The sequence below is a fragment of the Acidovorax sp. PRC11 genome (assembly GCF_031844105.1).
GTDB lineage: Bacteria > Pseudomonadota > Gammaproteobacteria > Burkholderiales > Burkholderiaceae_C > Paracidovorax.
Map to the genome: position 1 here is coordinate 1 of NZ_JAUZUQ010000021.1, position 55,963 is coordinate 55,963.

At 70.7% G+C, this 55,963-nt stretch carries 49 protein-coding genes (1 of these 49 cut by a window edge); 25 read left to right on the plus strand and 24 right to left on the minus strand.

The features are described 5' to 3' along the window. The coding region (locus Q9R47_RS19700; protein WP_311234809.1) for a TolC family protein at positions 1–608 on the plus strand (608 nt) is incomplete at its 5' end. Positions 609–646: 38 nt separating this feature from the next. Here the strand turns inward: Q9R47_RS19700 and Q9R47_RS19705 are convergent. Genes Q9R47_RS19705 through Q9R47_RS19720 form a run of 4 tightly spaced genes read right to left on the minus strand, consistent with a single transcriptional unit; the run spans position 647 to position 5,196 of the window. Further along, positions 647–1,126: a chemotaxis protein CheD gene (locus Q9R47_RS19705; RefSeq protein ID WP_311234810.1), complete on the minus strand. Its 480-nt coding sequence runs from the start codon at positions 1,124–1,126 to the stop codon at positions 647–649. After that, entirely contained in the window at positions 1,123–1,950 is an 828-nt protein-coding gene (locus tag Q9R47_RS19710; RefSeq protein ID WP_311234811.1) for a protein-glutamate O-methyltransferase CheR, read from the minus strand. Before Q9R47_RS19710 ends, Q9R47_RS19705 begins: the two co-directional genes overlap by 4 nt. After that, a complete protein-coding gene (locus Q9R47_RS19715) occupies positions 1,943–3,511 on the minus strand; it encodes a chemotaxis protein CheW (RefSeq protein WP_311234812.1) in 1,569 nt (522 codons plus the stop codon). Before Q9R47_RS19715 ends, Q9R47_RS19710 begins: the two co-directional genes overlap by 8 nt. 23 nt (positions 3,512–3,534) lie before the next feature. Continuing rightward, a complete protein-coding gene (locus Q9R47_RS19720; protein ID WP_311234813.1) occupies positions 3,535–5,196 on the minus strand; it encodes a PAS domain-containing methyl-accepting chemotaxis protein in 1,662 nt (553 codons plus the stop codon). A 647-nt stretch (positions 5,197–5,843) separates the two neighbouring features. Here Q9R47_RS19720 and nirB point away from each other — a divergent pair. The 5 genes from nirB (at position 5,844) to cobA (ending at position 14,409) form a co-directional block, all read left to right on the plus strand. Continuing rightward, positions 5,844–8,342: a nitrite reductase large subunit NirB gene (gene nirB / locus Q9R47_RS19725; RefSeq protein WP_311234814.1), complete on the plus strand. Its 2,499-nt coding sequence runs from the start codon at positions 5,844–5,846 to the stop codon at positions 8,340–8,342. Between the two features lie 70 nt (positions 8,343–8,412). Then, positions 8,413–8,799 carry a nitrite reductase small subunit NirD gene (gene nirD, locus Q9R47_RS19730; RefSeq protein ID WP_311234815.1) on the plus strand — a complete coding sequence of 129 codons (387 nt, stop codon included), beginning with the start codon at positions 8,413–8,415 and terminating at the stop codon, positions 8,797–8,799. 858 nt (positions 8,800–9,657) lie between these two features. Beyond that, positions 9,658–12,549, plus strand: coding sequence for a molybdopterin-dependent oxidoreductase (locus Q9R47_RS19735; protein WP_311234816.1), 2,892 nt, complete (start codon positions 9,658–9,660; stop codon positions 12,547–12,549). Positions 12,550–12,628: 79 nt separating this feature from the next. Then, positions 12,629–13,555 (plus strand): DNA-binding protein YbiB, encoded by a 927-nt coding sequence (gene ybiB, locus Q9R47_RS19740; protein WP_311234817.1) that lies wholly within the window; start codon positions 12,629–12,631, stop codon positions 13,553–13,555. After that, positions 13,552–14,409 (plus strand): uroporphyrinogen-III C-methyltransferase, encoded by an 858-nt coding sequence (cobA, locus tag Q9R47_RS19745; RefSeq protein WP_311234818.1) that lies wholly within the window; start codon positions 13,552–13,554, stop codon positions 14,407–14,409. Before ybiB ends, cobA begins: the two co-directional genes overlap by 4 nt. 37 nt (positions 14,410–14,446) lie before the next feature. On the opposite strand, the gene Q9R47_RS19750 is transcribed toward cobA, so the two are convergent. From Q9R47_RS19750 to Q9R47_RS19780, 7 genes are all read right to left on the minus strand, one after another. Beyond that, complete coding sequence (locus Q9R47_RS19750) at positions 14,447–15,643, minus strand: MFS transporter (RefSeq protein ID WP_311234819.1); 1,197 nt, start codon at positions 15,641–15,643, stop codon at positions 14,447–14,449. 4 nt (positions 15,644–15,647) lie between these two features. Continuing rightward, positions 15,648–16,394 (minus strand): aspartate/glutamate racemase family protein, encoded by a 747-nt coding sequence (locus Q9R47_RS19755; protein WP_311234820.1) that lies wholly within the window; start codon positions 16,392–16,394, stop codon positions 15,648–15,650. Positions 16,395–16,424: 30 nt separating this feature from the next. Further along, positions 16,425–17,855 (minus strand): dihydropyrimidinase, encoded by a 1,431-nt coding sequence (gene hydA / locus Q9R47_RS19760; RefSeq protein WP_311234821.1) that lies wholly within the window; start codon positions 17,853–17,855, stop codon positions 16,425–16,427. Between the two features lie 55 nt (positions 17,856–17,910). After that, the gene (locus Q9R47_RS19765) at positions 17,911–18,723 is read right to left on the minus strand and encodes an ABC transporter permease (RefSeq protein WP_311234822.1); all 813 of its coding nucleotides are present in this window, start codon (positions 18,721–18,723) and stop codon (positions 17,911–17,913) included. An 18-nt stretch (positions 18,724–18,741) separates the two neighbouring features. Further along, positions 18,742–19,611: an ABC transporter permease gene (locus Q9R47_RS19770; RefSeq protein WP_311234823.1), complete on the minus strand. Its 870-nt coding sequence runs from the start codon at positions 19,609–19,611 to the stop codon at positions 18,742–18,744. A gap of 25 nt (positions 19,612–19,636) precedes the next feature. After that, on the minus strand, positions 19,637–20,686 hold the full coding sequence (locus Q9R47_RS19775; RefSeq protein ID WP_311234824.1) for an ABC transporter substrate-binding protein: 1,050 nt from the start codon (positions 20,684–20,686) through the stop codon (positions 19,637–19,639). Between the two features lie 74 nt (positions 20,687–20,760). Further along, complete coding sequence (locus Q9R47_RS19780; protein WP_311234825.1) at positions 20,761–21,864, minus strand: ABC transporter ATP-binding protein; 1,104 nt, start codon at positions 21,862–21,864, stop codon at positions 20,761–20,763. Positions 21,865–22,156: 292 nt separating this feature from the next. Here Q9R47_RS19780 and Q9R47_RS19785 point away from each other — a divergent pair, with 292 nt between their 5' ends. After that, positions 22,157–23,581, plus strand: a complete 1,425-nt coding sequence (locus Q9R47_RS19785) for an amidase (RefSeq protein ID WP_311234826.1) — start codon at positions 22,157–22,159, stop codon at positions 23,579–23,581. 9 nt (positions 23,582–23,590) lie between these two features. Here Q9R47_RS19785 and Q9R47_RS19790 read toward each other — a convergent pair whose 3' ends face one another. Then, positions 23,591–24,334 carry a GntR family transcriptional regulator gene (locus Q9R47_RS19790; protein ID WP_311234827.1) on the minus strand — a complete coding sequence of 248 codons (744 nt, stop codon included), beginning with the start codon at positions 24,332–24,334 and terminating at the stop codon, positions 23,591–23,593. Between the two features lie 155 nt (positions 24,335–24,489). Between Q9R47_RS19790 and Q9R47_RS19795 the strand changes: the two genes are divergently transcribed. Continuing rightward, a complete protein-coding gene (locus Q9R47_RS19795) occupies positions 24,490–25,224 on the plus strand; it encodes an aspartate/glutamate racemase family protein (RefSeq protein ID WP_311234828.1) in 735 nt (244 codons plus the stop codon). A gap of 182 nt (positions 25,225–25,406) precedes the next feature. Here the strand turns inward: Q9R47_RS19795 and Q9R47_RS19800 are convergent, their stop codons facing one another. Then, entirely contained in the window at positions 25,407–25,913 is a 507-nt protein-coding gene (locus Q9R47_RS19800; protein ID WP_311234829.1) for an acyl-CoA thioesterase, read from the minus strand. Between the two features lie 226 nt (positions 25,914–26,139). Between Q9R47_RS19800 and Q9R47_RS19805 the strand changes: the two genes are divergently transcribed. Together Q9R47_RS19805 and Q9R47_RS19810 are read left to right on the plus strand one after the other, a co-directional pair. Next, positions 26,140–27,264 (plus strand): sterol desaturase family protein, encoded by a 1,125-nt coding sequence (locus tag Q9R47_RS19805; protein WP_311234830.1) that lies wholly within the window; start codon positions 26,140–26,142, stop codon positions 27,262–27,264. Continuing rightward, positions 27,264–28,595, plus strand: a complete 1,332-nt coding sequence (locus Q9R47_RS19810; protein WP_311234831.1) for an NAD(P)/FAD-dependent oxidoreductase — start codon at positions 27,264–27,266, stop codon at positions 28,593–28,595. Before Q9R47_RS19805 ends, Q9R47_RS19810 begins: the two co-directional genes overlap by 1 nt. Before the next feature lie 40 nt (positions 28,596–28,635). Here the strand turns inward: Q9R47_RS19810 and Q9R47_RS19815 are convergent, their stop codons facing one another. After that, positions 28,636–29,415, minus strand: coding sequence for a helix-turn-helix transcriptional regulator (locus Q9R47_RS19815; protein ID WP_311234832.1), 780 nt, complete (start codon positions 29,413–29,415; stop codon positions 28,636–28,638). A 94-nt stretch (positions 29,416–29,509) separates the two neighbouring features. Between Q9R47_RS19815 and Q9R47_RS19820 the strand changes: the two genes are divergently transcribed. Continuing rightward, positions 29,510–29,887, plus strand: a complete 378-nt coding sequence (locus Q9R47_RS19820) for an NIPSNAP family protein (RefSeq protein ID WP_311234833.1) — start codon at positions 29,510–29,512, stop codon at positions 29,885–29,887. Beyond that, on the plus strand, positions 29,884–30,303 hold the full coding sequence (locus tag Q9R47_RS19825) for an antibiotic biosynthesis monooxygenase (protein ID WP_311234834.1): 420 nt from the start codon (positions 29,884–29,886) through the stop codon (positions 30,301–30,303). The genes Q9R47_RS19820 and Q9R47_RS19825 overlap by 4 nt, the downstream gene beginning before the upstream one ends. Here the strand turns inward: Q9R47_RS19825 and Q9R47_RS19830 are convergent. Continuing rightward, complete coding sequence (locus Q9R47_RS19830; RefSeq protein ID WP_311234835.1) at positions 30,212–33,478, minus strand: EAL domain-containing protein; 3,267 nt, start codon at positions 33,476–33,478, stop codon at positions 30,212–30,214. The two genes, Q9R47_RS19825 and Q9R47_RS19830, sit on opposite strands and share 92 nt — an antisense overlap. Positions 33,479–33,787: 309 nt before the next feature. On the opposite strand from Q9R47_RS19830, the gene rpsU reads away from it, so the two are divergent. Both rpsU and Q9R47_RS19840 read left to right on the plus strand, forming a co-directional pair. Continuing rightward, positions 33,788–34,000: a 30S ribosomal protein S21 gene (rpsU, locus tag Q9R47_RS19835; protein ID WP_007833691.1), complete on the plus strand. Its 213-nt coding sequence runs from the start codon at positions 33,788–33,790 to the stop codon at positions 33,998–34,000. Between the two features lie 241 nt (positions 34,001–34,241). Beyond that, positions 34,242–34,688, plus strand: coding sequence for a GatB/YqeY domain-containing protein (locus tag Q9R47_RS19840; RefSeq protein ID WP_311234836.1), 447 nt, complete (start codon positions 34,242–34,244; stop codon positions 34,686–34,688). A gap of 87 nt (positions 34,689–34,775) precedes the next feature. Here Q9R47_RS19840 and Q9R47_RS19845 read toward each other — a convergent pair whose 3' ends face one another. The 3 genes from Q9R47_RS19845 to Q9R47_RS19855 are packed head-to-tail and all read right to left on the minus strand — an operon-like array spanning position 34,776 to position 37,149. Continuing rightward, on the minus strand, positions 34,776–35,459 hold the full coding sequence (locus Q9R47_RS19845; protein WP_311234837.1) for a glutathione S-transferase family protein: 684 nt from the start codon (positions 35,457–35,459) through the stop codon (positions 34,776–34,778). Between the two features lie 47 nt (positions 35,460–35,506). Next, positions 35,507–36,235, minus strand: coding sequence for a YafY family protein (locus tag Q9R47_RS19850; protein WP_311234838.1), 729 nt, complete (start codon positions 36,233–36,235; stop codon positions 35,507–35,509). Further along, on the minus strand, positions 36,232–37,149 hold the full coding sequence (locus tag Q9R47_RS19855; protein ID WP_311234839.1) for a LysR substrate-binding domain-containing protein: 918 nt from the start codon (positions 37,147–37,149) through the stop codon (positions 36,232–36,234). Before Q9R47_RS19855 ends, Q9R47_RS19850 begins: the two co-directional genes overlap by 4 nt. Positions 37,150–37,292: 143 nt before the next feature. Between Q9R47_RS19855 and Q9R47_RS19860 the strand changes: the two genes are divergently transcribed. Together Q9R47_RS19860 and Q9R47_RS19865 are read left to right on the plus strand one after the other, a co-directional pair. Further along, the gene (locus Q9R47_RS19860) at positions 37,293–38,390 is read left to right on the plus strand and encodes a tartrate dehydrogenase (protein ID WP_311234840.1); all 1,098 of its coding nucleotides are present in this window, start codon (positions 37,293–37,295) and stop codon (positions 38,388–38,390) included. Positions 38,391–38,491: 101 nt separating this feature from the next. Further along, the gene (locus tag Q9R47_RS19865) at positions 38,492–39,541 is read left to right on the plus strand and encodes a patatin-like phospholipase family protein (protein ID WP_311234841.1); all 1,050 of its coding nucleotides are present in this window, start codon (positions 38,492–38,494) and stop codon (positions 39,539–39,541) included. Between the two features lie 12 nt (positions 39,542–39,553). On the opposite strand, the gene Q9R47_RS19870 is transcribed toward Q9R47_RS19865, so the two are convergent. Then, positions 39,554–40,177: an FMN-binding negative transcriptional regulator gene (locus tag Q9R47_RS19870; RefSeq protein ID WP_311234842.1), complete on the minus strand. Its 624-nt coding sequence runs from the start codon at positions 40,175–40,177 to the stop codon at positions 39,554–39,556. A gap of 92 nt (positions 40,178–40,269) precedes the next feature. Between Q9R47_RS19870 and Q9R47_RS19875 the strand changes: the two genes are divergently transcribed. Continuing rightward, positions 40,270–41,739, plus strand: a complete 1,470-nt coding sequence (locus Q9R47_RS19875; protein WP_311234843.1) for an MFS transporter — start codon at positions 40,270–40,272, stop codon at positions 41,737–41,739. Between the two features lie 55 nt (positions 41,740–41,794). On the opposite strand, the gene Q9R47_RS19880 is transcribed toward Q9R47_RS19875, so the two are convergent. Then, positions 41,795–42,727: a LysR substrate-binding domain-containing protein gene (locus Q9R47_RS19880; protein ID WP_311234844.1), complete on the minus strand. Its 933-nt coding sequence runs from the start codon at positions 42,725–42,727 to the stop codon at positions 41,795–41,797. A gap of 117 nt (positions 42,728–42,844) precedes the next feature. On the opposite strand from Q9R47_RS19880, the gene Q9R47_RS19885 reads away from it, so the two are divergent. The 5 genes from Q9R47_RS19885 to Q9R47_RS19905 all read left to right on the plus strand — a co-directional run bounded on the left by Q9R47_RS19885 (position 42,845) and on the right by Q9R47_RS19905 (position 48,598). Next, on the plus strand, positions 42,845–43,843 hold the full coding sequence (locus tag Q9R47_RS19885; RefSeq protein ID WP_311234845.1) for a tripartite tricarboxylate transporter substrate binding protein: 999 nt from the start codon (positions 42,845–42,847) through the stop codon (positions 43,841–43,843). A gap of 25 nt (positions 43,844–43,868) precedes the next feature. Then, positions 43,869–45,398, plus strand: a complete 1,530-nt coding sequence (locus tag Q9R47_RS19890) for an altronate dehydratase family protein (RefSeq protein ID WP_311234846.1) — start codon at positions 43,869–43,871, stop codon at positions 45,396–45,398. A gap of 27 nt (positions 45,399–45,425) precedes the next feature. Then, positions 45,426–46,922 carry an NAD-dependent succinate-semialdehyde dehydrogenase gene (locus Q9R47_RS19895; protein WP_311234847.1) on the plus strand — a complete coding sequence of 499 codons (1,497 nt, stop codon included), beginning with the start codon at positions 45,426–45,428 and terminating at the stop codon, positions 46,920–46,922. Positions 46,923–46,980: 58 nt separating this feature from the next. Beyond that, positions 46,981–47,784: an HpcH/HpaI aldolase/citrate lyase family protein gene (locus Q9R47_RS19900; protein WP_311234848.1), complete on the plus strand. Its 804-nt coding sequence runs from the start codon at positions 46,981–46,983 to the stop codon at positions 47,782–47,784. 235 nt (positions 47,785–48,019) lie between these two features. Continuing rightward, the gene (locus tag Q9R47_RS19905) at positions 48,020–48,598 is read left to right on the plus strand and encodes a DUF4303 domain-containing protein (RefSeq protein WP_311234849.1); all 579 of its coding nucleotides are present in this window, start codon (positions 48,020–48,022) and stop codon (positions 48,596–48,598) included. A 50-nt stretch (positions 48,599–48,648) separates the two neighbouring features. On the opposite strand, the gene pmbA is transcribed toward Q9R47_RS19905, so the two are convergent. Then, positions 48,649–50,103, minus strand: coding sequence for a metalloprotease PmbA (gene pmbA, locus Q9R47_RS19910; RefSeq protein ID WP_311234850.1), 1,455 nt, complete (start codon positions 50,101–50,103; stop codon positions 48,649–48,651). 64 nt (positions 50,104–50,167) lie between these two features. Here pmbA and yjgA point away from each other — a divergent pair, with 64 nt between their 5' ends. Further along, entirely contained in the window at positions 50,168–50,830 is a 663-nt protein-coding gene (yjgA, locus tag Q9R47_RS19915) for a ribosome biogenesis factor YjgA (protein ID WP_311234851.1), read from the plus strand. After that, complete coding sequence (mog, locus tag Q9R47_RS19920; RefSeq protein ID WP_311234852.1) at positions 50,823–51,458, plus strand: molybdopterin adenylyltransferase; 636 nt, start codon at positions 50,823–50,825, stop codon at positions 51,456–51,458. Before yjgA ends, mog begins: the two co-directional genes overlap by 8 nt. On the opposite strand, the gene cysE is transcribed toward mog, so the two are convergent. From cysE to Q9R47_RS19935, 3 genes are all read right to left on the minus strand, one after another. Beyond that, the gene (cysE, locus tag Q9R47_RS19925) at positions 51,436–52,230 is read right to left on the minus strand and encodes a serine O-acetyltransferase (protein WP_311234853.1); all 795 of its coding nucleotides are present in this window, start codon (positions 52,228–52,230) and stop codon (positions 51,436–51,438) included. The genes mog and cysE overlap by 23 nt on opposite strands. 49 nt (positions 52,231–52,279) lie before the next feature. Further along, positions 52,280–53,143 carry an RNA methyltransferase gene (locus Q9R47_RS19930; protein ID WP_311234854.1) on the minus strand — a complete coding sequence of 288 codons (864 nt, stop codon included), beginning with the start codon at positions 53,141–53,143 and terminating at the stop codon, positions 52,280–52,282. A 155-nt stretch (positions 53,144–53,298) separates the two neighbouring features. Then, positions 53,299–54,951 (minus strand): trehalose-6-phosphate synthase, encoded by a 1,653-nt coding sequence (locus Q9R47_RS19935; protein WP_311234855.1) that lies wholly within the window; start codon positions 54,949–54,951, stop codon positions 53,299–53,301. Positions 54,952–55,305: 354 nt separating this feature from the next. Here Q9R47_RS19935 and Q9R47_RS19940 point away from each other — a divergent pair, with 354 nt between their 5' ends. Continuing rightward, on the plus strand, positions 55,306–55,963 hold the 5' portion of the coding sequence (locus Q9R47_RS19940) for an ABC transporter ATP-binding protein (protein ID WP_311234868.1). 200 nt of this gene lie beyond the right edge of the window; only the first 658 of its 858 coding nucleotides appear in the window; the start codon lies at positions 55,306–55,308; its stop codon lies off the right edge, out of view.

A 55,963-nucleotide genomic window follows, 5' to 3' on the forward strand; every position in this document is an offset into this window, starting at 1 on the left:
CGCTGCTCGCGGTGCCCGCCGACCTGCCCTCCAGCGCGCTGCTGCGGCGCCCGGACATCCAGGCCGCCGAACGCTCGCTGCAGGGCAGCTACGCCAGCATCGGCGCCGCGCGCGCCGCGTTCTTCCCGTCGATCACGCTCACGACCAGCGTGGGCACGGCCAGCAACCAGTTGTCGGGCCTGTTCGGCGCGGGCAACGGCACCTGGAGCTTCGCCCCGCAGATCCGCCTGCCGATCTTCGACGGCGGCCGCAACCAGGCCAACCTGCGCGTGGCCGAGGTGGCGCGCGAGACGGCGGTCGCGCAGTACGACAAGGCGGTGCAGACGGCCTTCCGCGAAGCCGCCGACGCCCTGGCCGACCGCGCCACGCTGCAGGAGCGGCTGCAGGCCCAGGCCTCGCTGGTCGCCAACACCCAGCGCGCGCTGGACCTCACGCTGGCACGCTGGCGGCTGGGGGCGGACAGCTACCTCGCGGTGCTGGACGCGCAGCGGTCGCTCTACGCCGCGCAGCAGGGATTGATCGCACTGCAGCTCACGGAGCAGGTGAACCGGGTCACGCTCTACAAGGTGCTCGGCGGATGGAGCGCGGAGCAAGGCGGCAGCAGTTGACCTCGCTCCGCGTCCGGGACGGCGCGCTCAGCGCGCCATCACGGTGCCGAGACGCGGGCGACGCTGACGGACGCCTCGGCGCAGTCCACACGGATCTGCCGGGCACAGGTGCCGCCCGTGTCCTGCGAATGCACGGCGATGCCGCGGGCCTGCAGCAACTGGAGCGCGGCCTCGACGTTGAGCGCTCCCACCACGGGCGTGCGCTGGCCTGCGGTCCCGCCCTCGCGCATGCTGGCTCCGCCGGCGAGGTGGGCTTCGATCTGTGCATAGTCAGCAGGCCCCGCCTGCAGGCGCAGCAACAGGGACTGCACGGCCTGGTCCACGTAGCGCGCGCCAGGCGGCATGCCCGGGCCGGGCGCATGGGGCAGCAGGCAGTGGGCCAGCGCGAACAGGTTGCGCGATTTCCAGACGAAAGCGATGCCGACGCACGAGCCCAGGGTGGCCTTCAGCAGGTCGGGGGCGGTGCCAAGCGCCAGTTCCCCCATGCGCACGTGCACCGGCTGCTGGCGGTCCGTCATGCCGCCGTCCGCTCGTAGATCTGCGGCTGCACGAACTGGAACGGCACGTCCAGGGACGTGAGCGATTCCGATTCGCCGATCACCAGCGTGCCGCGCGCGCGCAGCGCCGGCGCGAGGTGGCGGACGACGGCGCGGATGTCCTCGGCGGTGAAGTAGATCAGCACGTTGCGCAGGAACACGATGTCGAAATGGTCCCGCCATGGGCCGGGGGCCAGCAGGTTGTGCGGCTCGAACGCCATGCGCTGGCGCACCGGGGCCTCCAGCATGAAGTGGCCGGGCTGCCGGGCGGCATCGTGGCGCTCGAAAAGATCCGGATGGCTTGCGCGGAAGCCCGCCACCGAGGAGCCTGCATACCGGCCCGCGCGCGCCTGGGCCAGCACGCCGGTGCTGATGTCGGTGCCGAGGATCTCGTAGGCGAAGCCGGGATGCCGCCGGCGGGCTTCCTCGCAGCAGATCGCGATCGTGCAGGCCTCCTCGCCCGTCGACGCGGCGGCGGACCAGATCCGCAGCGGCCGCCCGGCGCCCTGGCCGATCCAGCCGGGCAGGAAGACGTCGCTGAAGTACTGCCACACCTTCGGTGTGCGGAAGAACGCGGTCTGGTGCGTGGTCACCGCATCGATGAAATGCGCGCGCTCGTCGCCGTGCCGCTCCAGATGCTCCACGTAACCCGCATACGAGGCGATGGCGAGGCCACGCATGCGCGGGCGCAGCCGGGCCTGCAGCATGGTCTTCTTGGCGTCCACCATGTGCACCCCGGTGTGTTCGCGCACCAGGCCCAGCAGGCGCTGCAGGGTGGCCTCGTCCATGCCGCCGAACTCAGGCATCGGCCATGTCCGCCTCCAGCTCGCCGATGGTCTCGAAGATCCGGGCGGCGTCCAGGGTCAGCACATGGGCGGGCTGCTGCCTCTCGTCGGTGGTTTCCAGCACTTCGGCGACGTGGTGGCGGGTCCGGGCCGACAGCGCGTTGCGCATCAGCGTGGGCACGGCGTACTTGCCGCGGGCGTCGATGTGCACGATGCTGCGCACCCGGTCGACCTGCAGCCCCAGCAGGGTGTCGCCCTGCTCCAGCACCACCACCTTCGGCTCCAGCACCTCGTCCGGCGGCGGCTCGCCCATCTGATAGAAGCGGCGCACATCCACCACCGTCACCAGCCGGCCGCGCAGGTTGTACATGCCGCGCACGAAGTCCGGCGCCCCGGGCACGGGAATCAGCCCCTGGCTGCAGTCGATGATCTCGCGCACGTCCCGCATCGGCAGGCCGAACGCCTGCTTCGAGTCGAACCACAGGAAGGTCTGGCGCGCGCCGCCCTGCCGCTCGGAAGCCCGTCCCTGCCGCTCGCGCGAGGCGAACAGGCTGCTGTGCTGCCCGGAGATCCGGCCGATCTCGCCATGGTCCAGCACGCCCTGGCTGTCGAGCAGGAACACGTGGCCGCGCTCGTCCAGATCCAGGCAGCCCACGAACATGCCGGCGCGGTGGCGCGTGAGCACCGGAACGTGCATCACGTCGTCTTCGGCATAGGCAACGATCGCCTCGACGCTGTCGACCAGCAGGCCGACGTGCATCGCTCCGGCCTTCAGGACGACGATGCGCTGCCCGTCGTCCTCCCCGGTGGCGCCATCGCCATCATCGCCGCCATCGCCCTCCCGGCCTTCGGCCCGATCGACAGGAGCGATCTGCAGCAGGTCCCTGAAGCGCACCACGGGCACGACGTCGTCGCGGATGTGCATCACGCCCGCGCACAGTTCGTCCTGCACCGGCGATCGCTCGATGCCCCGGGCCTGCACGATCTCGTGCACTCCGTGGATGCCGAAAGCCAGCAGCAGGTTGCCGACGCGGAAGGTGATGCAGCGCTTGCGCGTGCGCTGGGCCCGCGAGGCCTCGGCGGCACCCGCCGCATGGCCGGCGCGGGGCACGTTCTCGATCGCCACCAGCCGGGCGAGGTCCAGCACGCGCACCAGATCGCCGCGGATCTTGAGCACGCCCGCGACCACGCGGTGCACGGAGCTGTCCTGGTAGCTGAACAGCGTGCGCTCGTCGCCGCGCGGGCGCATCACCCGGCGGGTGTCGTCGAACAGCAGCCCGAGGCGGACGCCGTGGTGCTGGACGATCACCACCTTGGGGTCCGTCGGGCCGGCCTCGCCGTCCAGGCCCATCAGGCGCCGCATGTCGAGCATGGGAACGATGGAGCCGCGCAGATTGAAGACGCCCCGCACGAAGTCGGGCGCCAGCGGCATCGGCACGACCCTGGCCGGCAGGTTGACCGCCTCCTGGACGTGCCGGACGTCGACGGCGAATTCCTCGTCGCCGAGCGTGAAGGATGCGTAGACGGCCTGCCCGGCGGATGCCGGTGGGGCCGCCGCAGGGGTGTGCGGCGTACTGCTCAAAGCTGCTCTCCTCGCGCGGCAGGTCAGCCCTTGGCCTTGAAGTCGGCGAAGGCGGCACTGAGGCGCTGCGCTCCGCCGTCGAGGTCGCGGCACGCCATGTCGATGCCCTCCGATGCGGACGCCGCCTTTTCGGTTTCCTCGGCGATGTGCTGGATGGCATCGCCGATCATCTTGACCGCGCCCAGCTGCTCCTCGGCGGCGCTGGACACCTCGGAGATCGCCTGGCCGGTCTGGCGGATGCTCTTGACGATCTTGGTGAACGCGTCGCCCGCCTGCCTGGAGACGTCGCTGCCCTGCACGATCAGCTTCACGGAGCCGTTGATCAGCTTGGAGATTTCCTTCGTCGCCTGGGAAGAACGCTCGGCCAGCTTGCGCACCTCGTCGGCCACCACCGAGAAGCCCAGGCCGTGCTCGCCCGCGCGGGCGGCTTCGATGGCCGCGTTGAAGGCCAGCATGTTGGTCTGGCTCGCGATCTCGCTGATGACCTTGACGATCTCGGACATGTCTTCCGACGAGCGGCCGAGCACTTCCATGGATTCGATGGCCTTGTTGATCGCCTGGGCGCCCTGCTCGGCCTCTTCCTGCGTGTGGCGTGCGACGGAATCCGTGCCCTTCGCGTTCTGCGCGATGCTGTGGATCGACGCCGTCAGCTCCTCGATCGAGGCGTTCATCTCCTCGGTCGTCGCGCACAGCGCCTGCGCGCCGGTGGACACGGCGCCGGACTTGCCGAGGATGCCCCGGGTCTGTTCCGACAGGCTATCGACGAGCGAGCCGATGGAGCGGTCCAGGTCTTCGGCGCGGCGCTTCTCGTCGTCGATGTCCTTGAGCGAGCCGGCCACGCGCAGCGGGTTGCCCTCGGCGTCGCGCAGCGTGGTGCCGCGCGCGCGGAACCAGCGGTATTCGCCCGAACGCATCTTGCAGCGGTATTCCAGGTCGTAGGGCGTCTTGCCCGTCTTGTCGCTCAGATGGGCGGCGAACGCGTCGAACGTCGGACCGCTGTCCTCGGGGTGCAGCAGCGAGCCCCAGCTGTCGAGCACGTTCGGGAAGTCGCTCTCGCCCTGGTAACCCAGCAGCTTGCGGAACCGGTCGGACCACCAGAACGGCGTCTGCGGACCGATGTTGCCGTCGGCGGGGTATGCCATGTCCCACAGGCCTTCGCTGGCGCTCTGGTTCACCAGGTCGAAGCGGATCAGCGCGCCGTCCAGCTCTTCCTTCTGGCGCCGTTCTTCCGTGATGTCCTTGAGCGAGCCGGCCACGCGCAGCGGGTTGCCCTCGGCGTCGCGCAGGGTGGTGCCGCGCGCGCGGAACCAGCGGTACTCGCCCGAACGCACCTTGCAGCGGTACTCGAGGTCATACGGAGTCTTGCCCGTCTTGTCGGTCAGGTGCGCGGCGAACGCGTCGAACGTCGGGCCGCTGTCCTCGGGGTGCAGCAGCGAGCCCCAGCTGTCGAGCACGTTCGGGAAGTCGCTCTCGTCCTGGTAGCCCAGCAGCTTGCGGAATTGATCGGACCACCAGAACGGCGTCTGCGGCTCGACGTTGCCGTTGGCGGGGTATGTCATGTCCCACAGGCCCTCGCTGGCGCTCTTGTTGACCAGATCGAAGCGGATCAAGGCTTCGGCCAGTTCTTGCTCGACCTTGGAGGGCTGTTGGGAGGAGATGGCGGCGGTCGCGGGGTGGTCGGACATGAATTTCTGTAGTGTGGTATTGACAAATTCCCGCGCACTAAACTGTCATTTCTTCGACATTGGCATGCTGGGCTTTCATCCAATAGAGGGATGGCCGGGAAATATCTCACAAATTGCTACAACTGATTCAAATATTAGTTATTGTCCTACGTGGCGGAAAACGACTCGGCCGTGCGCATTCGGGCCATTTCTGAGATGACCTACTGCACGGTGGCGCTCTTCAGGCCCGTGGAAAGCTCCGAGCCGAAGCGACACGCCGGAGTGCGAAATGCAGCGGCCCGCTGCCTGGCGCCCACTTGCACCAATCCGGCACACCGCACCAAACAGGGTCGTGCCGGCGCACCGTACCGCGGAGGACCGGAGTGGCTGCCATGGCGGACACCGCGCATGCGCCCGCCCCGTCCCTGGGCTGCAGAGGGCGGTCCTCCCCGCCATGGCTGCAAAGCAGAGGGTCTCCACATGCTGGCACGCGCATTGCAATAGCCCCCGTGTGGCCGAGGCTGGCCACGCGGCCCGCCCCCTTGCAATGGCGCAATCGGTGCAGGCCCAGGACGAAGGCGTCCCCACCCGTGCGAGCGGCCCGTTGTAGCGGCACTCGCGGGGTGCGGACGCCTTTTTTGTTTTCCGAACCGCCCGTGGGGGTCCCGATGAAAAAATCCAGACTGGTGATGGTGGGCAACGGCATGGCCGGCGTGCGCACGCTCGAGGAGCTGCTGAAGATCGCGCCCGATCTGTACGAGATCACCGTGTTCGGCGCCGAGCCGCACCCCAACTACAACCGCATCCTGCTCTCGCCGGTGCTCGCGGGCGAGCAGACGCTGGAGGAGATCGTCCTCAACGACTGGGCGTGGTATGAAGAGAACCGCATCACCCTGCACGCGGGCTGCACCGTGCGCGAGGTGGACCGCACGCGCCGCATCGTGCGCGGCACGGACGCCGAGGGCCGCACGATCGAGGCGCCCTACGACCGCCTCATCATCGCCACCGGCTCGAACCCCTTCATCCTGCCGATTCCCGGCAAGGATCTGCAGGGCGTGCTCGCCTACCGCGACATCGCCGACACGCAGGCCATGATCGACGCCGCCGCCACCTACCGCGACGCCGTCGTGATCGGCGGCGGCCTGCTGGGGCTGGAGGCCGCCAACGGCCTCATGAAGCGCGGCATGCGCGTCACCGTGGTGCACGCGAGCGAATGGCTCATGGAGCGCCAGCTCGACGACGTGGCGGGCCGCATGCTGCAGAAATCCCTGGTGGAGCGCGGCATGGGCTTTCTCATGAAGGCGCAGACGCAGGAACTCGTGGGCGACGATGCCGGCCGCGTGGCCGCCGTGCGCTTCAAGGACGGCACCGAGGTGCCCGCGCAGCTCGTCGTGATGGCCGTGGGCATCCGCCCCAGCACGCAGCTGGCCGAGAGCATGCGCCTGCACGTGAACCGCGGCATCGTCGTGAGCGACACGCTGCAGACCGTGACCGACCCGCGCATCTACGCCGTGGGCGAATGCGCGGCGCACCGCGGCATTGCCTACGGCCTCGTGGCGCCGCTCTTCGAGCAGGGCAAGGTGCTGGCCAACCACCTCGCCGAATACGGCATCGGCCGCTACCAGGGCTCGCTCACCTCCACCAAGCTGAAGGTGACGGGCATCGACCTGTTCTCGGCCGGCAACTTCCAGGGCGGCGAAGGCACGGAAGAGATCGTGATGAGCGACCCGTACGCTGCCGGGGGCGGCGTCTACAAGAAGCTCGTCATCCAGGACGACAAGCTGGTGGGCGCGTGCCTCTACGGCGACACGGTGGACGGCAGCTGGTACTTCAAGCTGCTGCGCGAAGGCCGCGCGATCGGCGACATCCGCGACAAGCTCATGTTCGGCGAATCGAACATCGGCGACGCCGGCCACCAGGGCCAGAACAAGGCCGCGGCCATGCAGGACGCGGACGAAGTCTGCGGCTGCAACGGCGTCACCAAGGGCGCCATCTGCAAGGCCATCAAGGACAAGGGCCTCTTCACGCTGGAGGACGTGCGCAAGCACACCAAGGCCAGCGCGAGCTGCGGCTCGTGCACCGGCCTGGTGGAGCAGATCATCATGTTCACCGCGGGCGGCGACTACTCCGCCACGCCCAAGACGAAAGCCATCTGCGGCTGCACCGACCACGGCCACCAGGCGGTGCGCGACGCGATCCGCACGCACCGGCTGCTCACCATCCAGGGCGTGTTCCAGTTCCTGGGGTGGAAGACGCCCAACGGCTGCCCCACCTGCCGGCCCGCCGTGAACTACTACCTGATCAGCACCTGGCCCAAGGAGGCGAAGGACGATCCGCAGAGCCGCGCGATCAACGAGCGCTCGCACGCGAACATCCAGAAGGACGGCACGTACAGCGTGGTGCCGCGCATGTGGGGCGGCGAAACCACGGCCGACGAACTGCGCCGCATCGCCGACGCGGTGGACAAATACCACATCCCCACCGTGAAGGTCACGGGTGGCCAGCGCATCGACCTGCTCGGCGTGAAGAAGGAAGACCTCGTCAATGTCTGGAAGGACATCGGTATGCCCAGCGGCCATGCCTACGCCAAGGCGCTGCGCACGGTGAAGACCTGCGTGGGCAGCGAATGGTGCCGCATGGGCACGCAGGACAGCACGCAGATGGGCAAGGACCTGGAGCGCGCGATGTGGCGCATGTACGCCCCGCACAAGGTGAAATTCGCCGTGAGCGGCTGCCCGCGCAACTGCGCGGAATCCGGCATCAAGGACGTGGGCATCATCGGCGTGGATTCCGGCTGGGAGATGTACGTCGCCGGCAACGGCGGCATCAAGACCGAGGTGGCGCACTTCCTCACCAAGCTCAAGACCGCCGAGGAAGTGCTCGAATACACCGGTGCCTTCTGCGAGCTCTACCGCCAGGAGGGCTGGTACCTGGAGCGCACGGTGCACTACGTGAACCGCGTCGGCCTGGACCATGTGAAGAAGCGCATCCTCGAAGACCACGCGGGGCGCAAGGCGCTCTGGGAACAGCTGCAGTTCGCGCTCGACGGCGAGCCCGATCCGTGGTTCGAGTTCGACAAGGCGGCGGTGGACACGCGGCAGTTCGTGCCGCTGGCTCCCGTCGAAGCCTCCGTCTCCGCCACGGCTGCAGCCGCAACGGCCCGGTGATTGCGTGGCCGGCCCGATCCTTCCCTCCCCCCATTCCCATGAGACCCCCGAAACCCGCGAGAGGCCCCCGATGACCCAATGGACCCCCATCTGCCGCGTGGACGACATCCCCGTGCTCGGCGCGCGCCGCGTGTCCCGGCCGCACGGCCTGGACGTCGCCGTGTTCCGCAACGACTCCGGTGAAGTGTTCGCCCTGCTCGACCGCTGCCCCCACAAGGGCGGCCCGCTCTCGCAAGGCATCGTGTACGGGCGCAGCGTCGCCTGCCCGCTGCACAACTGGAGCATCGGGCTGTGCGACGGCCAGGCGGCCGCGCCGGACGAAGGGTGCACGCCGCGGTTCGCGGTGAAGGTGGAGGATGGGGGGGTGTTTCTGGATGCGGGGGAGCTGGAGGGGCATGCGGTGGGGGAGACGAGGCCTGTGGCGGGGCCGGTGAAGCGGGGGGTGGGGGTGGAGTGAGTCTCCACGCCTCCTTGTGTGCCGAGCATCGAGACGTTATGCAGATTGGTGATGCCTTTTCTTTCCGGAGCCGGGATGTCGCCCCGGCGGGCGAGTCACTTTCTTTCGCTTCGCCGAAAGAAAGTAACCAAAGAAAGGGCGACCCTGCTGTCTGCGACCCCGTTCGCCCGCGGGGCGAACGGGGCAACCTGGGGTGCTCGGGGGCGGGGTGTGCCGTGGAACTCACTGCGCGCTGGCGCGCTACGTTCGGACAGCCACGGCAGATCAGTCCACGAAGCAGGCGTGTCCTTCGGCACGCCCGCCACCCCGCCCCCTGCGCGCCCCAGGCGCATCCAGAAGGGAGCGACACGGGCCATCGCTGCGCTCGGCCCCTGCGGGAAGGCAGGCCGTCGCTGCGCTCGGCCAAAGACCAGCGGCGCCCTTCCGAAACATCGGGGTGCGCGGTGCGAAGCACTCGCGCACCCCAGGCCGAGCGAAGCAATGGCCCGTGTGCTGCACCCCGCCCTTGTGTCTGCGCCGAGGAGCGCAGGGCGCGGGGCGGGCAGGCGTGCCGCAGGACACGCCTGCTTCGTGGACTGATCTGCCGTGGCTGTCCGAGCGCAGCGCACAAAGTGCGCGAAGCGAGTTCCACGGCGCCGCCCCGCGACCGAGCACCACAGGCTGCCCCCTTCGCCCCCCCAGGGGCGAAGGGGGACGCAGACACCAGGGCTCGCCTTTTCTTTGCCTACTTTCTTTTGGCGAAGCAAAAGAAAGTAGGTGCGCCGCCGGGCGCACATCCCGGCCCCGGGAAGCAACCTCCCAGCACCGATAAAAAAAGCCCCCAACAAAAGCCCCTCAACAAAACCCAGCCGCCCCGCCATGCACACCGAAACCCAATCCACCTGCCCCTACTGCGGCACCGGCTGCGGCGTCATCATCGAATCCACCGCCGGCCGGATCACCGGCGTGCGCGGCGACCCCACGCACCCCGCCAACTTCGGCCGCCTCTGTACCAAGGGCTCCACGCTCCACCTCACCGCCGCGCAGCCCGTCACCCTGCAGACCCGCCTGCTCGCACCCCTGCACCGCGCCCGGCGCGGCCAGGCGCCCACCGCCATCGGCTGGGACGCGGCCCTGGAGATGGCGGCCACGCGATTCGCCGGCATCGTGCAGGCCCACGGACCCGATGCCGTCGGCTTCTACGTCTCGGGCCAGTTGCTCACCGAGGACTACTACGCCTTCAACAAGCTCGCCAAGGGCCTGGTGGGCACGAACAACATCGATACCAACTCGCGCCTGTGCATGAGCAGCGCCGTCGCGGGCTACAAGGCCACGCTGGGCGCGGACGCACCGCCGGCCTGCTATGAAGACCTCGCGCTCGCGCAGTGCCTGTTAATCACGGGCAGCAACACGGCGTGGGCGCACCCCATCCTGTTCCGCCGCATCGAAGACGCGCGCGCCGCGAATCCGCACCTGAAGATCATCGTGGCCGACCCGCGCCGCACCGAGACGGCCGCGATGGCGGACCTGCACCTGCCCATCCTGCCGGGCTCGGACGTGATGCTCTGCCACGGCATGCTGCACCTCATGCTCTGGGAAGGCTGGGTGGATACGGACTACATCGCCGCGCACACCCGCGGCTTCGACGCGCTCAAGGCCCTGGTGCGCGACTGCACGCCCGCGCGCGTGGCGCAGACCTGCGGCATCACCGAGGCGCAGCTCGCCACGGCCGCGCGCTGGTTCGCGCTGGGCGGCAGCGATGCGGCGCCCGCCGGCAGCGGGGCCCGCGCGCCAACGCTGAGCCTGTACTGCCAGGGCCTGAACCAGAGCAGCAGCGGCACCGACAAGAACGCCGCGCTCATCAACCTGCACCTCGCCTGCGGGCAGATCGGGCGGCCCGGCGCGGGGCCCTTCTCGCTCACGGGGCAGCCGAACGCGATGGGCGGGCGCGAGGTGGGAGGGCTGGCGAACCTGCTGTCCGCGCACCGCGACCTCGCCGACCCGGCCCACCGGGCCGAAGTGGCGGCGCTCTGGGGCGTGCCCGACGTGCCCGCCACGCCCGGCAAGACGGCGGTGGAGATGTTCCAGGCCGCGGCCGACGGAGAAATCCGCGCGCTCTGGATCGCCTGCACCAACCCGGCGCAGAGCCTGCCGGACCAGGCCACGGTGCGCCGCGCGCTGGAGCGCGCCGAGTTCGTCGTGCTGCAGGAAGCCTTCTCCACCACGGCCACCGCGCAGTACGCCGACCTGCTGCTGCCCGCCACCACCTGGGGCGAGAAGACCGGCACGGTCACCAACAGCGAGCGGCGCATCTCGCGCGTGCGCGCGGCCGTGCCGGCACCCGGCGATGCGCGCCACGACTGGGTGATCGCGACGGAGTTCGCGCGGCGCCTCGAAGCGCGGCTCCGCCCGGGCCGCCCCACGCTGTTCCCGTACGAAACAGCCCAACCGGAGGCCGGCGCCGAGGCGATCTGGAACGAGCACCGCGAGAGCACGCGCGGGCGCGACCTGGACATCACCGGCCTCTCCTGGCCGCTGCTGGAATCGCGCGGGCCGCAGCACTGGCCGTTCCCCGAAGGGGCTACAGAAGGGCGTGCGCGCCTCTATGAGGATGGCATCTTCCCCACGCCCGACGGCCGCGCGCGGTTCGCCGCCGCGCCCTGGCGGCCGGTGGCCGAGCCGCGCAACGCGCGCTATCCGTTCAGCCTCACCACCGGCCGGCTGCGCGACCAGTGGCACGGCATGAGCCGCACGGGCACGATCGGCCGGCTGTTCGGCCACGTGCCCGAGCCCTGCGTGCAGTTGCACCCGCAGGACATGGAGCTCCGCCGGCTCGCCGAAGGCGACCTCGTCCAGGTCGCCAGCGAGCGCGGAGCGGTCACATTGCCCGTGCAGGCAAGCACCGACGTGGGTCTCACGCAGGCCTTCATCGCGATGCACTGGGGCAGCGAGGTGCTGGGCGGCCACGGCGGCACCCGCGGCGCGGCGCTGGGGGTGAACGCGCTCACCTCGCCGGTCTTCTGCCCCATCTCCCGGCAGCCCGAACTCAAGCACACGCCGGTCCGGATCGAGAAGGTGGACCTGCCCTGGCGCCTGCTCGGCCTCGCGTGGCTGCCCGAGGGCGAGGTGCTGTCGGCGCGCGCGCGGATCGCGGAGCTGATGGCCGAATTCCCCTTCGCGGTCTGCGTGCCGTTCAGCAACAACGCGCCGCTGTCGGAACCCGGCCGCGAACGCCACGGCGTGCTGCTGCGCGCGGCGGCGACCCAGCCCGTACCGGACGCGACGCTCTCGCGCATCGAGGCCCTGCTCGGTCTGGCCGGCCCCGACACGCTGCGCTACGCCGACCGGCAGCGCGGCCAGCGCCGCGCGCTGCGCCTGGAGCGCGCTGGCGGTACTGCCGACGCCGACCTGCGGCTCCATGCCGCGCTGCTGGCCGGCGACATCCGCGCCGAATCCTGGCTGCGCACGCTGCTGCAGGAAGAGCAGCCGGCGCAGGCCTACGGCCGCCTGCTGCTCGCCCCGGGCGCGCAGGCACCGGCGGGAGCGCTCGCCGTGCAGTCGCGCGGCAGGCCCGTGTGCAGTTGCATGAACGTGACCGACGCCGCCATCAGCGGACGGCTGGCGCATTGCCGCGGCAGCGACGCGGAGCGGCTGGCCCAGCTGCAATCGGCGCTGGGCTGCGGCACGCAGTGCGGCTCCTGCGTGCCCGAGCTGCGGCGCATGGTGCAGGCGTGCGCGCCCGCGGCCTTGCCCGCCGAGGCCTCCATATAACCAGAAGTTCTCTGAATTACGGGACAATGCGCGTCCCTGCGGTCCCGCTCCGCTCCACGATCCTATTTTTTTCGCTCCCATGGGCAGCATCAGCCATTACCTCAAGGAACTCGGCCGGGGTGCGCGCGGCGCGCGCGCCATCGGCCGCGAACAGGCCGCCGATCTCTTCGGGCAGGTGCTCGACGGGCAGGTCACCGACTACGAAGTGGGTGCCTTCTGCATCGCCATGCGCATCAAGGGCGAGACGGCCGACGAGATGTGCGGCTTCCTCGACGCCACCCATGCGCGGCTCGCGCCGATCCCGGCCGGTGACGTGCCGACCGTGGTGCTGCCCAGCTACAACGGCGCCCGCAAACTGCCGGTGCTGACGCCGCTGCTCGCCCTGCTGCTGGCGCGCGAGGGCCTTCCCGTGCTGCTGCACGGCATGCGCACCGAGGCGCGGCGCGTCCTGGCGAGCGATGTGCTGAGTGCCCTCGGTACCGCGCCGATGGAGTCGCTGGAGGCGGTGCCCGCGGGCAGCGTCGCCCATATCCACACCGGGCTGCTGTGCCCCGGCCTCGCGCGGCTGCTGGCGGTGCGCGAGGTGGTCGGCCTGCGCAACCCCGGCCACAGCGTGGTGAAGCTCATGAATCCGGTGCGCGGCCCGTCGCTGCTGGTCACCGCCTACACCCATCCCGAATACCAGGAGATGCTGCACGCCACCTTCGCCGCGCGCGGCATGGACGTGCTGCTCTCGCGCGGGCTGGAGGGCGAGGTCGCCGCCGATCCGCGCCGCACGCCCCGTTACGACGCCTTCGTGCGCGGCGCGCACCATGTGTGGGACGAGCAGCAGCCCGGCACCGCGAGCGAGGTACCCGGCCTGCCCGCCGACATCGGCGTCGAGGCCACCGCGCGCTACACGCAGCAGGTGCTCGCGGGCGAACTGCCCGTGCCGGCCCCGCTCTCCCGCCAGGTGGAACACATTTTGCGTCTGGCCCGCCAGACCACTCCGGAGACCGCCCCATGAACCGCCCCGCCACGCCGCCGACCGATACCCCCGACAACCGCCGCCCCTATGGCGCGCTGCCGCGCGGCACCTGCACGCTCGTCGGCGCGGGCCCGGGCGATCCCGAACTGCTCACGATCAAGGCCCTCAAGGCGATCCAGGCCGCCACCGTGCTGCTGGTGGACGACCTGGTGAGCGACGAGATCGTCGCCCTCGCCGCGCCCGGCGCGCGCGTGGTCCACGTGGGCAAGCGCGGCGGCTGCAAGAGCACGCCGCAGGCCTTCATCGAGAAGCTGATGGTGATGGCCGTGCACGAGGGCGAGAACGTGGTGCGCCTGAAGGGCGGCGATCCGTTCATCTTCGGCCGCGGCGGCGAGGAGGTGGAGCACCTGCACGCCGCCGGCATCGCGGTCACGGTGGTCAACGGCATCACCGCGGGACTGGCGGGCATGACCCTGCTGGGCACGCCGCTCACGCACCGCGAGCATGCGCACGGCGTGGTGTTCGTCACCGGGCACGCCAAGCCCGGCGACAGCGGCACCGACTGGCGGCAGCTCGCCGCCACGGCGCGCGCGGCGCGCCTCACGCTGGTGATCTACATGGGCGTGAGCAGCGCGGCGCACATCCAGCAGGAACTGCTGACCGGCCTGCCCGCCTGCACGCCCGTGGTCGTCATCCAGCACGTGAGCCTGCCCTGCCAGCGCCATGCGCTCACCACCCTGGGCGAACTGCACGCCACCATCGAGCGCGAGCAGCTCGGCAGCCCCTCCGTCATCGTCGTGGGCGACGTGGCCGCCGGCGTGGAGGCCGCCGCGGGCACGGGACTGGGCCAGCCGGTGCCGGTCGCGCCGCCGCCGCTGCGGCACGCCGGCTGAAGGCGCCAGCTTCCGCGCCCGGGGCGGGAGCCGGCCGCTACGGCCGGCGGGCCAGCAGCCCCGCCCCCAGCAGCCCCGCAAGGGCCAGCAACACGGAGTACGCGGCGCCGGTTCCCATCCGGGCGCCCAGGGCCGCGAAACCCAGCGGCGCCAGCGCCAGCGCCGCATAGCCGAACAGCAGCACCGCACCGGTGACGGCGCCCGCGCGCGCAGGCCCGGCCGTGCCCGCCACCTCGGCCAGCAGCACGCCGTTCCAGCCGCTCGCGCTCAGGCCCAGCAATCCCAGCAGCAGGGCCAGCACTCCGGACTCCGGCACGCCCGGCCACAGGAACAGCAGCAGGCCGGCGACGCCCATGGTGCAGCCCAGCGCGCCCAGCAGGCGCCGCAAGGCCACGCCCGGCCGCAGGGCCACCCGGCCCCACAGCAACCGCCCGGCCAGACCGCTCGCCTGCATCCAGGCCACCCAGGCCACGGCCGCGGGCACGGGCAGGCGCCAGTGATGCACCGCGTGGCTCACGGCGAAGAAGTTCAGGCACACCTGCACCGCCGTGAACACCGCCGCAGCGAGCGTGAGCATGCGCAGGTGGGGCGACGCGGCGATGTCGCGCAACCCGCTGCGCCGATCGGCCGCGCCCGGTGGCACGGCCGGCGCGGCGTGCGCCCCGGCCAGGAAGCGGGCCACCCGCAGGCAGGCCGCTCCCACGGCCAGCGCCACGGCCGCCACCGCCACGAAGGGCGCGGCCCGGTGGCGCACGAACAACCAGGGCAGCAGCAGCGAGCCGGCCATCGCGCCGATCTGGTTGCCCGTCTGGCGGATGGAAAACACCCAGGGCCGGCGTGCGGGAGGCGTCACGCGGGCCAGCACCGACGCGCTGGCCGGAGTCTCGGGTCCGAAAGCGAGCCCGAGCAGCAGCACGGCTGGCCACAGCGACCACCGGGCCGGCCCCAGTCCCAGCGCATCGGCGGCCAGGCAGGCCATGGCCAGCGCCACCAGCAGCATGCACAGCGCGGCCAGCCGGGCATCGCCCCAGCGGCGGATCAGCGTGCCGCTTCCCAGCGCGGCCATCGCTCCCACGCCGAACAGCGCGCTGCCCAGCCATCCCAGCGCCTGCACGCCCACGCCCAGCTGCGGTGCCAGCACCGACAGCGCGAAGGTGCCCAGCGCCACGGCCGCCTGTACCGCCGTCATGGCCGGCAGCGCCGCGGGCAGGCCAGAGGCTGCGGGGTGCGCCATGGGGTCAGGGCGGGCCGTCGAGCAGGCGGGCCAGCGCGTCGGGCAGGCCACGGTGCGGCTTGTGCGGCGGCCGCGCGAAACTGCCGGCCACGGCCTTGCCCGGCTGCAGCGCCACCAGCGATTCGGCATGCCGCACGGCGCTGGACACGCCCTCCACCACCGGCACCGGCAGCTGCCCATGCAGGCTGCGCGCCAACCCTGCCAGTGGAGCGCCGGCCAGCACGATCACGTCGGCGCCGTCCTCCGCCACCGCGCGCTCGCACAGCGTGCGCAGGGCCTGGGCATGGTCACCCTGCACCTGGTCGATGCGCGGCAGGGGCCGGTCCAGCGCACGGATGCTGGCCAGCCGCCCGGAAAGGCCGTTGGCCTGCACCACCTCGCGGTACCACGACTGGATGCGCTGCGAGATCGCGATGATCGAGAAACGCTGCCCCAGCAGGCAGGCGCTCGCCAGCGCGGATTCGGTCATGCCCAGCACGGGCACGGGCAGCGCTTCGCGCAGGCCCGCCAGGCCCGGATCGCCGAACGCGGCCACGATCACCGCATCGTGCCCCGCGTGGTGTTCGGCGGCCATCTGCGCCGCCGCGTAGGCACCGATCAGCGCCTCGAAGCGGGTTTCGATGTAGGCCACGCCCAGCGGCGCGGTCTGCAGGGTGATCTCCGTGCCCGGCGAGGCGCTGAGGCGCGCCTCGGCGCCGATCAGCGCGGTCACGCTGTCGGAGATATTGGGATTGAGTACGAGCAGGCGCATGGCGAGGTCCTTCTTTTTCCGGATGGAGCTTCAATGGCCGGCCCGGCGGCGGGGCCACAGGCTGGGCCGCCCGCACGCCAGCAGTTCGCCGCGCCCCGGCCGGGGGTGGAAGTCCTGCCCGTCCCACACCACCTCGCCCCGGCTCAGCGTGAGGCCCGGCCAGGCGCGCAGCATGCGCCCTTCGTAGGGCGTGTAGTCCACGGCATGGTGCAGGCGCTCGTTGCGGATCTCCACGGGGCGCTCGTCCCACACCACGAGGTCGGCATCCGCGCCCACCGCGATAGAGCCCTTGCGCGGGTGCAGTCCGTAGGCCCGCGCCGGGCCGGTCGCCGTCAGCTCCACGAAGCGCTGCGGCGTCATGCGCCCTGCCAGCACGCCCTCGGACCACAGCAGCGGCATGCGCGTCTCCAGCCCCGGGATGCCGTTGGGAATGTGGCGGAACGGCACCTCCTTCCCGCCGGGTTTCTTGCCCTCGGGCGCGTCGTACCGGAAGGGCGCGTGGTCGGAAGAGAACACGGTGAAGAGGCCGTCGGTCAGGCCGTCCCAGATCACCTGCTGGTTGCCGGCATCGCGCGGCGGCGGGCTGCACACGCAGCGCGCGCCCCGGTAGCCGTCGTCGATTCCCAGGTCTTCCGCGGTGAGAAACAGGTACTGCGGGCAGGTCTCGGCGAACACCTGCAGGCCGTGCGCCCGCGCCCAGCGGATCTGCTCCACCGCCTCGCGGCCGGAGACGTGGACGATCAGGATCGGCACGTCCACCAGCTGGGCCAGCGCGATCGCCCGGTGCGTAGCCTCGCGCTCCACCAACATGGGGCGCGCATGCGCGTGGTAGCGGGGCGCCGTGCGGCCTGCCGCCTCCAGCCGCCGCGTGAGCCACTCGATGCAGTCGGCGTTCTCGGCATGCAGCATGGCCATCGCACCCTCTTCCCGCGCCACGTCCAGCAGATCGAGGATCTGCCCGTCGTCCAGCTTCATGTCGTCGTAGGTCATGTAGATCTTGAACGACGTGAAGCCCTCGCGGATCAGCGCCGGCAACTCGTCGCGCAGCACGGCGGGCGTCGGGTCGCTCACGATCATGTGGAAGGCGTAGTCCACGTGGGCCTTGCCGGCCGCGCGGGCCCGGTAGTCCTCCACCGCCGCGCGCAGCGACTGCCCCCGGTGCTGCGCGGCGAAGGGAATCACCGTGGTCGTGCCGCCGCAGGCCGCCGAGCGCGTGCCGGTATCGAAATCGTCCGCCATGCGGGCGGGCGGCTCCATGGGCTGGTCGAGGTGGCAGTGCGCGTCCACGCCGCCCGGCGTCACGGCGCGCCCGGCGGCGTCGATCTCGCGCGCGCCCGAGCCCAGGCCCTGGCCCAGCTGCACGATGCGGCCGGCGCGGATGGCGATGTCGCAGTGCGTCTCGTCGGCGGCGGTGAAAACGTGCGCATGGCGCACGACGAGGTCGAAGTCGGGAGTACTCATGGACAGGGCGTGGTGGCGGCGGGATGCGGGGGATGGAGAGGCGGCGCGGAACGGCTCAGCGCATGCGGCGGCTGATGCCGGCGAAGCGCTCCATCAGCACCATCAGGATGAGCGTGAAGAACACCATCAGGCTGGAGATGGCGGCGATGCTCACGTCCAGCCGGCTCTCCAGGTCGGACCACATGCGGATGGGAAGCATGTCGTTGGAAGCATCGCGCAGGAAGAGCGACACCGGCACGTTGTCGAACGAGGACATGAAGCAGATGAACGCCCCGGCCGCGATGCCCGGCGCGATCAGCGGCAGCGTCACGCGCCGGAACGTGTACGCGCGGCTGGCGCCCAGGCTGGCGCTGCTTTCCAGCAGCGCGCCGGGCAGCTGCGTGAGCGCCGCGCCCGTGGTGCGGATCACGTACGGCACCCCCACCACCGTGTGGCCGATGATGAGCGTCCACAGCGACAGCGGCACGCCCACGTGCGAGAAGTAGATCAGCGCCGCCAGCCCGAAGGCCAGACCCGGCAGGATCAGCGGAGACATGAAGAACGCATCCAGCCCCCGCGCCACGCGCGACTCTGAGCGGGCGATGGCCAGCGCCGCACCCACCCCCATCACCACCGAAGCCACCGTGGCGCCGCCCGCCACCTGCAGGCTGTTGAGCACGGCGTACTGCAACTGGTCGGCATCGGCCAGCGCGGCATACCAGCGCAGCGAGTAGCCCGGGGGCGGGAATTTCAGCGAATAGCCATCGGTGAACGACAACACCACCACCACCACGGTGGGGGCGAGCAGCAGCAGGAAGGCCAGCAAGGCCAGGGAACCGAGCACGAGGCCCAGGACGATGGCGGAGGTTTCGCGGCGGCGAGCGGTCATGGCGGCGGCGGCCTGCGGTCAGGCAGCGGTGGCGTGGCGCTGGCTGAGCCGGCCCACGAGGTTGAACAGGGACACGCAGCCGAGCACGGCCACCAAAAACACCAGCGAGATCGCCGCAGCGAACGGCCAGTTCTGCAGCGAGGACGCCTGCTGGTAGATGTACATGGGCATGAACAGCATCTGCCCGCCGCCGATGAGCGACTGCGAGATGAACGCGGTGATGCTGGCCGAGAAAGTGAGCAGGCAGCCCGCGAGGATGCCCGGCACCGTCAGCGGCAGCGTGATGCGCCAGAACGTGCGCAGCGCCCCCGCGCCCAGGGCCGCCGAGGCGTCTTCCAGGTTCGGGTCGAGCTTCTGCAGCGCGGTGATGAGGGGAAGCGCCATCAGCGGCAGCTGCACGTTCGCCAGCACCACGATGAGCCCGTGGCGGGTGTAGAGCAGCTTCAGCGGCTCCTGGATCCAGTGCAGGTCCAGCAGCACCGCGTTGACGATGCCCTGGCGCCCCAGGATCACCACCCACGCGAACGTGCGCACCACGACGCTGGTGAGCAGCGGCATGAGGATGGCGATCATCAGCACCCGCTGCACGCTGCCCGGGCTGCGCACGTAGCACCAGGCCAGCGCATAGCCCAGCACCAGGCACAGCAGCGTGGTCTGCACGCCCAGCCAGAGGGTATCGAACAGCACCGGCAGCGTGAACCCGTCGGTGGCCACCTTGGCGTACTGGTCCAGGCCGAAGCCCTTGAGCTCCGGCGAGGTGTAGAAGCTCACGACCAGGAGCAGCAGCAGCGGCGCCACGAAGAACAGCACGAAGAAAGCCGCCAGCGGCGTGGCGAACGCCAGGCTGTAGCCCGTGGCGGAAGGGAGCTTGGCGGTGGCAACGGTCATCGCGCGGGGTTCCTCGTCGGGCGCATCAGAGCTTGATCTCGCGGTTGAAGCGGTCGATCCAGGCGGCGCGGTGCTCGTTGATCTTCGCCCAGTCCTGGAAGACGAACTTCTTCTTCATCTCCGCCACGTCCTTGACCAGCACGCGCGCGATCTCTCCGTCCAGCTTGACCTTGCTGTTCGTGGGCACGACCAGGTAGGGCGCCTGCATCAGCCTGGTCTGCACCTCGGGCGATAGCGCCACCTCGATCAGCTTGGCGGCAAGCTCCTTGTGGGGCGTGTTCTTCACGATCTCGATCTGCGTGCGGAAGGCGATGGCGCCTTCCTTGGGCGCGACGAACTCCACGGGCACGCCGCGCGCCTTCAGCAGCTGGATCGCGTTGAAGTTGCCCGGGCTGATGTCGATCTGCCCCTGCTGGAACAGCGCGGCCAGCGCGCCCGGGTTGGCGGCCACCGCCGCCAGGTTGGGCTTGAGGCGCTCGATCGCCTTGAAGCCCTCTTCCACGTTGCCCTCGCTGCCGCCGTGCATGCGCGCCAGCTCCACCAGGAAGCCCGTGCCCAGCGTGGAATTGAGGTTGGTGATGCCCACGCGGCCCTTGTATTCGGGCTTGAACAGGTCGGCCCACGAGGTGGGCGGGGTCTTGATCTTCTCGGGGTTGTAGGTGATGCCCACCACCTGGAAGAACATGGCCGGACCGTTCGGGTCCTGCGCCTCGGGGATCAGGTCCTTGTAGTTCGCGCTCTGGGCATGCGGGAAGGGCTCGACCAGGCCCTGCGCCACGGCGGCGAGGGCCGGGCCCGGGTCGTGCAGCATCACGTCGATGGGCGGGTTGTTGCGCGCTGCCGTGACCTTGGCGATCTGGTCCACCGACAGCATGGGATCGAGCAGCACGTCCTGCCCCGTGGCCTTCTTGAAGGCGGGCACCAGCACGGCACGGTGCGCCTCCTCCCAGCTGCCGGTGAAGGTGGCGAACACCAGCTTGCGCGCCTGGGCGCGGCTGATGCCCGGGAACAATTGCATGGCGCCCAGGGTGAGCGCGCTGCCCAGGACGTTGCGGCGTGAGAGAGGCAGGGTCATGGCGATTCTCTTGGTGGGGGAAGGGTTGCGGAAAGGGACGGAGGAAAGGAAAACGGGCGGCGCGCCGGGAGGCGTCAGGGAGCGGCGAACACGGACACGCTGTGCGCCGAGGCCGGCTGCACCGCCACCGAGGTGCCCGCGCCGCGCGGCTGCAGGCCGGGAACGCGGGGCTCCACCAGCTTGAGCGCCTGCCCGAAGCGGGTACGGATCTCATGGACCACGGTGGCGCCCAGCGGCATGCCCAGCTCCACCGCGCCGTGCAGCACGCCTTCGCCGTGGACGGCCGCATCGCCGGCATCGAGCACGCGCAGGTTCTCCGGCCGGATGCAGGCCACCACGCGGCTGCCCACCGCCACGCCGGCCGGCGGCCGCGCGGCGATCAGGCCGCCGCCGTCCAGCCGCACCAGGGCCTGGCCGGCGTCCACGCCCTGCAGCGTTCCGGGCAGCACATTGGCCGTGCCCACGAACTGGTTCACGAAATAGGTGGCCGGCGTGTCGTACACGGCCGAGGGCGCATCGAACTGCTCCAGCCGGCCCTGGCTCAGCACCGCCACGCGGTCGGCCATGCCCAGCGCCTCTTCCTGGTCGTGGGTCACGATCAGGGCCGTGGTGCCCGCGGCGCGCTGGATGCGCTTGATCTCGATCTGCATGTCCAGCCGCAGGCTCTTGTCGAGCGCCGAGAACGGTTCGTCCAGCAGCAGTACCTGCGGCTCGATGGCCAGCGCCCGGGCCAGGGCCACGCGCTGCTGCTGGCCGCCGGAGAGCTGGCGCGTGAGCCGGCCCGCCAGGTGCCCCAGCTGCACCATCTCCAGCATCTCGGCGGTGCGCTTGCGGGCCGCCTGCCGGTCGGTGCCCCGTGCGGCCAGGCCGTAGGCCACGTTCTCCTGCACCGTCATGTGCGGGAACAGGGCGTAGTTCTGGAACACGATGCCGATGTTGCGGCGAGCGGGCGGCAGCTCGTCGATGCGGCGCCCGCCCACCACGACCTTGCCGCCGCTTTGCTGGATGAAGCCCGCGATGATGCGCAGCAGCGTGGTCTTGCCGCAGCCGCTGGGGCCCAGCAGCGCCACCAGTTCGCCCGCGGCGATCTCCAGGGTCACGTGGTCCACGGCGAGCGCGCCACCGTAGCGGTGAACGATGTCGTCGAGCGTGAGGCTTTGTCCGAAGGTCTTGTCCATGGACAGGACTTACGCAATCGGCGTGCCAGTTCTTGTATCCAATTTGGAAAGTCCTCCCGTGCCAGGAAAAACAGCGAATCGCCAGCCACTTCTCCAAGAAGAACCGACACACGCAGAACTGCACGAGGAACTGGAACCCGTCTTGCTTGTATCCAATCCAGCGACGCCGCGCGTGTTCCACCCTGGTGCAAAACTGATCCAGATTGGATACAAATCCCGGAAAAAGTGCATCCATGTGCGCGGCGCCCACACCGTCCCAGCCCCTCCCCGTCCCCGCATTCCAGGAGCCGCCATGCCAGACCCCATCCACCAGTGGACCGCACTGCAGACCGCCGCCCATGTGACCGCGCGCCACATCTCCGCCACAGAGATCGCCCAGGCCATCTGCGCACGCGTCGCGAGGCTGGAGCCTCGGCTCAATGCCTTCGCCGACTTCGACCCCGAGGTGCCGCTGCAGGCCGCGCGCGACGTCGATGCCCGGCTGGCGGCCGGCGAGCCGCTGCCGCTGGCGGGCGTGCTGTTCACCGTCAAGGACAACCTGTGGCTGGGCGGGCGCCCCGCCACCTTCGGCTCGCGCGTGTTCGCCGACTTCGTCGCCCCGCGCGACTCCTGGTGCGTGGCCCGCCTGCGCGCACTGGGTGCCGTTCCGCTGGGCGTGACCAACTGCTCCGAATTCGCCTGCAAGGGCATTACCGACACACCCCTGCACGGTGCCACGCGCAACCCCTGGGACCTGGAGCGCACGCCCGGCGGCTCCTCCGGCGGTGCCGTCGCTGCGGTGGCCGCCGGACTGGGCCCGCTGGCGCTGGTGACCGATGCAGGAGGCTCCACCCGCCGCCCCGCTGCGCACACGGGCCTGGTCGGCATGAAGCCAACGCTCGGCCGCGTGCCGAACGCCTGGGGATTCGACGACCCCAACCACCTGCTGTCGGTGATCGGACAGGTCGGCCGCACGGTGGAGGACGTGGCCTTCCTGCTGGACGCGCTCACCGCCTGGGACCCGGCGGACCCGCTCTCCTCGCCCGCCTTCGCCGTGCCCGACGCCATGGCCGGCCTGCGCCGGCCGCCGGGAGCCCCGCGCCTGGCATGGTCGCCCCACCTGGGCTGCGGCCTGCCTGTGGACGCCGACGTGCTGGCCACGCTGGAAGCCGCCGTGGAACGCCTGCGCGGCGCGGGCTGGCAGATCGAGCAGGCCGACCCGGCCTGGCCCGAGGGCGCGCGCGAGTACCCCATGATCGCGCTGCAGCAGGCGGGCCTGGCCCAGCGTTTCGGCGGCATCTGGCGCACCCACCCCGAGCGGCTGGACCCGGACATCGGAGCACAGATCGAGCTGGGTTTCTCCATCACCGGTACGCGCATTGCCGAATTGCTCAAGCTGCGCGAGGCCTTCCACGCCAGCTTCACGCAGTTCTTCGACCGGTACGATGCCCTGCTTTGCCCCACCAGTCCCGTCGAGGCCTGGCCTCTGGGCAGCCCGGGCCCGGCCGAGATCGGCGGCCTGCCGGCCGGTCCGCGCGGGCACGCGGCCTTCACGCCGCTCTTCAACTATGGCGGCGTGCCAGCCCTGTCGCTGCCCTGCGGCACCGGCCGCAACGGACTGCCCGTGGGCCTGCAGATCGCGGGGCCGCGCTTCTCGGATGCCTTCGTGCTCCGGCTGGCCTGGCATGCCGAGCAGGTGCTGGGCACGGGCGCGCCCTCGCCCCTGATGGCCGGGTGAAAGCGCTGATCAGCCCAGCAGCGCTTCGGCCAGGTCGATCTCCACCTCGGGACGCCCGTCCAGACGCAGCGAGCGTTCGATGTGCTCCAGGTGCTCCTCCATGAGGCGGCAGGCGCCGGCCGTGTCGCGCCGCTCGATGGCGTCGATGAGCTGCGAGTGCTCGTCGTTCGGGCAGGCCGAATCGGTGGGCGCATCGAAGGCGAGGATCGCCAGGCAGGTCAGCGGCGTCAACTCGCGAACCATGCGCGCGAGCTGCGGGCTGCCCGACAGCTCCGCCAGCAGCACGTGGAATTCGCCCGACAGGCGCACCGCCTTGCGCCGGTCTCCCCGGGCGTGCGCCTGCTGTTCGCGCTGTACCAGGGCCCGCAATTGCCGCGTGGCGCTGGATGCCTTGCCCGCGGCGATGCGCTCGATCAGGCGGGCCATGGCCGCGGGCTCCAGCGTGCGCCTCACCCATAGCACGTCGCGGGCATCGTCCGCCGTGGGGGTGGTCACGAAGGCGCCGCGGTGCGGCACCAGCGTCACCAGTTGCGCCACGGCCAGCCGCTGCAGGGCACCGCGCACCTGCGTGCGGCTCACGGCGAACAGCTCGGCCATCTTCTCCTCGGCCAGCTTGGTGCCCGGCAGCAGGCGGTGCTCCACGATGGCGTTGTAGATGGTCTCGTGGATGTCGGCCTGGCTGGCCACGCGGCGGGGCGCGGGCTCGGCGGCCGGCGCGGCCGCGGCTTTACGGGAGGATCGCTGGGTGGTCATGGCAAGGGTCCATGCAGGAATCGTGCGCAGTGGCCGTCCACAGCAGGCACAACGATTGGATGCAATACGCAAGCATATTGCATCCAAGACGGACCGGCATGGCACGGTTCTCGCATCATGGCCCGCATCGAAACGATCCTCCCGCCCCGCACACCATGGAACCACGCACCCTGATCGGCATGCTCACGCCCTCGTCCAACACTGTGCTGGAGCCCGTCACCGCGGCGATGCTGCACGGCCTGCCCCACGTGTCCGCGCACTTCGGGCGCTTCAAGGTCACGGAGATCGCGCTCTCCGCGCAGGCCAATGCACAGTTCGGCAACCGCGGCATGCTGGACGCTGCCGAACTGCTCTCGCACGCCCGCTGCCGCGTGATCGGCTGGAACGGCACCTCCGCCGGCTGGCTCGGCTTCGACACCGACCACGCCCTGTGCGCCGCCATCGAGGCCGCCACGGGCGTACGTGCCTGCACCTCCGTGCTGGCGCTCAACGAGATCCTGCAGCGCACGGGCGTGCGGCGCCTGGGCCTGGTCTCGCCGTACCTGCCCGAGGTGCAGCAGGCCATCGTGCGCAACTACGCGGGCCTGGGCATCGCATGCGTGGCCGAGCGCCACCTCGGCATCCAGGACAACTTCGCGTTCTCCGAAGTCGATGCCGGCACCCTGCGGCAGTGCGTGCACGACGTGATGACCACCGGCGGCGAACGCCCGGAGGCCATCGCCATCTACTGCACCAATTTGCGCGGCGCGCCGCTGGCGGCCGAACTGGAAGCGCAGTGGGGCGTGCCGGTGTACGACTCCGTGGCCACGGTGGTCTGGAAGGCGCTGAAGCTGGCCGGCGTGGACACGGCGCCCCTCGCGGGCTGGGGCCGGATCTTCGGCATCCGCTAGCGCCATAGGGCGGCGCGGACACGCGCCTACGGCCCTCCCGATCGGTGAGTGCCGCGCGGTCGCGCCCTGCCGAAGACCCAGGCCGTCGATGGCCCGACCACCCGGCGCTACCGCGCCTGGGGCCCGCGCAACAGCTCGCCAGACACGAATCCCGGCCTGCAGGTCCTGCGGGAAGGCCGCCCTCAGCCGTGCGCGGCCGCCGCCTCGCGCTGGATCTGCGCGAAGCGCTCGGCCTGCTCGCGGCGCAGGTTCTTGCGCATCAATGCCGCTTCCCACCGCCGGCGCTCGTCCGCCGTGGAGGGCGCGAGCGGCGGCACGGGCGTGGGCTTGCGGGCCTCGTCCACCGCCACCATCGTGAAGAAGCAGCTGTTGACGTGCCGCACGATCTGGGTGCGGATCTCCTCGGCCACCACCTTGACGCCGATCTCCATCGACGAGGTGCCCGTGTAGTTGACGCTCGCGAGGAAGGTGACCAGTTCGCCCACGTGGATGGGCTGCAGGAACGTGACCTGGTCCACGCTCAGCGTGACCACGTAGCTGCCCGAATAGCGCGCGGCGCACGAATACGCCACCTGGTCCAGCAGCTTGAGGATGGCACCGCCGTGCACGTTGCCGGAGAAGTTGGCCATGTCGGGTGACATGAGCACGGTCATGCTGAGCTGGTGGGCCGGGCTGTGGGGCATGGTCATGGCCGAGATTCTAGGGGCGGATGCGGCCACGGGGACGGGCGTGGCGGCGAGGAGACGGGCGCTACCGCCGGGCTGGGGGCCTCCCCACGCTTCGGCGCCTGAAACCGATGGACACCGCGCGCGCCGCGGGGGTTCGCTACACTCGCGCCTCGCTCCACAGACCACTGCGGCGGTCCGCGGCGCACGCCCTCCGGGCTGCGCGCCCGCGGGCCGGGCGCGCCGTACCATGCTCGACAAACTCAACGACTTCACGGCCAGCCACGGCGAACTGCGCCCGGGCCGGGGCCACATCTCCGGCGTCATCGCGCTCTCGCTGGGCATCCTCTGCTTCCTCGGGGTGCTGGCCTTCCATTTCCCGCAGTACCTGACCACGCCGCAGCTGCGCCGTGCCTACAACGTGGACGTGATCCGCACGCTGATGTTCGCGGCGCTGGTGATCGCGGGCGGGCTTTCACTGGTGAACATCATCTTCAACCGTTCGCGCTGGCTCTCGTCCGCGGCCTTCCTGCTCGTGACCTCGGCCGCGCTGCTGGGCGGCCACAAGGTGCCCGTGCACGATTTCGCGGACAACACGCCCTACATCGGGCTGGACTGGTTCATCCTCGATCTGCTCGGCAGCGCGCTGATCTTCATCTTCGTCGAGAAGCTGTTCGCGCTGCGGCGCGACCAGCCGATCTTCCGCGCCGAATGGCAGTGCGACTTCCACCATTTCATCGTGAACCACATGGTGGTGGGCTTCGTGCTGCTGGCCACCAACCTGCTCGTGCACCGGCTGTTCGGCTGGGCCGCCAGCGACGGCATCCGCGGCTGGGTGCAGGGCCTGAACTTCTGGGTGGCGCTCTTCCTCATCATCCTGGTGGCCGACCTGGTGCAGTACTGGACGCACCGCGCCTACCACGAGGTGCCGGTGCTCTGGCGCCTGCATGCCGTGCACCACAGCGTGAAAAGCATGGACTGGATGGCCGGCTCGCGCCAGCACATCCTGGAGCTGCTGATCACGCGCACGCTGGTGCTCGCGCCGATCTACGTGCTGGGCTTCTCGAAGGAAGTGATCGACGCCTACATCGTGATCGTCGGCTTCCAGGCCGTGTTCAACCACGCCAACGTGAGCGTGCGCCTGGGGCCGCTGCGCTACGTGCTGGTGACGCCCAACTTCCACCACTGGCACCACAGCCAGGACCAGGAGGCGCTCGACAGGAACTATGCGGCGCACTTCGCGTTCATCGACTACCTGTTCGGCACCGCCGTGAAGAGCGACCGGCTCTGGCCCGGGAAGTACGGCGTGCTGGGCGACTACGTGCCCAACGGCTTCGTGAAGCAGCTGAAGTTCCCGTTCACCTGGAAGGGCTGATGGACACCGCTGCCCCCTACTACGACGCCGTCGTCGTCGGCGCCGGCGCGGCCGGCCTCTTCTGCGCGGCCCAGGCGGGCCAGCGCGGCCTGCGCGTGCTGCTGATCGACCACGCCGAAAAAGTGGCCGAGAAGATCCGCATCTCCGGCGGCGGCCGCTGCAACTTCACCAACCGCGACCTCGATGCGGCCGCGCCGCACCGCCACTTCGTGGGCCGCAACCCGCAGTTCGCCCGCTCGGCGCTGTCGCGCTACACACCGGCCGATTTCATCGCGCTGGTGCAGAAGCACGGCATCGCCTTCCACGAGAAGCACAAGGGCCAGCTGTTCGCCGACCGCTCGGCCGAGGACATCATCGCGATGCTGCTCGCCGAATGCGAGGCCGGCCGGGTGGAGCGCTGGCAGCCGTGCGACGTGCGCTCCGTGGCCTGGGCCGAGGGCGACGCGGGCGCATCGGGCTCCGGCGGCTACCTGCTGCAGACCGGCCGCGGCGCCGTGCGCAGCCGCAGCCTCGTGATCGCGACGGGAGGGCTGTCGATCCCGAAGATCGGAGCGACCGACCTCGGCTACCGCGTGGCGCAGCAGTTCGGCCTGCCGCTGGTGGAGCGCCGGCCGGGCCTGGTGCCGCTCACCTTCGACGGCGACGGCTGGGCGCCGTATGCCGGCCTCGCGGGGCTCGCGCTGCCGGTGGAGATGTCCACCGGCGTCCCTGACCACCCCCACGCTCCGCCGCCACGCGGGTCGCTGCCCCCCGAGGGGGCCGTTCCCGCCTCGGGGCGGCCCAGCGGCAGGAAGAAAGCGCGCATGGCCTTCCACGAAGACCTGCTCTTCACCCACCGCGGCCTCTCGGGCCCGGCGGTGCTGCAGATCTCCAGCTACTGGCAGCCCGGCACGCCGATCGCGCTCGACCTCGCGCCGGGCACCGACCTGCCCGCGGCCTTCGCGCAGGCCAAGCTGCGTTCGAAGAAGCGCGTGGCCAACGAACTGGCCGCGCTGGTGCCCACGCGCCTGGCCGATGCCTGGGTGGAGCGGCACCCCGAACTGCAGCGCCCGATCAACGAGGCGCCCGACAAGGCCCTGGCCAGGCTGGCGGAACAACTCGCGCGCTGGGAGCTGGTGCCCACGGGGACCGAGGGCTACAAGAAGGCCGAGGTCACGCTGGGGGGCGTGGACACGTCCGCGCTGTCGCAGCAGACGATGGAGGCCAAGGCCCGGCCCGGCCTCTACTTCATCGGCGAAGTCGTGGACATCACCGGCTGGCTGGGAGGCTACAACTTCCAGTGGGCCTGGGCGAGCGCCCACGCCTGCGCGCAGGCCCTGCCGGCCGGTTGATCCGCCGCGCCGCGCGCCAGCGCGTGGCACGGAAAGCGGATCAACCCGGCATACCGCTGCCAGCCACCTCGCCCCAGCGCGCCACCCCGAGCCAATCGCGCAACGCCACTGCGCCGCGCGGCGTGACGGCGAGCGCCCGCGATCCGGCGGTGCGGGCCAGCCAGCCTTCGGCGAGGCAATGCGCGCAGACCAGCGCGCCGATGCGCCCGGCCACGTGCGGGCGGCGCTCGCTCCAGTCCAGGCAGGGGCGGCAAACGGGCCGGCGGGACGTGGCCGCTTCCAGCGCGCCGGCCGCACCCGGCGCGTCCACGCCGAGCCGCGCCAGCACGGCCGCGGCCCGGTCCGTGGCGTGCCCGCCTTCGTCGCTGTCGAACACGACGGCACCCTCCTCCAGCAGGTGGGCCGCCACCGCCACGCCCAGCCGCCCGGCCAGGTGGTCGTAGCAGGTGCGCGCGCGTCGCAGGGCCTCGTCGCGCGGGCCCGCCGCCACGGGCTTGGCAGGCGCGTCCCGCGGGAGCACGGCGAATTGCATCAGGCCTTCGAGCAGGCGCGCCACCTCGGGCCCGGCCAGCCGGTGGTAGCGGTGGCGGCCCTGGCTGCGCACCGACAGCAGGCCCGCTTCGGCCAGCAGCGCGAGATGGCGGCTCGCCGTGGCGGGGGAGACGCGTGCCGCCTGCGCGAGTTCGCGCGCGGTGAGCGCGCGGCCGTCCATCAGCGCGAGCAGCATGCCGGTGCGCGCGGGTTCGCCGATGAGCGCGGCCACGTGGGCGATCTGGTTGGTCTTCACGCACCGCAGTGTGCCCCAGGGGCTCGTGATCATGCTTCGCTCCGCGGCGAAGCGTCGGCCGTGCGGGGCGGCATCCAATGGCGGCATGCCTTCGCGGGAGGCCCCTTTCCCGCATCTGGAGTCCACCTTGCCCATCACCTGCTTCATCCGCTACGAGATCGATCCATTCCAGATCGACGCCTTCCGAGACTACGCCCAGCACTGGGGCCGCATCATCCCGCGCTGCGGCGGCCACCTGCTAGGCTACTTCCTGCCGCATGAAGGCAGCAACCACGAGGCCTGGGGACTGATCGCCTTCGACAGCCTGGCGGCCTACGAGGCCTACCGGGCACGGCTGCGGGCAGACCCCGAAGGCCGCGCGAATTTCGAACGGGCGCAGCGGGGGCGCTTCATCCTGCGCGAGGAGCGGCGCTTCGCGCTGGCGGTGCCGGGCACGCTCGGGCTGCCCGCGCAAGGCTTCGACACCGCGGCAGCCGCGTCCATCGCCGGGGGCACCGCACCATGATCGCCGTCCTCTTCGAGGCCCACCCTTCCGCCGATGGCCGCGACGAATACCTGGCGCGCGCCGCGGCCCTGCATGCCGACCTGGAAGGCATGGACGGCTTCCTTGGCCTGGAGCGCTTCCAGAGCCTGGCCTCGCCGGCCAAGCTGCTGTCGCTGTCGTTCTGGCGCGACGAAGACGCCGTGGCACGGTGGCGCGCCCATGCCGGCCACCGCGCGGCGCAGGCCGCCGGGCGCGGCGGCGTGTTCAAGGACTACCGGCTGCGCGTGGCGCGGGTGCTGCGCGACTACGGACCGCACGACCGCGCCGGTGCGCCGGACGATGCGCTCACGGCCCCGCCGGGGCCTGCAGGCGCGGCGGCGACGCCGCCAGCTCCGAGAGCCACCGCTGCAGCGCCTCCGGCGGCAGCGCCCGGCTGAAGAAGTAGCCCTGCACCTCGTCGCAGTCCAGCGAGGCCAGCATGCGCAGCGTGGCCTCGTCCTCCACGCCCTCAGCCACCACCTGCAGGCCCAGGGTGCGGCCCAGGCCGATGATGGCGCGCGTGATCGCCATGTCCGCCGGGCTCGAGAGCATGTCGCGGATGAAGGACCGGTCCACCTTCAGCGTGTCGATCGCGAAGCGCTTCAGGTAGGCCAGGCTGGAATAGCCCGTGCCGAAATCGTCGATGGACAGCTGCACGCCCAATCGCTTGAGGGCCGCGAGCTGGCCCTGCGCCGCGCCGGCGTGGTCCATGAGCTGCGACTCGGTGATCTCCAGCTCCAGGCAGCGCGCCGGCATGCCGTGGCGCGCCAGCATCGCCGCGATGTCCGGCACCAGCTGCGGATCGGCCAGTTGCGCCGCCGACAGGTTGACCGACACCGGCAGCCCCGCGAGCCAGCCGCCCGTGTCCGAGGCGCGCCAGATGGCCCATTGCGCGCAGGCCTGGTCGAGCACCCAGGCGCCGATCGGCCGGATCAGGTTGGCCTCTTCCGCGATCGGGATGAATTCGCCCGGCAGCACGGTCCCGAGCGTGGGGTGGCGCCAGCGCAGCAGCGCCTCCACGCCGGTGGGCCAGCCGGTGCGCGCCGACATGCGCGGCTGGTAGTGCAGCACGAACTCGTCGCGCTCCAGCGCCCGCCGCAGGGCCTGCTCCAGCGCCTGCCGGGCCTGCACGCGCCGGTCGGTCTCCAGCGAGTAGAGCCGGGCCATGTCGCGGCCGGCGGTCTTGGCCTCGTACATCGCCGCGTCGGCCCGGCGCATCAGCTCGTCCAGGTCCGAGCCGTCCTCGGGGTGGACCGCGATGCCGACGCTGCACGACACGCTCAGTTCGTGGCCGTCCACCGGGTGGCTCTGGCGGATCAGCGGGATGAGGCGCTCCTCCACCGCGCGCAGCACCTGCTCGGCGCCCTCCACCTGCCGCATGACGACCACGAACTCGTCCCCGCCCAGGCGGCTGACCGTGTCGCCGTCGCGCACCGCCTGCACCAGGCGGGCGGCCACCGAGCGCAGCAGGCCGTCGCCGATGTGGTGGCCCAGGGTGTCGTTGATCGCCTTGAAGCGGTCCAGGTCGATGAACAGCACCGCCAGCCGTTCGCCGCTCAGCGCCGCCTGGTCGAGTCCGGCCTGCAGACGCTGCACGCACAGCGAGCGGTTGGGCAGTTCGGTCAGCACGTCGTGGTGCGCCAGGAACCGGATCCGCTCCTCGTTGCGCTTGCGGTCCGTGATGTCGATCGCGATGCCGATGTAATTGGTCACCGCGCCGCCCTTGCCGCCTTCGCGCACGACCGACACCATGAGCCAGGCCGGATAGCTCTCGCCCGAGCGCCGCCGGAAGTGCACCTCGCCCTGCCAGGACTCCTTCTCGGCCAGCGCGCGGGCGATCACGGCGCCCGGCGAGGGCTCGGCAGGCGCTTCCAGCAGCATCCCCAGGTGCTCGCCGATCACCTCGTAGAAATCGTAGTGCGTGCTGCGGCAGAACGCCTGGTTCACGCTCAGGATGCGCTGCGAGGCATTCATGATGATGATGCCCTCGGACGAGGCCTCGAACACCTTCGCCCACAGCTCCAGCCGCTGCTCCATCACCTTGAGCACGTTGATCGGCGTGAACGCCGTGAGCATGGCGTCGCGGCCCTGGAAGCGCAGGCGCCGCGCCGACAGCACCGCCCAGGACGGCTCGGCGCCGCCCTTCCAGCGCACCTCGAACTCGTCCACCACGCCGTGGTCGGCGAGGCGCTGGAAGAAGCGTGCCCGCACGCCGGGCTCCAGCCCCGTGCGCCACGGATCGTGCGTGACGCCGCCGAGCCACGGGCTGGCGGGTGCATTGCAGTGCAGCACCTCGTGCTCGGGCACCGAGGTCACCACCATCGGGATCGGCAGCGCCTCCACGAGTTCGCGCTGCGCTTCGGCGGCGCGGGCGCTCGCGGCCAGCTCCTGCTGCAGCAGGCGCTCGTGGTCCAGCTGGGCCAGCATCTCGTTGAACGCGGTCACGAGTCGTCCGATCTCGTCGCCGCTGCTCCAGTGGGCCCGCAGCGTGTGGTCGCCGGTGCGCCGCACCTCGCCGGCCACCCGCGCGAGCTGCTGCAGCGGCTTGGCGATCTGGCGCGCCACCAGGGTGACGAGGCTCAGGATGCAGCCCAGCAGCAGCACGGCCGTTCCCAGGTGCAGCCACATGCGGGCGAACAGGTCGTGGACCCGCGTGGCCAGCAACTGGTCCATGGCGTCCGTGCCCGCGACCCAGGCGCTGCCCAGCGCGCCCAGCAGCGCCTGCTGGCGCTCGCGCAGCTCCAGGGCCGCGGCATCCGGGCCCACGTCGCCCTGCGCCACGCGCTGCAGCAGCGCCTGCAGCGCCTGCCCGGAAGTCTGCAGCGCATGGCGCGTCGGCCCCAGGCGATCACGCAGCGCGGGTTTGCCGGCGATGAAGGCCTGGTCGAAATCCGAGTCGATGCCCACCAGCACCGCATCGAGCCGGCCCACCAGGGTCAGCAGTTCGGCGGCGCGGTGCGAGCCGACGGCCGTCTGCTGCCGGGGCGCCGGCCGCTGGGCGAGGAAACCCTGGGTGTCGTGCACCACCTGCAGCAGCTCGGGGTAGCGCAGCATGGTGAGCGACATCACGTAGTAGCTGTCCAGGTCCGGGTCCAGGATCAGGTTGGACTGGTTGGCCACCGTGGTCAGCAGCTCGCGGCCCTGCCGCAACAGCTGGTCGCGATCCTGCTGCAGGCCCGCATCGGAGACGGCCCCCGTTGCGGCCCCGGCTTTGCCGCTGCCGCCGCCCGGCGGCAACGCCTGTACAAAACGCTCGGCCATGTCCTCCGTGCGCAGGGAGGCATCGTGCGCCTCGCGCTGGTCGCGCATGCGGTCCAGCAACAGGGCGTACGTCGTCGGATCGCCGGGAATGAAGGCGCCCATGAGCCCGTCGCGCACCACGGCCGCGTAGGCCGTGCCCACGATTTCCTTGCGGGCGAAATCGATGGCCAGGTACTTCTCGTGGATCAGGATGCCCGAGACGTAGATGACTGCCGTGAGGTCGAGCAGGTAGATGAGCATGAGCTTGCGGCCCACGCTGAGACGGCCCAGCCAGCGCGTGAGGCGGCCCGTGATGCGGTGCAGATTCGGCATAGAGTCCCGATGGGGCAGCGCGGGCACCCCTGTGCCCGCCGTCCGGAAACGCCCGCGGATCCGGGCTGTCCCATCGGTTAGCAACATCCACACCCAGGGCGGAAGGTTCCGGCTGCCGGAAGCGCGGCGCGGCCGTCGCACCGAACGATCCCCTGACACACCGCCTCCAGAAATTGCTACAATCCAAGGCTTTGCTGGCAAATCCCCGTCGGCCAATACTAGTTAGAGACGGGGAAACCCGCTGTGAATGGCTGCAGGGCCCGATCTTCCCCGCAACCCGCTGGCAGCACATACTGGAAACATCACTGAATGACCACCATCCGTGTAAAAGAGAACGAACCCTTCGACGTGGCACTGCGCCGCTTCAAGCGCACCATCGAAAAGCTGGGCCTGCTGACCGACCTGCGCGCCCGTGAGTTCTACGAAAAGCCGACGGCCGAGCGCAAGCGCAAGAAGGCTGCCGCCGTGAAGCGCCACTACAAGCGCGTCCGCAGCATGCAGCTGCCCAAGAAGCTGTACTGATCGGCGCATCGGCCGCCGTATCGACGATTCGTACGGTCGGCCTCGCCGCCGAGAAACCCGCGCTAGGGACGCCAAGCGCGGGTTTTGTCGTTTTGCGGGTCTGCAAAAAGCCCCTCCGGCGTCGTTCCAGCGCCTTGCCGTAGCACAACTACTGTCTGCGGCGCTGGGCCTAGCCGGAGGGGCTTTGTGCAAACCCTTCCGCTCTGCCTGATCCATCCGATCAAATACAAGGAAAGCCATCATGGACCTCAAGGAACAGATCACCGAAGACATGAAGACCGCCATGCGCGCCAAGGACTCCGAGCGCCTGGGCACCATCCGGCTGCTGCAGGCCGCGATGAAGCAGAAGGAAGTGGACGAGCGCGTGGCGCTGGACGATGCCGCCATCGTCGCGATCGTGGACAAGCTCATCAAGCAGCGCAAGGATTCGATTGCCGCCTTCGAGGGCGCGGGCCGCCAGGATCTGGCCGACAAGGAGAAGTCGGAGATGGCGGTGCTGCAGGCCTATCTGCCGGAGCGCATGTCGGCCGACGAGGTGACGGCGGCCGTGCAGGCCATCGTGGCCGAGCTGGGTGCCGCGGGCCCGGGCGACATGGGCAAGGTGATGGGCGTGGTGAAGACGCGCCTGGCGGGCAAGGCCGACATGGGCCAGGTGTCGGCCGCCGTGAAGGCAGCCCTGGCCGGCTGACGGCCCACGTCCCTCCTCCCAGGGCGCGGCCATGCGCGGCGCCCCGGTCATCGCTGCCAGCGCTCCCCCCGGGAGGCTGGCAGTTTTTCATGGCGCGGCCGCAGCCGCAGTGCGGGTCGTGGCGGCCGCCGCAGCCGCTGCCGCCGCGGGATGCGGATGGGCCGCCATCAGGGCCTCGTCGCGGGCAGCGGCGCGCAGCGCGGCGGGGCGCTGCTGGTGGGGCCGCACATAGTCCTCGAACGCGGCCCGGCGCTCCAGCATCCCGAAGCGCATGTAGAAGCCCATCACCGAGGCGACATACAGGTCGGCCACGGTGAAGCCGGCGCCCACCAGGTACGCCTTGCCGGCCACCGCCTGCTCCAGCGTGCGCAGCAGGTCGGCCTCGTTGCCGTAGCCCGCCTCGGACGTGGGCGCCAGGGCGCCGTACTTGCGCGCGGTGAGGAACGACTCCACCGGCCCGGCCGCGAAGAACAGCCAGCGGTAGCACAGGCCGCGCAGCGCCGAGCCGGCCGGCGGCAGCAGCGCCTTTTCGGGGGCCAGGTCCGCCAGGTGGGCGCAGATGGCGGCGTTCTCGGTGATCGTCACGCCGCCATGGCGCAGCGCGGGCACCTTGCCCATCGGGTTGATCGCGAGGTAATCCGATGACTTCATCGTGCTGCCGTAGTCCAGGATGACCTCCTCGTACGGCAGGCCGGTCTCCTCCAGCATCCAGCGGCTGACCCGGCCGCGGGACATGGGGTGGGTGTAGAAGGTCAGGGATTCGTCGTGCATCGCGGGCTCCAGGGTTGAAAGAGCCCGCAGTCTGCGCGCCGCCGATGTCAGATCCTGTCAGCAGTCGGTTCCCGCACGGCGCTGCCGGCCTGCTGCAGGCGCTCCTGCCGCCAGCGCCGCAGGAGGTCGTGGCGCTGGGCCGGATAGCGCATGCCGGTGTCTTCCAGCGACAGCACCCGGTCGGCCCGGAAGTGGCGGAAATCCTGGCGCAGCTCGCACCAGCCCGCCAGCAGGCGCATCCGGTCGAGGAATGCCATGGCGAACGGCCAGACCACCCGCTCGGTCACCGCGTCGCCGGCATCCGTGTAGCGCATGCGCACCGCATGGCCCGCGCGGATGGCGTGGCGCAGGGTGCCCAGCCAGGGCTCGGGCGGCGGGCCGGACCACTGCGGAGCGAACAGCCCGCTGGTCTCCACCTCGAGGCGCAGCAGGGCCGGCAGCGTGCTGGCGATGCGCTCCATGCCCTGCGCCGCGGCGCGGGCCAGCACGGGATCGGCATGGGCCGCAACCCAGCGCGCGCCCAGCAGCAGCGCCTCCAGCTCGTCGGGCGGGAACATCATCGGCGGCAGCAGGAAGCCGGGGCGCAGCTGGTAGCCGACGCCCGCGTCGCCCGCGACGTCGGCCCCCTGCTCCCGCAGCACGGCGATGTCGCGGTACAGCGTGCGCAGGCTCACGCCCAGGCGCTCGGCCAGCAGCGCGCCGGCGACGGGATGGCGGCAGCGGCGCAGTTCGTCCAGCAACTGCAGCAACCGGGCAGAGCGGACGGGGCGGTTCATGCGGTCTCCGTGGCCCAGGTCTCGCGCGAGAGATGGGCCTGCAGGAACTCCACGCACACGCGCACCTTGGCCGAGCGCTCCAGCCGCGTCGGATACACGGCCCAGACATTGGCCTCCTGCTGCCATTCGGGCAGCAGCCGCACCAGCCGCCCCGCCGCCAGCTCGGGCCCGACGTCCCAGAGCGACCGCAGCACGATGCCGCGTCCGTCCACCGCCCACTGCACCGCCATCTCGCCATGGTTGGCCGACAGCGGCCCGCGCACCTTCACCGTGCGGTCCGCCGCGCCGCTGCGCAGCCGCCAGACGCCGAAGGGGTGGTCGCGCTCCTTGATCACCAGGCAGTCGTGGCCGGCCAGGTCGTCCAGCGCGCGGGGCATGCCCTTGCGTGCCAGGTAGGCCGGCGCGGCGCACAGCACGCGGCAGTTGCCGGCCAGCCGGCGGGCGATCAGGTGCGGCGCGATCTCGTCGCCCACGCGCACGTCCAGATCGAACCCCTCCCCCGCCACGTCCACCAGCCGGTCGAACACTTCGAGCCGCACCTGCAGGCCCGGGTGGCGCTCCACCAGCCGCGACACCGCGGGCGCCACGATGCGCCGCCCGAAGCCGAAGCTGCAGCTCACCCGCAGCAGCCCGCGCGGCTCGCGGCGCGTCACGGCCACCTCCTGCAGCAGCTGGTCCCAATCGTCGAGGATGCGCTGCGCCCAGTGGAAGACGCGCTCGCCCTCCTCCGTCACCGCCACGCGGCGAGTGGTGCGGTGCAGGAGCTTCACGGCCAGTTCCTCCTCGAGCAGGCGGATGCGCTTGCTGACGTAGGCAGGCGATGCGCCCAGCTCGGCAGCAGCATGCGCGAAGCTGGCCCGGCGCACCACGGCGGTGAAGACCCGCAGGTCGTCGGTAGCGGGCGTTTTATGCACGGTGCGTGAACAATGGAACCACGGATGGCGGATTGTATTGCACCGCGGTTTGCCGAAGAATCGGCTTCATGCGGTCGGCCAGGCTCCTCGGCGCGCCGGCCACCGATCCCTCCTTTCCACGCCTTTTTCCGGAGACTCCGCCCATGTCCAACCCCTCCCAGACCTTCAAGATCGCCGTCCTGCCCGGCGACGGCATCGGCAAGGAAGTCATGCCCGAAGGCCTGCGTGCAACGAAGGCGGCCGCCGAACGCTTCGGCATCGCGCTGGAACTGCACACCTTCGACTGGGCGAGCTGCGACTACTACCTCGCGCACGGGAAGATGATGCCCGACGACTGGAAGGCGCAACTGCAGGGCATGGACGCGATCTTCTTCGGTGCCGTCGGCTGGCCGGCCACCGTGCCCGACCACGTCTCGCTCTGGGGCTCGCTGCTCAAGTTCCGCCGCGAATTCGACCAGTACATCAACCTGCGGCCCGTGCGCCTGTTCGAGGGCGTGCCCTGCCCGCTGGCCGGCCGCAAGCCCGGCGACATCGACTACTACGTGGTGCGCGAGAACACCGAAGGCGAATACACGTCGCTGGGCGGGATCATGTACGAGGGCACCGACCGCGAAATCGTGATCCAGGAATCGGTCTATTCGCGCAAGGGCGCCGAGCGGCTGCTGAAGTTCGCCTTCGACCTCGCCCAGAGCCGCCCGAAGAAGCACGTCACGCTCGCCACCAAGAGCAACGGCATCGCCATCAGCATGCCCTGGTGGGACCAGCGCGCGGACGACGTGGCCAAGGGCTACCCGGGCATCACGCTGGACAAGCAGCACATCGACATCCTGACGGCGCGCTTCGTGCTGCAGCCCGGGCGCTTCGACGTGGTGGCGGCGACCAACCTCTTCGGCGACATCCTCTCGGACCTGGGGCCCGCCACCACCGGCACCATCGGCCTCGCGCCCTCGGCCAACCTGAACCCCGAGCGCACGTTCCCCAGCCTGTTCGAGCCGGTGCACGGCTCGGCGCCGGACATCTACGGCAGGAACATCGCCAACCCGATCGCCATGGTCTGGTCGGGTGCGCTGATGCTGGACTTCCTCACGCAGGGCCAGGGCGCCGGCCGGCAGGCGCACGATGCGATCGTCGCGGCGATCGAGGAAGTGATCAAGACCGGACCGAAGACGCCGGACCTGGGCGGCACCGCGAACACGACGCAGGTGGGCGAGGCGATCGCCGCGGCCATCGCTCGCGGCTGACCCGGCCCGGCGCGCCGCCGGCAACGGCCGCCAACCCTGCACGCCCGCGGCGGGCGGCAGCCCGATAAACTGGCTGCTTCCCCACTGCATTTTCTTCCGGCATGCGATTGAACGCCCTGTTGCGCCCCCTGGGCATCCTGAGTGCGGCGGCGCTCACCGCCTGCGGCAGTGCGCCGCCCGCGGCCCCGGTGGCATCGCCGGCCGCGCCGCCCCAGGCCACGCCCGCATCCGCCCCCCAGCCCGCCGCCATCAAGGTGGGCATCGCCCTGGGCGGCGGCGCGGCCAAGGGCTTTGCGCACATCGGCGTCATCAAGATGCTGGAGGCCAACGGCTTCGCGCCCGCCGTGGTGGCCGGCACGAGCGCCGGCAGCGTCGTGGGCGCGCTGTATGCGAGCGGCATGAATGCGTTCGAACTGCAGGAAAAGGCCGTGGCGCTCGACGAGGCGAAGATCCGCGACCTGCAGCTGGCGTCCGGCGGCCTGATCCTCGGCCAGAAGCTCGAAGACTACGTGAACGCGCAGCTGCGCAACCAGCCGATCGAGCGGCTGGCCAGGCCGTTCGCCGCCGTGGCGACGCGGCTGGAGGACGGCGAGCGCACCGTGTTCACGCGCGGCAACACCGGCCAGGCGGTGCGCGCCTCCAGCAGCATCCCGGGCGTGTTCCAGCCCGTGGCGATCGGCAAAGTCCACTTCGTGGACGGCGGCGTGGTGAGCCCGGTGCCGGTCGATGCCGCGCGCCAGCTCGGCGCGGACGTGGTGGTCGCCGTGGACATCTCCAACAGGGCGCGCGGCCAGGCGCCGGCCGGCATGCTCGGCACCCTGGGCCAGTCGATCGCGATCATGGGGCAGAAGCTCGGCCAGGCCGAACTCGCGCGCGCCGACGTGGTCGTGCGCCCGCAGGTGCTGGACATCGGCGCGGCCGATTTCACGCAGCGCGCCAGCGCCATCCTCGAAGGCGAGAAAGCCGCCCTGGCCGCGATGCCGCAGATCCGCGAACGCATCGCGCAGCTGCAGGCGGCGCGTGCCGAGGCCACGCGGCTCGCGCAGCAGAAGGCCGCCGAGGCGCAGCACCAGGCCTGCCTGGAGCAGCGCTCGCGGCTGCAGAAGCTGGCCGGCATGGCGGGGCTGGACGGCTCCTGCCCGGCGCCCTGAGGCCTTACCGAGTCAGCCGGCGGCGCGCATGGCGTCCGCCGCCGCGCCGTGGCCCCGGGCCTGCAGCGCATCGGCCGCGCCCGCACGGTCGCGCGGTTCCTTGTTCTGGCTCAGCTTGGCCTTGCCCACCAGCGAGGTCACGGCGATCTCGATGCCGACGATGTGCCGCAGCAGTTCGTCCACGAAGCCCGGCGCGGCATCGCCCATCTTCCAGGGAACGGGCTCGCCGGCCTCGTGCCGCTTCGTGAGGCGCGCGACGATGCGGCGCACGAAGCGCTCGTCGTCGTGCACGGTGAGCGTGCCGTGCGCATGCACGACTTCGTAGTTCCACGTCGGCACCTGCCGGTGCGCCTCGTGCTTGCTCGGGTACCAGCTGGGCGAGATGTACGCCTCCGCCCCGCGGAACACCACCATCACGGGCGCCCCGCCGGCGCAGCGCCGCCACAGCGGGTTGGCGCGGGCCACGTGGGCGCGCAGCACGCCGTGCGGCCCTTCGCCGGGGTCGAATGCGAACGGGATGTGGTCGGCGTCCAGCCCGCCCCCGCCGTGCGTGACGAGCATGCCGAGGGGGTGGTCCTGGACGATGCGGGCGAGGTCTTCGGGGCGGGTCACCGCGAAATGGTCGGGGATGTACATCACCGGAGAATACCGCCGGCAACGGCTCCCGGCACGCACGCATGCGCCCGCTTCCTACGGCCGGCCCCGCCTGGGGAGGATAAGGTGCCGCCATGTCCCTCGGCAGCGATATTCCGGCACGGCTCGATCGCCTTCCCTGGTCGGGCTGGCACTGGCGCGTGGTCATCGCGCTGGGCATCGCCTGGGTGCTCGACGGGCTGGAAGTCACCATCGTCGGCTCGCTCGGCAGCGCGCTGGAGCGCCCCGACACGCTGGGCTTGAGCGCCTCGCAGGTCGGCTGGACGGCATCGCTCTACGTGGCCGGCGCGGTGCTCGGCGCGCTGGTCTTCGGCCGCATGGCGGATGCCCTGGGCCGCAAACGCCTCTTCATGCTGACGCTGATGGTCTACATGGCCGCCACCGTGGCCACGGCCTTCACCAGCAGCTTCGCCGCGTTCGCGTTCTGCCGGTTCCTCACGGGCATCGGCATCGGCGGCGAATACGCGGCGATCAATTCCGCCATCGACGAACTCATCCCGGCCCGCGTGCGCGGCCGCGTGAACCTGGCGATCAACGGCAGCTTCTGGCTGGGCGCCGCGCTCGGGGCCGCGTTGAGCCTCGTGCTGCTGGATGCCCGCGTGCTCGGCCCGGAGCATGGCTGGCGTGCCGCGTTCCTGATGGGGGCGCTGCTCGGCGTCGCCGTGCTGCTGGTGCGCCGGCACGTACCTGAGAGCCCCCGCTGGCTGCTGACGCACGGCCGCGCGGAGGAAGCCGAGCGCGTCGTGGCGGACATCGAACGCCGCGTGCATGGCGCGGCGCCGCCGCCCGCGCCGGCAGCGGCAGAGGGGCTTCCGGCGCAACGCCCGGGCCGCGAAACGTCGGCCGCGGCCGCCCCCGCATCCCGGCAGCCCGGCGGGCTGCCCACGGCGCGGCAGGTGGCGCATGTGCTGCTGCGCCGCTACCCGCAGCGCAGCGCCGTGGTGCTGGCCCTGATGGTGTCGCAGGCGTTCTTCTACAACGCGATCTTCTTCACCTACGCGCTGGTGCTCACACGCTTCTACGGCGTGGATGCCAGCCGGGTGGGCCTCTACATCTTCCCGTTCGCCGCCGGCAACGTACTGGGGCCGCTGCTGCTGGGCCCCCTGTTCGACCGCGTCGGACGGCGCGTGATGATCACCGCCACCTATGCGCTGGCCGGCATCGCGCTCGCGGCCACCGGCATCGGCTTCGTGAACGGCTGGCTCGACGCGACCACGCAGACCGTCGCCTGGTCGGTCGTGTTCTTCCTCGCCTCGGCGGCGGCCAGCTCGGCCTACCTGACGGTGAGCGAGGTCTTCCCGCTGGAAATGCGCGCGCTCGCCATTTCCCTCTTCTACGCCGTGGGCACCGGTGTCGGGGGTTTCGCGGCCCCTGCTCTGTTCGGCGCGCTCATCGACACGGGCAGCCGCGAGAACGTGTTCATGGGCTACCTGCTGGGCGCGGCGCTGGTGCTGCTGGCGGCAGGGGTGACGTGGCGCTGGGCGGTGGATGCGGAGCGGAAATCGCTGGAGGAGATCGCGCCGCCGCTGGGCAGCGACGGCTGAACCGCAGCGCCCATCCGATGCGGGCGCGCCGGCACGGCGCCCGGGCCGCCGGCATTCACGGCCGGCCGCCGCGCTCCCGCAGGCACTCCACCAACCCTTCCGTCACCGCCGTCCATTCCCGCCCCCGCATCCGGATGATCCCCACCGGCGGCAACTCCACCGGCACCGGCAGCTTCAGCACCGCCACCATGCCCTGCTCGGCGCAATGCCGCGCCACGGCGCGTGCCATGAAGGCCACGGCGCCGCGCTGCTGCACGAAAGTGATCTGCGAGAGGAACGAGGCCGATTCGACGATGTCGGCGGGCGGATGCAGGCCGTGCGCGAAGAACTGCTGCTCCAGCTTCACGCGCAGCGAGGCCCAGGGCGGCGGCAGCACGCAGGGCTGCGCGGCGATGTCGCACCAGCGGGGCTGGCGCTTGCGGGCCAGGGGATGGCCGGGGCGCACGACGGCGACCATGGGGTCGTCATAGAGGGCCTCGGTTTCCAGGTCCGGCGAGGCGTAGCCGGGTTCGAGCCGGCCGACGAACAGGTCCAGCTCGCCCAGGCGCAGTTTCGGCAGCAGGCGGGTCAGGTCGCCTTCCTCGATGAGCACCGTGGCATGGGGTGAGCGCGCCTTGAACGCTTCCACGGCCTGCGCGAGCAGCACCGGGGTGGCGGCCACCATCGCGCCCACGCTGGTGCGGCCGCGCGCGCCGCTGGCTTCTGAAGCGATCTCGTCGCGCGTGCGCTCGTAGCCGGCGAGCACCGAGCGTGCGAAGCGCACCACGCTCGCACCCGCGGCGGTGGGCTCGGTGCCGCGCGTGGACCGCTCGAAGAGCAGCAGGCCGAACATGCGCTCGATCTCCGCGAGCGTTTTCGATACGGCCGGCTGGGTGACCGAGAGGAACTCCGCCGCGCGGCCGACGTGGCGGAACTGGTCGAGCGCCACCAGCATCTGCAGGTGCCGCAGCTTGAGGTTGGAACGCAGCACGCGGTCGATCTGGGCCATGGCCGTTCATTCCGTTATGGTTATGAAGAGAGTCGATATTGTCATTGGATCGGCATGGGCTGCTTCTGAACAATGGCGGCTGTCCTCACCGACAGATAAAAACCAGGAGACAAATCCATGCAGACCCCACGCTGCGGCCGGCGCCAGTTCGTTCTGGGCGCCTTCGGCACCGCCACGCTCGCCCTCGCCTCCGCGCCCTCCCGCCTGCTGGCGCAGGGCACCTACCCGGACCGTCCGATCACCTTCATCTGCCCCTGGCCGGCGGGCGGCACGGCCGACCAGTCGATGCGCACGCTGTGCACGGTGGCCGGCCGCGTGCTCGGCCAGCCGATCGCGGTGGAGAACCGCGCGGGCGCTTCCGGCATGATCGGCTCCAAAGCCCTGGCCGGCGCGAAGCCGGACGGCTACACGATCGGGCAGATCCCGATCTCCGTCACGCGGTTCTCGCAACTGGGCACCCTGCAGGCCGATCCGCGCAAGGATTTCACGTACATCGCGCGCACGTCGGGCCAGACCTTCGGCATCGCGGTGCCGGCGAACTCGCCGTTCAAGACGCTCAAGGAGTTCGTGGACTACGCGAAGGCCCATCCGGGCAAGGTGACGTACGCGCATGCCGGCGTCGGTGGCGCGACGCACGTGGGCATGGAGGAATTCGCCAGCGTCGCGGGCATCCAGCTGAACCATGTGCCCTACAAGGGCGGTGCCGAAGCGCTGCAGGGCGTGCTGGGCGGCCACGTGGACGCGCTGGCGGATTCCAGCTCGTGGGCTCCGCACGTGGAATCCGGCAAGCTGCGGCTGCTGGCCACCTGGGGCGAGCAGCGCACCGCGCGCTTCAAGGACGTGCCGACGCTGCGCGAGCTGGGCTGGGACGTGGTGGTGGATGCTCCCAACGGCATCGGCGCGCCGAAAGGCCTGGACCCTGCCGTGGCGGCCAGGCTGCGCGACGCCTTCCGCCAGGCCGTCGCGAGCCCGGAATTCAAGGCCGTGGCCGACAAGCTCGACGCACCGCTGCTGTACCTGGACGGCCCCGACTACGAGAAGTACGTGAACACGGTCTACGCCAAGGAAACCGTGCTGATCGATAAATTGAAGCTGCGCGAACTGATGAAGTCCTGATCACCTGCCCATGATGGAACCCCGCATGCTCCGCCCTGACAGTCCGCTGCTGCACCTGCACCCCCACGACAACGTGTTCGTCGCCAAGACGGCGCTGGCGCTGGGGCAGGAGATTCCCGAGCTGGGGGTGCGCACGCGCGCCCAGGTGCCGCCGGGCCACAAGATCGCGGCGCGGCGCATCGCGCAGGGCGAGCAAGTGAAGAAGTACGACACGGTGATCGGCGTGGCGACGCGCGACCTGGAGCCCGGCGAGTACGTGCACAGCCACAACCTGCAGCTCGTGGACTATTACCGCGACCCGGCCTTCGGCACGGACGTGCGTCCCGTGGACTACGTGCCCGAGAGCGAGCGCGCGACGTTCCAGGGCTTCGTGCGCGCCGACGGCAGCGTGGGCACGCGGAATTTCATCGGCATCCTGTCGTCGGTCAACTGCTCCGCCACGGTCATCAAGCAGATCGCCGCGCACTTCACGCCCGAGCGTCTGCGGGACTTCCCGCACGTGGACGGCGTGGTCGCCTTCGCGCAGACCAGCGGCTGCGGCATGTCGTCGCCCAGCGAGCATTTCGACGTGCTGCGCCGCACGATCGCGGGCTATGCGCGGCACCCGAACCTGGCGGGCGTGCTGATCGTGGGCCTGGGCTGCGAGCGCAACCAGGTGGACGGCCTCGTGGAATCCCAGGGGCTGGAGCGCGGCCGGCTGCTGCACACGCTGGTGATGCAGGACGTGGGCGGCACGCGCGCCACCATCGCCGCCGGCATCGCGGCCATCGAGGCGATGCTGCCCGCGGCCGACGCGGCGCGCCGCAGCACGGTGCCCGCCAGCCACCTGAAGATCGGGCTCGAATGCGGCGGGTCGGACGGCTTCTCGGGCATCACGGCCAACCCGGCGCTGGGCGCGGCGATGGACGTGCTCGTGCGCCACGGCGGCACCGCCATCCTGTCGGAAACGCCGGAGATCCATGGCGTGGAGTTCATGCTCACGCGCCGCGCCGTCACCCCGGCAGTGGGGCAGAAGCTGCTCGACCGCCTGGCCTGGTGGGAGCGCTATGCCGCCGGGCAGAACGCCCAGTTCAACGGCGTGGTGGGCCACGGCAACCAGGCCGGGGGCCTGGCGAACATCTTCGAGAAGTCGCTCGGCTCGGCCATGAAGGGCGGAACCACGCCGCTGCGCGCGGTGTACGAATACGCCGAGCGCATCGACGAGAGCGGCTTCGTCTTCATGGATTCGCCGGGCTACGACCCGGTGGCCGCCACGGGCCAGATCGCGAGCGGCGCGCAGCTCATCTGCTTCACGACCGGGCGCGGCTCGATGTTCGGCAGCAAGCCGGCACCGACGATCAAGCTCGCCAGCAACACGCCCATGTACCGCCGGCTGGAGGAGGACATGGACATCAACTGCGGCGTGATCCTGGACGGCGAGCTGACGGTGCCCGAGATGGGCGGGCGCATCTTCGCGCAGATCCTGCGGCATGCGAGCGGCGAGGCGACCAAGAGCGAGCTGCTGGGCCTGGGCGACCACGAGTTCGTGCCCTGGCACCTGGGCATCGTGAGCTGAGACTTTCCTTCCTTTTTCCTGCGCGAAATGACCACCTCCTCTTCCTCGCCTGCCTCCCCCCTCTCCGCCGCGCGCCCGCTGGTGCGCAGCCAGCTCTGCATTGCCGGCCGCTGGCGGGCGGCGGCCAGCGGCGCGACCTTCGCCGTCACCGACCCGGCCACGGGCGACGCGATCGCGCACGTGCCCGACGGCGGCGCCGAGGACGCGCGCGCCGCCACCGATGCCGCCCACGCGGCCTTCGCCGCCTGGCGCCACGTGCCGGCCAAGCAGCGCGCGGCCCTCATCAAGCGCTGGAACGATCTCGTGCTGGCCCGCCAGGACGGGCTCGGCGCGCTCATCTCGCTGGAGCAGGGCAAGCCGCTGGCGGAGGGCAAGGGCGAGGTCGCCTATGCCGCGAGCTACATCGAATGGTTCGGCGAAGAGGCCACGCGGATGAACGGCGAGGTCATCCCCGCGCCCGTGCCGGGCCGGCGCATGTTCGCCCTCAAGGAACCCGTGGGCGTGGTGGCCGCCATCACGCCGTGGAACTTCCCCGCCGCGATGATCGCGCGCAAGATCGCCCCCGCGCTCGCCGCCGGCTGCACGGTGGTCTGCAAGCCCGCGGAAGACACGCCGCTCACCTCGCTCGCGCTCGTCGCCCTGGCCGAGGAAGCAGGCATTCCGCCGGGCGTGCTCAACATCGTCACCGCCTCGCGCGAGCACACGCCCGCGGTGGTGGATGCATGGCTCGACGACCCGCGCGTGCGCAAGATCACCTTCACGGGCTCCACGCCCGTGGGCAAGCACCTGGCGCGCCGCAGCGCCGATACGCTCAAGAAGCTCTCCCTGGAGCTGGGCGGCAACGCACCCTTCATCGTGTTCGAGGATGCCGACGTGGATGCGGCGGTGGATGGCTTCATGGCCGCGAAGTTCCGCAACGGCGGGCAGACCTGCGTGTGCCCCAACCGCGTGTTCGTGCACCGCGCCGTGCACGATGATTTCGCGCAGAAGCTCGCTGCCCGCGTGCAGGCCCTGCACGTGGGCCCGGCGACGGACCCGGCCTCGCAGATCGGCCCGATGATCAACGCGCGCGCCGTCGAGAAGATCGAGCGCCATGTGCAGGACGCCGTGGCCCGCGGTGCGGCGGTGCTCACCGGCGGCCGGCGCCTTGAGGCACTGGGCGCCCACTACTACGCGCCCACCGTGCTCACGGGCGCCGACGCCAGCATGGCCTGCGCCTGCGAGGAGACCTTCGGCCCGGTGGCGCCGCTCACCGTCTTCGACGGCGAAGAGGAAGTGATCGCCGCCGCCAACGACACGCCCTTCGGCCTGGCCGCGTACTTCTACAGCAACGACGTGCGCCGCATCTGGCGCGTGGCCGATGCGCTGGAGAGCGGTATCGTCGGCATCAACGAGGGCGCGCTCGCGGCCGAGGCCGCGCCGTTCGGCGGCGTGAAGGAGTCGGGCTATGGCCGCGAAGGCTCCACCCACGGGCTGGACGACTACCTGCACACCAAGTACCTTTGCCAGGGCGGACTCGGCTGATTCGGCTGGACCGCTTCGCCGTCCCCGACCGACCACCGCATCCGAACCGAAATAGTCCATGCCCGCACACAACCCCTTCAAGGCGGCCCTCGCCGCCCGCCGTCCGCAGATCGGCCTCTGGCTCTCCATGGCCGACCCCTACCTGGCCGAGGCAGCCGCCACCACCGGCTACGACTGGCTGCTAATCGACGGCGAGCATGCGCCCAACGACCTGCGCAGCACGCTGGGCGCCCTGCAGGCCGTCGCGCCCTACCCTTCGCAACCCGTGGTGCGCATCGCCGAAGGCAGCACCGCCCTCATCAAGCAGGTGCTGGACATCGGCGCGCGCACGCTGCTCGTGCCGATGGTGGATACGCCCGAGCAGGCTCGCGCGATCGCCGCCGCCACGCAGTACCCGCCGCACGGCATCCGCGGCGTGGGTAGCGCGGTGGGCCGCGTGTCGCAGTGGAGCGGCCGGGCGGACTACCTCGCCGTGGCCGACGACGAGGTCTGCCTGCTCGTGCAGGCCGAGACGGTGACCGCGCTGCGCCACCTGCCCGCGATCTGCGCGGTGGAGGGCGTGCACGGCGTCTTCATCGGCCCGGCGGACCTGGCGGCCTCCATGGGCCACCGCGGCAACCCCGGCCACCCGGAAGTGCAGGCCGCGATCGAGGACGCCATGCGCACCATCGTCGCGAGCGGCAAGGCCGCGGGCACGCTCACCTCCGACCCGGCGCTGGCGCAGCGCTATCTCGACCTGGGCTGCACCTTCGTGGCGGTGGGGGTGGACGTGCTGATGTTCGTGGGGGCTGCAAGGCGGCTGCGGGCGCAGTTCCAGGGAGCGGACGCTGTCGCGCCGCAGGCACCCAACGCGGCCTATTGAATCGGCGGTACGGTCGCGGTACCTCATCGCCATGAATGTAGGGCAGGCGATCCGGTGGACCTCGGGGTCCGCACCCCAGGCCTCGCGGCCGCGAGGGCTTGCGGCGTGCACACTGAAACACACCGGAGGGCCTGGTCACGGCGGGAGGCCGTGTCCCGCCACTATCATGGACCGGAGGCGGCGGCCACTGCCCTGCCACGTCCCGCACACTCCCCTCGTTCAGAATCCGGTCCGCATGCCTTCAGGTCCTTCCCTCCGCCCACCTTTCGACTTCACCGAACTCGCCGATCAGATCGCGGCGGCCAGCCGCGCGGCCCTGTCCGAGATCTCCGCACGCTGCGGCGACGATCCCGTCCGTGCCTTCGCGCTGTACACCGACGACGGTGCCATGACGGTCTGCCCGGCCCTGGCCACGGAGCGGCAATTGCACACGCTCGCCGATGAAAACCCGGACGAGGCCGACTTCTACCGCTTCAGCCCGACCGAATGGCCGATGGAGGGCAAAGGCGCAGAACCGGCTTTCGGTGCCCTCTGCACCCGGGTGCGCACGCACGTGATGGCGCTGGAAGACGAACCGGAAGAAGACTCCACGGCGTTCGAGGCTTTCCGCGAGGAACTGCTGGAAACCTTCGTGCAGGTGCTGGAGCGCCTGCGCGCGGAAGATCCCGCGTTCGCGGACCCGCGGCTCATGCTGCTGGTCACGGTATCGGACGGCGACGAAACCGCCGCGGTGCTGCGCGACCGCATCGCCCGGCTGAACGGCCCCGATGTGCAGCAGCGGTTCGGAGCATGGGCCGCAACCTGGGCGGACTGAAACAGCCCGCGGTGGCGGCCCCGAGCCACCGCCGCGGCGCCGCGAACGACTCAGCTGCCCGCGACCTTCATCCGGTTGACCAGCACCGAGCCGATCGTCTTCGCGCCGTAGTTGTAGGCGTCCGCGCCCACGGCCTCGATGCCGAGGAACATGTCCTTCATGTTGCCCGCGATGGTGATCTCGTGCACCGGGAAGGTGATCTCGCCGTTCTCGACCCAGAAGCCGCTCGCGCCGCGCGAATAGTCGCCGGTCACGTAGTTCACGCCCTGGCCCATGAGTTCGATCACGAAGAGGCCGGTGCCGAGCTTCTTCAGCATCGCATCGAGGTCGTCGCCCGCCTGCGTGAGGCGGGAGGTGAGCGCGAGGTTGTGCGAGCCGCCGGCATTGCCCGTGGTGCGCATGCCGAGCTTGCGGGCCGAGTAGGTGCTGAGGAAGTAGCCCTGCACCTCGCCGGCGTCCACCACCTTGCGCGGTGCCACGCGCACGCCCTCCTCGTCGAAAGGCGAGCTGCCCTTGCCGCGTGCGATGAACGGGTCTTCGGCGATGTCGATGTGGTCGGGGAAGACGCGCCGGCCCAGCGCATCGAGCAGGAAGGTGCTCTTGCGGTAGAGCGCTCCGCCGCTCACCGCCTGGGTGAAGGCGCCGAGCAGGCCGGAGGCGAGCGTCGATTCGAACAGCACCGGGCATTCGGTCGTGGGGATCTTGCGGCTGCCCAGGCGGCTCAGGGCGCGCTCGGCCGCATAGCGGCCCACGGCTGCGGGCGACGCCAGCTCGGCCGCGTCGCGCATGGAGGAGTACCAGGCGTCGCGCTGCATTTCGGCATTGCGGCCCGGCAGCGAGGCGATGGGCGCCACCGAGAGGCTGTGGCGCGAACTCGCGTAGCCGCCGCGGAAGCCGTGGGTGTGGGCGCTGAAGAAATGGCTCTGCTGGGCCGAGACGCCGGCGCCTTCGCTGTTGGTGATGCGGCGGTGCGTGCGCAGGGCCGCTTCCTCGCATTCGAGCGCGATGCGCGCGGCCTCTTCGCTGGTGATGGCCCAGGGATGGAACAGGTCCAGCTCGCGGTGGGTGCCGGGGGCGGCCACGTCCGCCACGTCCGGCAGGCCGGCCACCGGGTCTTCGGCGGTGAAGCGCGCGATGTCGTAGGCGGCCTGCACGGTCTGCTCGATGGCGCGCTCGGAGAAGTCCGACGTGCTGGCATTGCCGCGGCGATTGCCCAAGTAGACGGTAACGCCCAGGGACTTGTCGCGGTTGCGCTCCACCGTCTCCAGCTCGCCCTTGCGCACGCTGACCGACAGGCCGCAGCCCTCGGAGGCCTCGGCGCCCGCGTCGGTGGCGCCCAGGCGCAGCGCGTGGGCCAGGGCCCGGTCCACCAGCTCCTCGAACACGCCGCGGCTGTAGCTGAAGCCGTTGCCGGCATCGCCGCCGGCAGGCACGGACGCGGGAGCGGAGGAGCGGACGGAAGGGGCAGCGGCGCGGGCTGCGGTACGGGGGCGGGTGGTCTTCATATCGCCGGCTATGATACTTGCCGCCTTCCGCCCCCGCCCAGGGGCCCCTTTTGTCCCCTCTTCCATGTCCCGCAAACCCAAAAAAGGCTATTTCGTGAAGGGCCATTTCGTCGCCGAAGGCAGCGAACTGGACCTGCAGCTCAAGGCCGAGCTCAAAGGCACGACCGAAGCCAGCCGCACCGATATGAAGCGCGAGAGCGATGCGCTGCAGCAGCTCGGCCAGGACCTGCTGACGCTGCGCAGCGACCTGCAGGCGCGCCTGCAGCTGCCCGACAAGCTGCAGGACGCGCTGGCCGAGGCCCGCCGCATCACCAACTTCGAAGGCAAGCGCCGGCAGATGCAGTACGTGGGCAAGCTGATGCGCCAGCTCGATCCGTCGCTGGTCGTCGCCGCGCGTGCCGCGCTGGACGAGCAGCACAACGGCTCGGCCACGGAGAAGCTCGCGCTGCACGAGGCCGAGCAGTGGCGCGAACGCCTGATCGCCGACGACGGCGCCCTGCCCGTCTGGATGGAGCGCTTCCCGCGCACCGACACCCAGCAGCTGCGCGCGCTGATCCGCCAGGCCCGCAAGGACGCGCCCGAGGGCAAGGAAGCCAACGTGCAGGTCTCCCAGGGCCTGGCCCCGCGCAAGGGCCGCGCCTACCGCGAGCTGTTCCAGCTGGTGCGCGAGCAGATGGACGAAGCGGCCCTCCACGCCCGCCATGAGGAATCAGAACGCGATGCCTGAGGCCCTTCCCGCAGCAGAGCCGGTGCGCATCGGCATCGTGTCGGTGAGCGACCGCGCGAGCCGCGGCGTGTACGAGGACAAGGGCCTGCCCGCGCTGCGCGAGTGGCTGGAGCGCGCGCTGCACAACCCGGTGCAGTTCGAGGAGCGGCTGATTCCCGACGAGCAGGAGCGCATCAGCGCCACGCTCATCGACCTGGTGGACGCCGTGGGTTGCCACCTCGTGCTGACCACGGGCGGCACGGGTCCGGCGCCCCGCGACGTCACGCCCGAGGCGACGCTGGCCGTCGCGCACCGCGAAATGCCGGGCTTCGGCGAGCAGATGCGCCAGATCGGCCTGCGCTTCGTGCCCACGGCCATCCTGTCGCGGCAGGTGGCGGTGATCCGCCACGGCAGCCTGATCGTCAACCTGCCGGGCCAGCCCAAGGCGATCGCGGAGACGCTCGAAGGACTGAAGGACGCCGATGGCGGCACGGTCGTGCCCGGCATCTTCGCGGCCGTGCCGTACTGCATCGATCTGATCGGCGGGCCCTACCTGGAAGCGCGCGAGTCGGTCTGCAAGGCGTTCCGGCCCAAGGACGCGCGGCGGCCGGCGCGGCCCGAAGCCCCTATTTCCCCACCAGCGCGTTGAGCTTCTCGGCCTCGAACTGCTCGTTGCGGGCGGCGTCGCAGGGCACGCAGTCGCGCGCCTGCGGGGCCGCATGCGAGAGCTTTTCGATCGCGGCCCAGAGCAGCGCGATCTGGCGCTCCTGCGACGACGCGTTGTCGATCAGGCCGCGCATGGCCTGCGAGAGCGGGTCGTCCTCCTGGGTCACGCCGTAGGCCGAGAAGGTGCGCGGCGCGGACCGGGGCGCGCTGGCCTCGGTCACGTCGGCGCTCTGCCCGGCCTTGGAGGGAACGATGCGCGCCGGGATGCCCACCGCCGTCGCGCCCGCGGGCACGGGCTTGATGACGACGGCATTGCTGCCGATCTTGGCGCCATCGCCGACCTCGAAGCCGCCCAGCACCTTCGCACCCGCGCTCACCACGACGTCGCGGCCCAGCGTGGGATGGCGCTTGGCGCCCTTGTAGAGCGAGGTGCCGCCCAGGGTCACGCCCTGGTAGATGGTGCAGCCGTCGCCGATCTCGGCGGTTTCGCCGACCACGACGCCCATGGCATGGTCGAAGAACACCCGCTCGCCGATCTTCGCGCCCGGATGGATCTCGATGCCCGTGAGCCAGCGCGCGCAGTGCGAGATGAAGCGCCCCGGCCACTTCAGGCCGTGCGTCCAGCACCAGTGCGCCGGACGGTGCAGCCAGATGGCGTGCAGGCCGGGGTAGCAGGTGACCACCTCCCAGGTGCTGCGGGCCGCGGGGTCGCGGTCGAGGATGCACTGGATGTCGGAGCGGAGGCGGGCAAGCATGGGGAGTCGAGGCTTTTGAATAAGCTCTGCACGAAAAGAGCCGTGCAGTCTATCGCTTCGCCTGCGCCGCTTCCGACATGGCTTTGGCGACACCGCGCAGGATGTGGATTTCCTCGGGGGTGGGTTGCGCGCGGTTGAAAAGCTGGTTGAGGCGCGGCATGAGCTTCTTGGGCGCGGCAGGGTCGAGGAAGCCGATGTCCACCAGCGCGCGCTCCCAGTGCGCAAGCATGCCTGCCACCTGCGCCGCGTCGGCCCGGGACGGGGCCGGCGTGGCGTCGCGCACCGGGAACCCGCCCAGGGCGAGCCGCCACTCGTAGGCGATCACCTGGATCGCCGCGCCCAGGTTGAGCGAGCCGAAGCCGGGGTTGGTGGGAATGGAGAGCGCGACGTGGCAGCGGTAGACGTCTTCGTTGGCCATGCCGAAACGCTCGGAGCCGAAGAGGAAGGCGATACCGCTCTCGCCGCCGGCCGCGCCTGCCGCGCCATCGCCGCCGGGATCCTCCTGCCCTGCTGCCACGGGCGGCACCACGGGCGCGGCGCCTTCGAGCGCGAGCTCGGCCAGCGGGCTGGGCTCGGCCGGTGCGTCCATCCCGGGCCGGCGTTGTTGCAGCAGCCATTCGAAGTGTTCCCGCGGCGAGCGCGTGGGCGGGCCGAAATCGCGCGGCGTCATCGCCGTGGCGCAGAGGTGGCTGATGCCGTCCAGGGCCTCGTCCAGCGTCTCGACGATGCGGGCGTTCTCCAGCACGTCGAGCGCGCCGCTCGCGCGCTGGATGGTTTCCTCGCGGCGCAGCACGTTGGCCCAGCGCGGGGCGACCAGCACCAGGTCGCCGAAGCCCATGGTCTTCATGGCGCGCGCGGCGGCGCCGACGTTGCCGGCGTGGCTGGTCTGGATGAGGATGAAGCGGGTTTTCATGGCGAAGTACGGCAGGCAGGCGGACAGCGTGGGACGGAACGAACCCGCGATTGTCGCCGCACCGCCGTGCTGCACCCGGCCCTGCCCGCCGCCGCTGAGCGCAAGGGACCCGCAGCCGGCGCGCATCCGGGCGCGCCGGCTTGCGACCGGCGCCGTCAGGCCGAGGAGCGCCCCCGCTTCGCATCCCGCCCGGACACGGAGCTGCCGTCACCCGGAGCCGCCGTCGGAACCGAGCGCAGGGCGGAGAGGTAATTCGAGCGCCACCGGGTCAGGTCTTCGGTCCTGACGTTGTCCAGCAACCGGGCATGGCGCTCCCTGCGCTCTTCCGGCCCCATGGACAGGGCCTGCTCGTAGGCACGGGTGATGGCCTGCAGGTTCGACGGCGGTACCTGGATGGCGTCCTTGAGCTGGTAGGCAGCCCCCGCTCCTTCGGACAGCACCAGGACGCCGGGGTCCTTTGCATCCTGCGTGGCCACATATTCCTTGGACACCAGGTTCATGCCGTCCGCCACGGAGGTGACCACGCCCACCCGGCTCATGCGGTAGATGTCCGGCAGCGCATTGCGCTGGACCGACTGGTCGATGTACAGGATGGGCTGCCAGGACTCGGTTCCGTACCGCTGGTTGATTGCGTCCACGAGCTTGCGGGTGTTGCGCGCCAGGTCCGCATAGGCCTGCACGTTCTGCCGGGACGGGGCGCCGATCTGCACGAAGGTCACCTTCCCGCGCAGGTCCGCGCGGCGCTCCAGCAGGTCCCCGAGCGCGGACAGCCGGTCGGGAATGCCCTTGGCGTAATCCAGCCGCTCCACGCCCACCATCAGCATCCGGCCCTGGTCCTTCTCGGCCCGGACCTTGTCCAGGATCCAGTCGGAATCGGCATTCGGCTTCAATTCCATGAGATTCTGGAAATCGATCCCGATGGGAAAGTGCTCGAGCTGGATGCGCCGGCCGTAGGCCTGCAGGGTCTTTCCGTCCTCGGCCTCCTGCGCATGCTCGGCGCGCACGTACTCGCGCAGGTGGTCCACGTCCCTGGGGATCTGCATGCCCACGAGGTCGTAGCTGAAAAGGGACTGCATGAGTTCCCCGTGCTGCGGGATCGCCTTGAAAACGTCCGGCGCCGGAAACGGGCTGTGGTTGAAGAAGCCGATGCGCTGTCGGCAGCCCAGCTTGCGGAGCTCTTCGGCCAGCGGGATGAGATGGCAGTCGTGGATCCAGAGGACATCGTCGTCGCGCAGCAGCGGCGCGAGCTGGGAGGCGAATATCCGATTCACCTGCCGGTAGACGCCGTAATGGCTGGGTTTCAGATCCGCCCATTGCGCGCTGTTCTGCATGACCGGCCAGAGCACCGAATTGTAGAAGCCGGAATAATAATGATTGAATTGCGCCCGGCTGAGATCCATGCCCACCAGGGTGGATTTTCCGAAGGGCTGGGTTCTGATTTTCGGGGTACCCGGCCTTCCGCCGATTTCTCCGCTCCAGCCCATCCAGAGGCCTTCGTTGCCGTGCATGGTGTCGGCGAGCGCGACCGCGACTCCGCCTGCGGCGGCCTTCGACGGATCCACCATCCGGTTGGACACCACGACGAGGCGGCCATCGGCCGAGGGCGCCTGCGGGAGGCCGGGCTGCGGAGCCGCCGCGGCGTCCCGGGCGCGCTTGCGGCGCCGGGCCAACCCGCCCGGCTGTTGGCCCGCGCCGGCCGTCGACCGCTCGCGCTCCTGCGCGGACTGCGCTGCGGCGGCAGCCCCGTCCTGCGCCGGCGAGCGGACGCCACCGGAATGGCGGGACGCATGGGAAATAGATCGAACCATGGATGGATATTCCTTTTTCTGAATGGCGGCCCCGTGGGTGCCGAACGCGGCGCCATCGCCGTACGCACTGCGCCCTGCAGTGGAGATGGGCTGCGGCGAAACACCCGGGACCGTGAAGAACGTTTCCAGACCTTCCGGAAACCGATGAATGCAGTTTATTTCCTTCCGGGCAGAAGATTATCTGCAAAGCATTTTTGAATCACATGCGGCGCAGAATTTTTGAAAATCCGAAAACCTTCGCTTTTTCAGCCAGTGCTTCGTGCACGGGTCCACTCCCGCCCGGCACCGCCCCGCACGCCGGAAAGCCAAGGAGCCCATGGCGCCATGCATCGTGTAGCATTCGCGCCCCCTGCCATGGCCCAGATCGTCGTCCACCAGCTCCGCAAGTCCTACCGCGTGCACGAACGCGACCCCGGCGTGTCCGGCGCGCTGCGGGCGCTGGTGCGCCCGCGCTACCGCACGGTGGAAGCGCTCTCGGGCGTGTCGTTCGAACTCCAGCGCGGCGAGATGCTGGGCTTCATCGGCCCGAACGGTGCCGGCAAGTCGACCACCATCAAGATCCTGGCGGGCATCCTGCGGCCCGACGGCGGCAGCGTCCTCATCGACGGCTGCGATCCGTTCGCCGACCGGGAGCGGCACGTGGGCCGCATCGGCGCCGTCTTCGGGCAGCGCACGCAGCTGTGGTGGGACCTGCCCGTGCGCGACGGCTTCGCGCTGCTGCGCGACATCTACCGCGTGGACGCTCACCGCTTCGAGCGCACGCGCGACGAGCTGGTGGCGCTGCTGCACCTGGAGCGCGTGCTCGACCAACCGGTGCGGCAGCTGTCGCTGGGCCAGCGCATGCGCGCAGAGATCGCCGCCGCGCTGCTGCACCAGCCGGACATCCTCTTCCTCGACGAGCCCACGATCGGGCTGGACGCGCCCTCCAAGCTGGCGGTGCGCGACTTCGTGCGGCGCGCCCACCGCGAGCGCGGCACCACGGTGCTGCTCACCACGCACGACATGCACGACA

Excerpts from the sequence above, each read along its gene's own strand:
- Q9R47_RS19775 (WP_311234824.1), bottom strand. The coding sequence starts at position 20,686 with ATGACCCTGCCTCTCTCACGCCGCAACGTCCTGGGCAGCGCGCTCACC.
- Q9R47_RS19720 (WP_311234813.1), bottom strand. The coding sequence starts at position 5,196 with ATGTCCGACCACCCCGCGACCGCCGCCATCTCCTCCCAACAGCCCTCC.
- nirD (WP_311234815.1), top strand. The coding sequence starts at position 8,413 with ATGACCCAATGGACCCCCATCTGCCGCGTGGACGACATCCCCGTGCTC.
- Q9R47_RS19935 (WP_311234855.1), bottom strand. The coding sequence starts at position 54,951 with ATGGTTCGATCTATTTCCCATGCGTCCCGCCATTCCGGTGGCGTCCGC.
- Q9R47_RS19850 (WP_311234838.1), bottom strand. The coding sequence starts at position 36,235 with ATGAACCGCCCCGTCCGCTCTGCCCGGTTGCTGCAGTTGCTGGACGAA.
- ybiB (WP_311234817.1), top strand. The coding sequence starts at position 12,629 with ATGGGCAGCATCAGCCATTACCTCAAGGAACTCGGCCGGGGTGCGCGC.
- Q9R47_RS19800 (WP_311234829.1), bottom strand. The coding sequence starts at position 25,913 with ATGACCATGCCCCACAGCCCGGCCCACCAGCTCAGCATGACCGTGCTC.
- Q9R47_RS19840 (WP_311234836.1), top strand. The coding sequence starts at position 34,242 with ATGGACCTCAAGGAACAGATCACCGAAGACATGAAGACCGCCATGCGC.
- Q9R47_RS19815 (WP_311234832.1), bottom strand. The coding sequence starts at position 29,415 with ATGATCACGAGCCCCTGGGGCACACTGCGGTGCGTGAAGACCAACCAG.
- Q9R47_RS19810 (WP_311234831.1), top strand. The coding sequence starts at position 27,264 with ATGGACACCGCTGCCCCCTACTACGACGCCGTCGTCGTCGGCGCCGGC.
- Q9R47_RS19790 (WP_311234827.1), bottom strand. The coding sequence starts at position 24,334 with ATGACCACCCAGCGATCCTCCCGTAAAGCCGCGGCCGCGCCGGCCGCC.
- pmbA (WP_311234850.1), bottom strand. The coding sequence starts at position 50,103 with ATGAAGACCACCCGCCCCCGTACCGCAGCCCGCGCCGCTGCCCCTTCC.
- Q9R47_RS19750 (WP_311234819.1), bottom strand. The coding sequence starts at position 15,643 with ATGGCGCACCCCGCAGCCTCTGGCCTGCCCGCGGCGCTGCCGGCCATG.
- Q9R47_RS19885 (WP_311234845.1), top strand. The coding sequence starts at position 42,845 with ATGCAGACCCCACGCTGCGGCCGGCGCCAGTTCGTTCTGGGCGCCTTC.
- Q9R47_RS19705 (WP_311234810.1), bottom strand. The coding sequence starts at position 1,126 with ATGACGGACCGCCAGCAGCCGGTGCACGTGCGCATGGGGGAACTGGCG.
- Q9R47_RS19765 (WP_311234822.1), bottom strand. The coding sequence starts at position 18,723 with ATGACCGCTCGCCGCCGCGAAACCTCCGCCATCGTCCTGGGCCTCGTG.
- Q9R47_RS19900 (WP_311234848.1), top strand. The coding sequence starts at position 46,981 with ATGCCCGCACACAACCCCTTCAAGGCGGCCCTCGCCGCCCGCCGTCCG.
- Q9R47_RS19830 (WP_311234835.1), bottom strand. The coding sequence starts at position 33,478 with ATGCCGAATCTGCACCGCATCACGGGCCGCCTCACGCGCTGGCTGGGC.
- Q9R47_RS19870 (WP_311234842.1), bottom strand. The coding sequence starts at position 40,177 with ATGTACATCCCCGACCATTTCGCGGTGACCCGCCCCGAAGACCTCGCC.
- rpsU (WP_007833691.1), top strand. The coding sequence starts at position 33,788 with ATGACCACCATCCGTGTAAAAGAGAACGAACCCTTCGACGTGGCACTG.
- Q9R47_RS19930 (WP_311234854.1), bottom strand. The coding sequence starts at position 53,143 with ATGAAAACCCGCTTCATCCTCATCCAGACCAGCCACGCCGGCAACGTC.
- Q9R47_RS19735 (WP_311234816.1), top strand. The coding sequence starts at position 9,658 with ATGCACACCGAAACCCAATCCACCTGCCCCTACTGCGGCACCGGCTGC.
- cobA (WP_311234818.1), top strand. The coding sequence starts at position 13,552 with ATGAACCGCCCCGCCACGCCGCCGACCGATACCCCCGACAACCGCCGC.
- Q9R47_RS19865 (WP_311234841.1), top strand. The coding sequence starts at position 38,492 with ATGCGATTGAACGCCCTGTTGCGCCCCCTGGGCATCCTGAGTGCGGCG.
- yjgA (WP_311234851.1), top strand. The coding sequence starts at position 50,168 with ATGTCCCGCAAACCCAAAAAAGGCTATTTCGTGAAGGGCCATTTCGTC.
- Q9R47_RS19755 (WP_311234820.1), bottom strand. The coding sequence starts at position 16,394 with ATGCGCCTGCTCGTACTCAATCCCAATATCTCCGACAGCGTGACCGCG.
- hydA (WP_311234821.1), bottom strand. The coding sequence starts at position 17,855 with ATGAGTACTCCCGACTTCGACCTCGTCGTGCGCCATGCGCACGTTTTC.
- Q9R47_RS19875 (WP_311234843.1), top strand. The coding sequence starts at position 40,270 with ATGTCCCTCGGCAGCGATATTCCGGCACGGCTCGATCGCCTTCCCTGG.
- Q9R47_RS19905 (WP_311234849.1), top strand. The coding sequence starts at position 48,020 with ATGCCTTCAGGTCCTTCCCTCCGCCCACCTTTCGACTTCACCGAACTC.
- Q9R47_RS19890 (WP_311234846.1), top strand. The coding sequence starts at position 43,869 with ATGCTCCGCCCTGACAGTCCGCTGCTGCACCTGCACCCCCACGACAAC.
- Q9R47_RS19825 (WP_311234834.1), top strand. The coding sequence starts at position 29,884 with ATGATCGCCGTCCTCTTCGAGGCCCACCCTTCCGCCGATGGCCGCGAC.
- nirB (WP_311234814.1), top strand. The coding sequence starts at position 5,844 with ATGAAAAAATCCAGACTGGTGATGGTGGGCAACGGCATGGCCGGCGTG.
- Q9R47_RS19785 (WP_311234826.1), top strand. The coding sequence starts at position 22,157 with ATGCCAGACCCCATCCACCAGTGGACCGCACTGCAGACCGCCGCCCAT.
- Q9R47_RS19805 (WP_311234830.1), top strand. The coding sequence starts at position 26,140 with ATGCTCGACAAACTCAACGACTTCACGGCCAGCCACGGCGAACTGCGC.
- Q9R47_RS19795 (WP_311234828.1), top strand. The coding sequence starts at position 24,490 with ATGGAACCACGCACCCTGATCGGCATGCTCACGCCCTCGTCCAACACT.
- cysE (WP_311234853.1), bottom strand. The coding sequence starts at position 52,230 with ATGCTTGCCCGCCTCCGCTCCGACATCCAGTGCATCCTCGACCGCGAC.
- Q9R47_RS19710 (WP_311234811.1), bottom strand. The coding sequence starts at position 1,950 with ATGCCTGAGTTCGGCGGCATGGACGAGGCCACCCTGCAGCGCCTGCTG.
- Q9R47_RS19860 (WP_311234840.1), top strand. The coding sequence starts at position 37,293 with ATGTCCAACCCCTCCCAGACCTTCAAGATCGCCGTCCTGCCCGGCGAC.
- Q9R47_RS19845 (WP_311234837.1), bottom strand. The coding sequence starts at position 35,459 with ATGCACGACGAATCCCTGACCTTCTACACCCACCCCATGTCCCGCGGC.
- Q9R47_RS19770 (WP_311234823.1), bottom strand. The coding sequence starts at position 19,611 with ATGACCGTTGCCACCGCCAAGCTCCCTTCCGCCACGGGCTACAGCCTG.
- Q9R47_RS19880 (WP_311234844.1), bottom strand. The coding sequence starts at position 42,727 with ATGGCCCAGATCGACCGCGTGCTGCGTTCCAACCTCAAGCTGCGGCAC.
- mog (WP_311234852.1), top strand. The coding sequence starts at position 50,823 with ATGCCTGAGGCCCTTCCCGCAGCAGAGCCGGTGCGCATCGGCATCGTG.
- Q9R47_RS19895 (WP_311234847.1), top strand. The coding sequence starts at position 45,426 with ATGACCACCTCCTCTTCCTCGCCTGCCTCCCCCCTCTCCGCCGCGCGC.
- Q9R47_RS19780 (WP_311234825.1), bottom strand. The coding sequence starts at position 21,864 with ATGGACAAGACCTTCGGACAAAGCCTCACGCTCGACGACATCGTTCAC.